This is a genomic window from Flavobacterium sp. RSSA_27 (assembly GCF_051547125.1).
GTDB lineage: Bacteria > Bacteroidota > Bacteroidia > Flavobacteriales > Flavobacteriaceae > Flavobacterium.
In genome coordinates, this window is sequence record NZ_JBPTTN010000006.1 from 57,672 (window position 1) to 115,342 (window position 57,671).

The 57,671-nt window shown below is 35.3% G+C and carries 47 protein-coding genes (2 of these 47 cut by a window edge); 16 read left to right on the forward strand and 31 right to left on the reverse strand.

From position 1 onward, the window contains the following. From ACSVH5_RS09560 to ACSVH5_RS09570, 3 genes are all read right to left on the reverse strand, one after another. Nucleotides 1-452, reverse strand: the 5' portion of a protein-coding gene (locus tag ACSVH5_RS09560) for an OmpA family protein (RefSeq protein WP_438061212.1). 1,033 nt of this gene lie to the left of the window's left edge; only the first 452 of its 1,485 coding nucleotides appear in the window; it begins with the start codon at nucleotides 450-452; the stop codon falls past the left edge of the window. A gap of 108 nt (nucleotides 453-560) precedes the next feature. Next, nucleotides 561-1,751 (reverse strand): glycine C-acetyltransferase, encoded by a 1,191-nt coding sequence (kbl, locus tag ACSVH5_RS09565; RefSeq protein ID WP_438061213.1) that lies wholly within the window; start codon nucleotides 1,749-1,751, stop codon nucleotides 561-563. Between the two features lie 31 nt (nucleotides 1,752-1,782). Continuing rightward, nucleotides 1,783-4,938 carry a UvrD-helicase domain-containing protein gene (locus ACSVH5_RS09570; protein WP_438061214.1) on the reverse strand — a complete coding sequence of 1,052 codons (3,156 nt, stop codon included), beginning with the start codon at nucleotides 4,936-4,938 and terminating at the stop codon, nucleotides 1,783-1,785. Between the two features lie 268 nt (nucleotides 4,939-5,206). Between ACSVH5_RS09570 and rbfA the strand changes: the two genes are divergently transcribed. Together rbfA and ACSVH5_RS09580 are read left to right on the forward strand one after the other, a co-directional pair. Then, nucleotides 5,207-5,599, forward strand: a complete 393-nt coding sequence (gene rbfA / locus ACSVH5_RS09575) for a 30S ribosome-binding factor RbfA (protein ID WP_438061215.1) — start codon at nucleotides 5,207-5,209, stop codon at nucleotides 5,597-5,599. A gap of 1 nt (nucleotide 5,600) precedes the next feature. Then, nucleotides 5,601-6,800, forward strand: a complete 1,200-nt coding sequence (locus tag ACSVH5_RS09580) for an ABC transporter permease (protein ID WP_438061216.1) — start codon at nucleotides 5,601-5,603, stop codon at nucleotides 6,798-6,800. Between the two features lie 61 nt (nucleotides 6,801-6,861). Here ACSVH5_RS09580 and dusB read toward each other — a convergent pair whose 3' ends face one another. Together dusB and ACSVH5_RS09590 are read right to left on the reverse strand one after the other, a co-directional pair. Continuing rightward, the gene (dusB, locus tag ACSVH5_RS09585; RefSeq protein ID WP_438061217.1) at nucleotides 6,862-7,854 is read right to left on the reverse strand and encodes a tRNA dihydrouridine synthase DusB; all 993 of its coding nucleotides are present in this window, start codon (nucleotides 7,852-7,854) and stop codon (nucleotides 6,862-6,864) included. A 140-nt stretch (nucleotides 7,855-7,994) separates the two neighbouring features. Beyond that, nucleotides 7,995-8,384 carry a DUF4345 domain-containing protein gene (locus ACSVH5_RS09590; RefSeq protein ID WP_438061218.1) on the reverse strand — a complete coding sequence of 130 codons (390 nt, stop codon included), beginning with the start codon at nucleotides 8,382-8,384 and terminating at the stop codon, nucleotides 7,995-7,997. Nucleotides 8,385-8,615: 231 nt separating this feature from the next. Here ACSVH5_RS09590 and lepA point away from each other — a divergent pair, with 231 nt between their 5' ends. Further along, nucleotides 8,616-10,412 carry a translation elongation factor 4 gene (gene lepA, locus ACSVH5_RS09595; RefSeq protein ID WP_438061219.1) on the forward strand — a complete coding sequence of 599 codons (1,797 nt, stop codon included), beginning with the start codon at nucleotides 8,616-8,618 and terminating at the stop codon, nucleotides 10,410-10,412. Nucleotides 10,413-10,511: 99 nt separating this feature from the next. Here lepA and ACSVH5_RS09600 read toward each other — a convergent pair whose 3' ends face one another. Beyond that, entirely contained in the window at nucleotides 10,512-11,444 is a 933-nt protein-coding gene (locus ACSVH5_RS09600; RefSeq protein WP_438061220.1) for a 1-phosphofructokinase family hexose kinase, read from the reverse strand. 105 nt (nucleotides 11,445-11,549) lie between these two features. Between ACSVH5_RS09600 and thiL the strand changes: the two genes are divergently transcribed. After that, nucleotides 11,550-12,596 carry a thiamine-phosphate kinase gene (gene thiL, locus ACSVH5_RS09605; RefSeq protein ID WP_438061221.1) on the forward strand — a complete coding sequence of 349 codons (1,047 nt, stop codon included), beginning with the start codon at nucleotides 11,550-11,552 and terminating at the stop codon, nucleotides 12,594-12,596. 277 nt (nucleotides 12,597-12,873) lie between these two features. Here thiL and ACSVH5_RS09610 read toward each other — a convergent pair whose 3' ends face one another. The 4 genes from ACSVH5_RS09610 to purN form a co-directional block, all read right to left on the reverse strand. Further along, nucleotides 12,874-14,772: an amidophosphoribosyltransferase gene (locus ACSVH5_RS09610; RefSeq protein ID WP_438061222.1), complete on the reverse strand. Its 1,899-nt coding sequence runs from the start codon at nucleotides 14,770-14,772 to the stop codon at nucleotides 12,874-12,876. 65 nt (nucleotides 14,773-14,837) lie between these two features. Then, nucleotides 14,838-15,761 (reverse strand): PfkB family carbohydrate kinase, encoded by a 924-nt coding sequence (locus tag ACSVH5_RS09615; RefSeq protein WP_438061223.1) that lies wholly within the window; start codon nucleotides 15,759-15,761, stop codon nucleotides 14,838-14,840. Between the two features lie 105 nt (nucleotides 15,762-15,866). Beyond that, on the reverse strand, nucleotides 15,867-16,346 hold the full coding sequence (gene rnhA / locus ACSVH5_RS09620; RefSeq protein ID WP_438061224.1) for a ribonuclease HI: 480 nt from the start codon (nucleotides 16,344-16,346) through the stop codon (nucleotides 15,867-15,869). 54 nt (nucleotides 16,347-16,400) lie between these two features. Beyond that, complete coding sequence (gene purN / locus ACSVH5_RS09625; RefSeq protein WP_438061225.1) at nucleotides 16,401-16,964, reverse strand: phosphoribosylglycinamide formyltransferase; 564 nt, start codon at nucleotides 16,962-16,964, stop codon at nucleotides 16,401-16,403. 177 nt (nucleotides 16,965-17,141) lie between these two features. Between purN and ACSVH5_RS09630 the strand changes: the two genes are divergently transcribed. From ACSVH5_RS09630 to ACSVH5_RS09655, 6 genes are all read left to right on the forward strand, one after another. Next, nucleotides 17,142-17,378, forward strand: a complete 237-nt coding sequence (locus tag ACSVH5_RS09630) for an acyl carrier protein (protein WP_007137004.1) — start codon at nucleotides 17,142-17,144, stop codon at nucleotides 17,376-17,378. Between the two features lie 189 nt (nucleotides 17,379-17,567). Then, nucleotides 17,568-18,821, forward strand: coding sequence for a beta-ketoacyl-ACP synthase II (gene fabF, locus ACSVH5_RS09635; RefSeq protein ID WP_438061226.1), 1,254 nt, complete (start codon nucleotides 17,568-17,570; stop codon nucleotides 18,819-18,821). 6 nt (nucleotides 18,822-18,827) lie between these two features. Then, nucleotides 18,828-19,568 (forward strand): ribonuclease III, encoded by a 741-nt coding sequence (gene rnc / locus ACSVH5_RS09640; protein WP_438061227.1) that lies wholly within the window; start codon nucleotides 18,828-18,830, stop codon nucleotides 19,566-19,568. Between the two features lie 114 nt (nucleotides 19,569-19,682). Continuing rightward, the gene (locus ACSVH5_RS09645) at nucleotides 19,683-20,171 is read left to right on the forward strand and encodes an IPExxxVDY family protein (protein ID WP_438061228.1); all 489 of its coding nucleotides are present in this window, start codon (nucleotides 19,683-19,685) and stop codon (nucleotides 20,169-20,171) included. 5 nt (nucleotides 20,172-20,176) lie between these two features. Beyond that, nucleotides 20,177-21,607 carry a pyruvate kinase gene (gene pyk, locus ACSVH5_RS09650; RefSeq protein WP_438061229.1) on the forward strand — a complete coding sequence of 477 codons (1,431 nt, stop codon included), beginning with the start codon at nucleotides 20,177-20,179 and terminating at the stop codon, nucleotides 21,605-21,607. A gap of 132 nt (nucleotides 21,608-21,739) precedes the next feature. Continuing rightward, nucleotides 21,740-22,510, forward strand: a complete 771-nt coding sequence (locus tag ACSVH5_RS09655) for a Bax inhibitor-1/YccA family protein (RefSeq protein ID WP_438061230.1) — start codon at nucleotides 21,740-21,742, stop codon at nucleotides 22,508-22,510. Between the two features lie 37 nt (nucleotides 22,511-22,547). Here the strand turns inward: ACSVH5_RS09655 and ACSVH5_RS09660 are convergent, their stop codons facing one another. The 13 genes from ACSVH5_RS09660 to uvrC form a co-directional block, all read right to left on the reverse strand. Then, a complete protein-coding gene (locus tag ACSVH5_RS09660; protein WP_438061231.1) occupies nucleotides 22,548-23,063 on the reverse strand; it encodes a PAS domain-containing protein in 516 nt (171 codons plus the stop codon). A 92-nt stretch (nucleotides 23,064-23,155) separates the two neighbouring features. After that, on the reverse strand, nucleotides 23,156-24,238 hold the full coding sequence (gene dinB, locus ACSVH5_RS09665) for a DNA polymerase IV (RefSeq protein WP_438061232.1): 1,083 nt from the start codon (nucleotides 24,236-24,238) through the stop codon (nucleotides 23,156-23,158). 110 nt (nucleotides 24,239-24,348) lie between these two features. After that, entirely contained in the window at nucleotides 24,349-24,834 is a 486-nt protein-coding gene (locus ACSVH5_RS09670) for a septal ring lytic transglycosylase RlpA family protein (RefSeq protein ID WP_438061233.1), read from the reverse strand. 62 nt (nucleotides 24,835-24,896) lie between these two features. Beyond that, nucleotides 24,897-25,319 (reverse strand): hypothetical protein, encoded by a 423-nt coding sequence (locus ACSVH5_RS09675; protein ID WP_438061234.1) that lies wholly within the window; start codon nucleotides 25,317-25,319, stop codon nucleotides 24,897-24,899. Between the two features lie 100 nt (nucleotides 25,320-25,419). Then, the gene (locus ACSVH5_RS09680) at nucleotides 25,420-28,722 is read right to left on the reverse strand and encodes a carboxypeptidase regulatory-like domain-containing protein (RefSeq protein ID WP_438061235.1); all 3,303 of its coding nucleotides are present in this window, start codon (nucleotides 28,720-28,722) and stop codon (nucleotides 25,420-25,422) included. 299 nt (nucleotides 28,723-29,021) lie between these two features. Then, entirely contained in the window at nucleotides 29,022-30,671 is a 1,650-nt protein-coding gene (pgi, locus tag ACSVH5_RS09685) for a glucose-6-phosphate isomerase (protein WP_438061236.1), read from the reverse strand. Nucleotides 30,672-30,793: 122 nt separating this feature from the next. Then, complete coding sequence (locus ACSVH5_RS09690) at nucleotides 30,794-32,050, reverse strand: peptidoglycan DD-metalloendopeptidase family protein (protein ID WP_438061237.1); 1,257 nt, start codon at nucleotides 32,048-32,050, stop codon at nucleotides 30,794-30,796. 73 nt (nucleotides 32,051-32,123) lie between these two features. Beyond that, nucleotides 32,124-33,059 (reverse strand): tryptophan 2,3-dioxygenase family protein, encoded by a 936-nt coding sequence (locus ACSVH5_RS09695; RefSeq protein ID WP_438061238.1) that lies wholly within the window; start codon nucleotides 33,057-33,059, stop codon nucleotides 32,124-32,126. A gap of 4 nt (nucleotides 33,060-33,063) precedes the next feature. Then, on the reverse strand, nucleotides 33,064-33,837 hold the full coding sequence (locus ACSVH5_RS09700) for a DUF3108 domain-containing protein (protein WP_438061239.1): 774 nt from the start codon (nucleotides 33,835-33,837) through the stop codon (nucleotides 33,064-33,066). Between the two features lie 295 nt (nucleotides 33,838-34,132). Then, nucleotides 34,133-35,293 carry a 4-hydroxyphenylpyruvate dioxygenase gene (gene hppD, locus ACSVH5_RS09705; protein ID WP_438061240.1) on the reverse strand — a complete coding sequence of 387 codons (1,161 nt, stop codon included), beginning with the start codon at nucleotides 35,291-35,293 and terminating at the stop codon, nucleotides 34,133-34,135. Nucleotides 35,294-35,412: 119 nt separating this feature from the next. Then, on the reverse strand, nucleotides 35,413-36,576 hold the full coding sequence (locus ACSVH5_RS09710; protein WP_438061241.1) for a homogentisate 1,2-dioxygenase: 1,164 nt from the start codon (nucleotides 36,574-36,576) through the stop codon (nucleotides 35,413-35,415). Nucleotides 36,577-36,732: 156 nt separating this feature from the next. Beyond that, nucleotides 36,733-38,934 carry a patatin-like phospholipase family protein gene (locus tag ACSVH5_RS09715; RefSeq protein WP_438061242.1) on the reverse strand — a complete coding sequence of 734 codons (2,202 nt, stop codon included), beginning with the start codon at nucleotides 38,932-38,934 and terminating at the stop codon, nucleotides 36,733-36,735. A 21-nt stretch (nucleotides 38,935-38,955) separates the two neighbouring features. After that, complete coding sequence (gene uvrC / locus ACSVH5_RS09720; RefSeq protein WP_438061243.1) at nucleotides 38,956-40,746, reverse strand: excinuclease ABC subunit UvrC; 1,791 nt, start codon at nucleotides 40,744-40,746, stop codon at nucleotides 38,956-38,958. 176 nt (nucleotides 40,747-40,922) lie between these two features. Here uvrC and ACSVH5_RS09725 point away from each other — a divergent pair, with 176 nt between their 5' ends. The 4 genes from ACSVH5_RS09725 to ACSVH5_RS09740 all read left to right on the forward strand — a co-directional run bounded on the left by ACSVH5_RS09725 (nucleotide 40,923) and on the right by ACSVH5_RS09740 (nucleotide 45,835). After that, nucleotides 40,923-41,948: a succinylglutamate desuccinylase/aspartoacylase family protein gene (locus ACSVH5_RS09725; protein WP_438061244.1), complete on the forward strand. Its 1,026-nt coding sequence runs from the start codon at nucleotides 40,923-40,925 to the stop codon at nucleotides 41,946-41,948. A 73-nt stretch (nucleotides 41,949-42,021) separates the two neighbouring features. Then, entirely contained in the window at nucleotides 42,022-43,278 is a 1,257-nt protein-coding gene (locus tag ACSVH5_RS09730) for a pyridoxal phosphate-dependent decarboxylase family protein (protein WP_438061245.1), read from the forward strand. Beyond that, nucleotides 43,253-43,825, forward strand: a complete 573-nt coding sequence (locus tag ACSVH5_RS09735) for a 5-formyltetrahydrofolate cyclo-ligase (protein ID WP_438061246.1) — start codon at nucleotides 43,253-43,255, stop codon at nucleotides 43,823-43,825. Before ACSVH5_RS09730 ends, ACSVH5_RS09735 begins: the two co-directional genes overlap by 26 nt. Nucleotides 43,826-43,861: 36 nt before the next feature. Continuing rightward, the gene (locus tag ACSVH5_RS09740) at nucleotides 43,862-45,835 is read left to right on the forward strand and encodes a transglycosylase domain-containing protein (protein ID WP_438061247.1); all 1,974 of its coding nucleotides are present in this window, start codon (nucleotides 43,862-43,864) and stop codon (nucleotides 45,833-45,835) included. 210 nt (nucleotides 45,836-46,045) lie between these two features. On the opposite strand, the gene ACSVH5_RS09745 is transcribed toward ACSVH5_RS09740, so the two are convergent. From ACSVH5_RS09745 to ACSVH5_RS09755, 3 genes are all read right to left on the reverse strand, one after another. Then, complete coding sequence (locus ACSVH5_RS09745) at nucleotides 46,046-47,083, reverse strand: NADP(H)-dependent aldo-keto reductase (protein WP_438061248.1); 1,038 nt, start codon at nucleotides 47,081-47,083, stop codon at nucleotides 46,046-46,048. A 423-nt stretch (nucleotides 47,084-47,506) separates the two neighbouring features. After that, nucleotides 47,507-48,445 carry an OmpA family protein gene (locus ACSVH5_RS09750; protein WP_438061249.1) on the reverse strand — a complete coding sequence of 313 codons (939 nt, stop codon included), beginning with the start codon at nucleotides 48,443-48,445 and terminating at the stop codon, nucleotides 47,507-47,509. 140 nt (nucleotides 48,446-48,585) lie between these two features. After that, nucleotides 48,586-49,347, reverse strand: coding sequence for an exodeoxyribonuclease III (locus ACSVH5_RS09755; RefSeq protein WP_438061250.1), 762 nt, complete (start codon nucleotides 49,345-49,347; stop codon nucleotides 48,586-48,588). A gap of 196 nt (nucleotides 49,348-49,543) precedes the next feature. On the opposite strand from ACSVH5_RS09755, the gene ACSVH5_RS09760 reads away from it, so the two are divergent. Further along, entirely contained in the window at nucleotides 49,544-51,346 is a 1,803-nt protein-coding gene (locus ACSVH5_RS09760; RefSeq protein WP_438061251.1) for a GNAT family N-acyltransferase, read from the forward strand. Nucleotides 51,347-51,398: 52 nt separating this feature from the next. Here ACSVH5_RS09760 and ACSVH5_RS09765 read toward each other — a convergent pair whose 3' ends face one another. From ACSVH5_RS09765 to ACSVH5_RS09780, 4 genes are all read right to left on the reverse strand, one after another. Beyond that, complete coding sequence (locus ACSVH5_RS09765; protein ID WP_438061252.1) at nucleotides 51,399-52,097, reverse strand: response regulator; 699 nt, start codon at nucleotides 52,095-52,097, stop codon at nucleotides 51,399-51,401. Beyond that, on the reverse strand, nucleotides 52,094-54,151 hold the full coding sequence (locus ACSVH5_RS09770; RefSeq protein ID WP_438061253.1) for a tetratricopeptide repeat-containing sensor histidine kinase: 2,058 nt from the start codon (nucleotides 54,149-54,151) through the stop codon (nucleotides 52,094-52,096). Before ACSVH5_RS09770 ends, ACSVH5_RS09765 begins: the two co-directional genes overlap by 4 nt. Nucleotides 54,152-54,246: 95 nt before the next feature. Then, a complete protein-coding gene (locus ACSVH5_RS09775) occupies nucleotides 54,247-54,486 on the reverse strand; it encodes a 3-oxoacyl-ACP reductase (RefSeq protein WP_438061254.1) in 240 nt (79 codons plus the stop codon). Between the two features lie 175 nt (nucleotides 54,487-54,661). Beyond that, on the reverse strand, nucleotides 54,662-55,474 hold the full coding sequence (locus ACSVH5_RS09780; RefSeq protein WP_438061255.1) for a LytR/AlgR family response regulator transcription factor: 813 nt from the start codon (nucleotides 55,472-55,474) through the stop codon (nucleotides 54,662-54,664). Nucleotides 55,475-55,817: 343 nt separating this feature from the next. Between ACSVH5_RS09780 and ACSVH5_RS09785 the strand changes: the two genes are divergently transcribed. Beyond that, nucleotides 55,818-56,333, forward strand: a complete 516-nt coding sequence (locus ACSVH5_RS09785; RefSeq protein WP_438061256.1) for a DUF3575 domain-containing protein — start codon at nucleotides 55,818-55,820, stop codon at nucleotides 56,331-56,333. Between the two features lie 54 nt (nucleotides 56,334-56,387). On the opposite strand, the gene ACSVH5_RS09790 is transcribed toward ACSVH5_RS09785, so the two are convergent. Further along, nucleotides 56,388-57,671, reverse strand: the 3' portion of a protein-coding gene (locus tag ACSVH5_RS09790; protein WP_438061257.1) for a glycine--tRNA ligase. The gene runs 258 nt beyond the window's last position; the window shows 1,284 of its 1,542 coding nt (coding positions 259-1,542); its start codon lies beyond the right edge, outside the window; it ends in the stop codon at nucleotides 56,388-56,390.

Genomic DNA, 57,671 nt, shown 5'->3' on the forward strand with positions numbered 1-57,671 from the left:
CCACCTGCTTGTAAGCTTGGGTCAAACCATTTTGTTCCAATTAAATCCATGAAGCTGTATTTCACAGTACCATCGATTCCGTAAAACATTAAATCTCCAGGGTTGATAACACTCATACCTCTACCATCAGCATTTTTAGCAGCAGGATTAAAGTTAACGTATTTGTCAATTTTGTTCACAGATCCAGCCAATCCGAAAGAGAAACCACCACCGATGTGTCTATCTACTTTGATGTACGATACAGAAGGAAGAATATTCCAATTGTCTTTAATAGCGAATGGTTGTGAAAAGTGAGCCTCAAACCAGTTAATGCCGTCTCTTGCAGCACTTGATCTTGAGTCAACTGCATTTGCTCCAATGGTAATTGCCCATGGATTGTTACTATCTTGTGCATGCGAAGATAAACCCGCAGCCATCAATACAGCAACTAAAAGTTTGTTAAGATGTTTCATAATGATTCTATTAAAATTTAGTTAATTATAAACAAAAATAGCAACTTAATTTTTATCAGCAAAATTAAAAGTTAAAAAAAACCTACAAAAAAAAGCAAAATCTTAGTTTTAAACCACATGAAGTGATTTTCCAACCATTTCAAAAGCTTTCAAAGCCTTATCTAAATGCTCTTTAGTATGACTTGCCGACAACTGTACTCTGATTCTAGCCTTCTCTTTTGGCACTACTGGAAAAAAGAATCCAATAACATAAATGCCATTTTTTAACAACTCATTGGCCATTGTTTGTGCTAGCTTCGCATCGTATAACATTACAGGCACAATAGCAGAATCACCATCAATAATATCAAATCCTGCTTTAATCATTCCTTGCTTGAAATAATTGGTATTCCATTCTAATTGATCTCTTAGTGAAGTATCTTTCTCTAACAATTCGAATACCTTAATTGATGCCCCAACAATAGCTGGAGCCAATGAATTAGAAAACAAATAAGGTCTTGAACGTTGACGTAAAATTTCAATAATTTCTTTTTTAGCTGTAGTATATCCGCCCATAGCTCCACCTAAGGCTTTCCCGAGTGTACCTGTAATTATATCTACACGTCCCATTACTCCTTTGGCTTCTAATGTTCCTTTTCCTGTGGCGCCAATAAAACCTGCCGCGTGACATTCGTCTACCATTACCATTGCGTCGTATTTATCGGCTAAATCACAAATTTTATCTAAAGGCGCTACCAATCCATCCATAGAGAAAACACCATCAGTAACAATCAATTTAAAACGGGTACCTGCTTCAGTAGCCTTGATTAGTTGCTGTTCCAAATCCTCCATATTACTGTTTTCATAACGATAACGAGCCGCTTTACACAAACGCACGCCATCAATAATAGAAGCGTGGTTCAGACTATCCGAAATAATACAGTCTTGCTCTCCTAATAAAGGTTCAAAAACACCTCCATTAGCATCAAAAGCGGCGGCATACAATATCGTGTCTTCCGTACCATAAAAATCCGCAATCTTTTTTTCTAAGGTTTTGTGAATATCCTGTGTCCCGCATATAAAACGAACGGATGACATTCCGAAGCCGTGAGAATCCAAGGTGTCTTTTGCTGCCTGAATTACTTCTGGATGCGAAGAAAGTCCTAAATAATTATTGGCACAAAAATTAAGGACCGTTTCTCCATTCACTGTAATTTCTGCCCCTTGCGCTGAAGTAATAATTCTTTCTTTTTTAAAAAGACCATTTGCTTCGATGGTTTGCAATTCGTTTTGCAAGTATTCTTGTATCTTACCGTACATAGTATGTGTTTTTATATTCTAAATTTAGTTTTTATGACAAATTTACTATATCGATTGCTAATCCGATATACACCAATACCTTTTTAACTACTTTATATCCCATTTTCTCAATAGCTTCTTGATAATTCTCCAATTGTTGCTGATATTTAACATTATGAACTCCTGTTTTATAATCCAACAACAGCATTTCATTGGCGCCTTTCAAAACCATACGATCGGGTTTCATTGTTTTTCCTTCGTTTTGAATAATGGTTTGTTCGTTAAAAACCTGATTTCCTTCTTCAAAATAAACCATCAACTCTGGATGTGACACAATAGCTTTAATCGTTTGAGTCACCATTTCTGTTTGTTCAAAATGAATCCATCCATTAGCCAAAGCAATTTCGATGGCCTTTTCAATATCCGTTTTATACTTTACTAATGATAAAATTTCGTGCACCACGTTTCCGTAAGCAATGGCCTCTTGCTGCTGAGTTCCCCACATTAGGGCTTCTTTTTGAGCAATCTTGATGTTTTTAGGATCTAAAAACGATTCCATCACTGGAATTGGCTTGTTTGAATCGATATGTTTTACCGATTTTGAAAGCTTAGTAGCTACACCAAAATCATAGGTTAATTTTTCGCTATCAAATTGATTTTTACTCTCTAAATATTGGATAAAAAAAGTACACATATTGTTCTTTGGCAACTCACCTTTACTAGACAAGTTCATATTCGAAATAATATACAATTGTTCCTCTGCCCTAGTTAATGCTACATACAAAACGTTGATATTATCCAACAATTCTTCTTGCTTTTTTTGATGGTACACTTCGGATGCTTCTGCTCCGAAACCCTCAACCGCACTACTATTGTCAATCAATACTTTCTCTAATCCGAGCTCTTCCTTTTCGGCATCGAGCCATAATTTATCTTTGGGTTTGCGTGAATAATCTTCCTCGGCAAAAGGCATAATTACCACGGGAAACTCCAGCCCTTTGGATTTATGAATGGTCATGATTCGGACTGCATTGCTGCCTTCTGGCGATGGAATACTGAATTTGGAACCATTTTTCTCCCAAAACAGTAAAAAATCTGCAATTCCAGCTTGATTCCGAATGTCCCGCTCAAGCACAATATCTAAAAAATATTGCACATACGAATTGCTATTTTCTGCCGTCAAAAACTTAGCAATACTAATCTCAACCGCTTCGTACAAGGCTTTTTTTCGGATGTCTTGAAAGGAATATTGCACCCCAAATTGCTGTAGCCAAAGTTCAAATTTCCTTTCGTTGGCCAAAGCCATACCTTCAGAAATGCAATCGGCAACAGGAAGTTGATCTTGTTTGTTTTTGGCAATGAAATACAAAAAATTCACCTTGGCTTCTAAGTCATTGCTATTGTTCAAATAGCGTAACAAATGAATCAAAAAACGAACTTCGGTGGCATTTTGAATCATCAAAGTTTCTGAGGACAACAAAGGAATGTTTTGCTCTGTTAAATAATTGGCTACTGCAATTCCTTGTTCGCGTTTTCGGGTAAGAATAACGATGTCTTTGTATTCAAATCCTTGAGCGATTACTTTTTGAATCGTTTGCAAGGTTGCCAAAACATACAAATCCGTTTTGTCAAGTGTTTCCTCATCTTCCTCATTAGTGGCTGACTGAGGAATAAAAGAAATATTTACATACCCCCCCTTTTTGTCATTTGCTTTTTGATGGCTGTGATTTTCGTATAAATCTTTGTAATCTTCATTGGTAAATTCAGCCGATAACATCTTGAAAAAAGCATTATTAAAGTCAATTACTTCAGAGTAACTCCGGTAATTTTTGTCCAGATGAATCAGTTTTTTATCTGGATTGCTAAACGGATTATGGTCTTTGCTCAAGGCGATAAATTGCTCTGCTTTTCCGCCTCTCCAACGATAAATGGATTGTTTCGGATCGCCTACAATCATCAACGTTCCTTTTACGCCATAATCATCTTGACCCGCCAAGGCATTATCAATTAACGGAATGAGATTTTGCCATTGCATTTCGGAAGTATCTTGAAACTCATCGATAAAAAAATGGCGGTACCGCTCTCCTAAGCGCTCATAAATAAAAGGTGCAGGTTGATTTTGAATCTCTCGATGAATAATCGCATTGAACTCGGCAATTGAAAGCACATTTTGCTCTTCTTGAATTTTGGCCAATTCGTTGCTGACTGTATTCAATAAAGACAAAGGCGTAATGTTTTTTAGAAAGGCTTTATAAAAATTAATTTTTTCAAAAATCTTATAAATTGCAGCAAGTTGACTCAAAAAATCAGGAATTAAAGTTTCAATAATCGCTCTATCTTTGGCCGCTTTGTTGATCGCGATATCTTCAAATTCATAAAACCTTTTGTTCTTTGGATTGAATTTCTTTTCTACTATGCTATTCACGTGATTAGGGAAAGTAGCTCTTGAAAAAGATTTCACATCAATACCATTAGAATTTATTTGCTCCAAAATCGATTCCGCCATCACAATAGTTTCTGCCTCTAATTTTTTGTTAACCGCTAGTAACTTCTCTTTTATTTTTACAAACTCACCAATCGTAGTGTCTTGAAATTGAGCAATTTCATTACGATTATTCTCATTCAGCACTAGTCGACCCGTTTCTAAAATTTCCCTTGAAATATCCCAAGACTTATCATCATCGGTTTTTTCCATAGTAAAATCGATGAGTAGTTGCGTTAGCGTTGCATCTTCGCCAGCTTGTGCAATAATGGCATCTACGGTTTCGACTAATAAATTTTCGGTATCCAAGGTCACTTCGAAAGTCATCGGGAGATTCAAATCGAGAGCAAAAGCACGAATGACTTTATGTGTAAATTTATCGATGGTGGAAATATCAAAAGCCGCATAATTATGAATAATATGCTTGATGATTTGTTGCGCTTTGGTTTTGATTTGAATCAAAGACAACTGAGTATCAATAGCCAAATCTTGCATTAAATCAAGCGCTTTCGAATTGGGTTCGTCTTTGGCAAATTCGGATAGGCTACCTACAATCCTGCTCTTCATTTCTTGCACCGCTTTGTTGGTAAAAGTGATGGCTAGAATATGACGATAGGCATCGTTTTTGGGGGCGACCAAAATAATTTTGAGGTATTCTTTGACCAATGCATAGGTCTTCCCCGAGCCAGCAGATGCGTCATATATTGAAAAGGAAGTGCTTTGCATAGTGTGTTTGTTATATAACCCTTTTAGAATATAAAACTCTGAAAGGGTTATCATATCCAATTAAACTTACTTATTGAAAAACAATTTTTCTCGATTATCCTAAACCCTAGCCCTGATGGAAGCGGCATCCTTTGCTGCCGGGGTTCGGCAGCAAAGATATAGCGTACAGCAGGAAATAGCTCCTGATTACCCATCGGAATATTCTAGAATCAGGATTGTTACGTTGAAAATTTGTTCGAATATAGCTTAAAAGTAGTATTTTTGCAGCATGGAAACAAATAGACAGAAAAAAATAGGCGGTGTCATCCAAAAAGATTTGGTGGACATTTTGCAAGGTGAAGTGAGAAAAAATGGCGTTACTAACTTAGTAATTTCAGTATCCAAAGTAGTGGTAACCTCAGATTTATCGGTAGCTACGGTGCATTTAAGTATTTTTCCTCAAGAAAAAGCACAAGAAACCTTGGCAGCGATAAAAACGAATACCAACTTGATTAAACACGATTTAGCACAACGTGTTCGTTTGCAATTGCGTAGAGTTCCTAATTTGGTTTTCTTTATTGATGACTCGTTGGATTATATCGAGAAAATCGACAATGCCTTGAAAAATCAGGAAAATCCTATTGAAAACAGAGATTTATTAGAAAAACGCAGACAGTTTTAAATTGAATTTTCCGCTTTACATCGCCCACCGATACCTTAGAAGTAATAGCAAAAACAGCGCTATTAACATCATCAATCGTATTGCTAGTTTGGGCATCATTGTGGGTGCTATGGCACTTTTTGTGGTGCTGTCGGTATTTAGCGGTTTGAAAGAATTTAGTCTTTCGTTTACCAACGAAATTGACCCCGATTTAAAAGCAACGCCTACCCTTGGCAAATCGTTTTTTGTTACTCCCCAACAAAATCAAGATATCAAAAAAATAGCTGGAATCGCTTCGTTCTCCAAGATTATTGAAGAAAGAGTGCTTTTTACTTTTGCAGACAAGCAAGAAGTGACTTATTTGAAAGGAGTGGACACGCAATTCACCAAAGTAAACGCCATTGAAAAAAAATTGTACAACGGGCAATGGCTGCAACCCAACACCTATCAAGTTGTTGTAGGATACGGAATGGCGCAAAAATTCTCGATGGGATTGTTTGACTACAATACGGCGCTAGAAGTTATGGTGCCAAGGCCGGGTAAAGGAACGATTACCATTCCATCAGAAGCCTTTAATCAGAGTGATTTGATTCCGACTGGGATTTATTCGATTAGTGAAGATTTGGATTCAAAATATGTTTTTGCCGATTTGGGATTGGCACAAGAATTACTAGAATACCAACCCAATCAAATTTCTGGAATTGAATTTAAACTCCGCCCAAATGCCGATGAAGCGGCTATAATTGATCAACTACAAACGATTTTCAAAAATAAAATCACGCTAAAAAATAGAGCGCAACTGAACGAGTCGCTTTATAAAATGTTGAATACCGAAAACATCGCGGTGTATTTAATTTTCACCTTGGTTATTGTTGTGGCACTTTTTAACTTGATTGGCGCTTTGATTATGATGATTTTAGACAAAAAAGGCAATCTGAAAACCTTGTTCAATCTCGGAACAGAAATCAAGAGTCTTCGCAATATTTTCTTGCTACAAGGAACTTTATTGAGCGTTTATGGAGGAATTATTGGATTGCTTTTGGGCATCGTAATTGTGTTATTGCAACAACAATTCGAGTGGATTATGATTACCCCAACACTGGCTTATCCAGTCGTTTTTAGTTTTGAAAACATCGCAATCGTAATGGCAACCATTATCACGCTTGGCTTTTTGGCTTCGTTAATCGCTAGTAGTAGAGTTACTAAGAAGTTGTTGGATTAAAAAAGCCACGAATTCACGAATTATTAGTGAATTAGTGGCAAATCTGAAGCCCATTTAATTTTTACACCACTTCATACCCAGCATAAGCGTCGATAATCTCATCTAGTACCGCAAATAATTCTTCTGGTTTATCGAGCGTAACCAATTGTTGTTTGTAGGTTTTGAAGGAATGAATGCCTTTGAAATAATTGGTATAATGTGGCCTTGTTTCTACAATTCCGTGACGTTCGCCTTTCCAATCCATAGCCCAAGTCAAGTGGTTGCGAACCGCTTCTACTCTATCAGCCACCGTGGGTTTGGCCAAATGTTCTCCTGTCTTAAAGAAATGCTTGATTTCGTTAAAAATCCAAGGATAACCAATAGCGGCACGACCAATCATAATCCCGTCGACTCCGTATTTGTTTTTGTATTCTAAAGCTTTTTCAGGAGAATCGATATCGCCATTTCCAAAAATCGGCATCGTAATTCTTGGATTATTTTTAATACGAGCAATGTGAGACCAATCCGAGTGGCCTTTGTACATTTGAGCACGTGTCCTAGCGTGAATACTCAATGCAGCAACGCCAATATCTTGCAAACGTTCGGCCACCTCATCGATGTTGATAGAGTTATCATCCCAACCCAAACGCGTTTTTACGGTTACAGGCAAATGCGTACTATCAATCACCGCTTTGGTCAAACGAATCATCAAATCGACGTCTTTTAGAACTCCTGCACCGGCACCTTTACAAACGACTTTCTTTACAGGACAACCAAAATTAATATCAATTAAATCTGGATTTACGGTAGAAACAATTTTTGAGGACAACGCCATCGCTTCTTCGTCGCCGCCAAAGATTTGTATCCCAACAGGGCGTTCGTAATCAAAAATATCCAACTTCATTCGGCTCTTGATGGCATCGCGAATCAATCCTTCAGAAGAAATAAACTCGGAATACATTAAGTCGGCACCGTGCATTTTGCACAATCTACGAAAAGGCGGATCACTCACATCTTCCATAGGTGCAAGAAGTAAAGGAAAATCTGGAAGTTCTATGTTGCCAATTTTGGGCATTGCTTAAATTTTTTGCAAAGATAGTTAAGAATTTTTAGTAATAAAATTTAATCTCAAGAGTGTCTCATTTTTAGCATTTTATAATTATTTTTATGAAAACTTCGATATCAAATTACTAACATTAGACATTAAAGAAATGTTTAATTGGGCACATTAAATTTTCTATAGTTATAAATGGCAAAACAACCCAATACCAATTCACCGAAGGTTCCTAAAACAAAAATACCAGATGGCAATCCATCAAAAAGAATAGAAATAATTCTTCCCGCTGCCAAGCCCAACATAAAAATCATATTAGAAATCGTGGCGACTTTCCAAAATCGCTGCTGAAAAATTCCTAAAATCCAAAAAAACGAAAATCCCAAATACAAACCCATTATGGCTTTGAAAATTGAAAATTCGTCGGGTGATTGTAGGCTTACCTCAAAAAGAAAATTAGGTTTAACACCATATATCAGACCAACAGGTGCTACTATAGCTGCTGAAATAATAAGATGCAGATTTTTCAAAAAAGGGGATGTTGCACTCATTTCTCAAATATACAAAAACAACAGCAATACCTTTCTACTGCTTCTAATCGATAAAAAACTTCTGTATCAAAATACCATCCACATCATTCAATTCATAAACTCTTAGCGTAAGAGGATTAAAAATAAATAGTTATCGGTACTAACTTTAAAAACATACAATTAAATCTAAACTTTGCGCTATATTTGCAGCTTGAAAGCGATATTTTTCGCCATTAATGACAGAGACACCGCATGAAACACATTAGAAATTTTTGCATCATTGCACACATTGACCACGGAAAAAGTACCCTTGCTGACCGATTATTAGGCGCTACGCAAACGGTTACCGCTCGAGAAGAAAAAGCCCAATTGTTAGACAATATGGACTTGGAGCGCGAACGTGGTATTACCATTAAGAGTCACGCCATACAAATGGAGTACAAATACAAAGGTGAGGATTACATCTTAAACTTGATTGACACTCCGGGTCACGTGGATTTCTCCTATGAAGTTTCGCGTTCAATCGCCGCTTGCGAAGGCGCACTTTTGATTGTTGATGCGGCACAAAGTATACAAGCACAAACGATTTCTAACTTATACTTGGCTTTAGAAAACGACTTAGAAATCATTCCAGTTTTAAACAAAGTCGATTTACCAAGCGCTAATCCTGAGGAGGTAAGTGATGATATCATTGATTTGTTGGGCTGTGAATTAGAAGATATTATTCACGCGTCAGGAAAAACAGGTTTTGGTGTCGAAAATATTTTGGCTGCCATTATCGAAAAAATTCCTGCTCCAAAAGGCAACAAAGAAGAACCGTTACAAGCCTTAATTTTTGATTCACATTACAACCCTTTCCGCGGAATTGAAGTTATTTTCCGTGTGGTAAATGGAGAAATCAAAAAAGGGCAAAAAATAAAATTTATGGCTACTGGCAATGAATATTTTGCCGATGAAGTAGGTACTTTAAAACTGAATCAAGTTCCAAAAAACGTAATTTCTACAGGAGATGTAGGATATTTAATTTCTGGAATTAAAGAAGCCAAAGAAGTAAAAGTTGGGGATACCATCACAGATGCCAAAACACCTACCACCAATATGATTACAGGTTTTGAGGACGTAAAACCGATGGTTTTTGCTGGAATCTACCCTGTAGATACAGAAGATTTTGAAGAACTAAGAGCTTCGATGGAAAAACTACAGCTAAACGATGCTTCGTTGGTATTTACGGCTGAAAGTTCGGCAGCTTTAGGATTTGGTTTCCGTTGCGGTTTCTTAGGAATGCTACATATGGAAATTATTCAGGAACGATTGGAGCGTGAGTTCAATATGACCGTAATTACCACAGTTCCGAACGTTTCGTATTTGGCATACACCAAAAAAGAGCCTGAAACAGCTATTATCGTTAACAATCCATCCGATTTGCCAGAACCCTCAAAATTGGATCGTGTAGAAGAACCTTTCATCAAAGCTACTATAATTACCAAAGCTGATTTTGTGGGTAACGTAATGAGTTTATGTATTGAAAAACGTGGTATTATCACAAACCAAACGTATTTGACCACTGAGCGTGTGGAATTAAACTTTGATATGCCATTGGCTGAAATAGTATTCGACTTTTACGACCGATTGAAAACAGTTTCTAAAGGTTATGCATCGTTTGACTACTCTCCTATTGGAATGCGTACTTCAAAATTGGTTAAATTGGATGTATTATTGAACGCTAATCAGGTGGATGCGCTTTCTGCGTTGATTCACGAAAGCAACGCTTATACAATTGGTAAAAAAATGACCGAAAAATTGCGTGAGTTGATTCCGAGACAGCAATTTGATATTCCGATTCAGGCGGCAATTGGAGCCAAAATCATTGCTCGTGAAACCATAAAAGCCTTACGTAAAGACGTTACCGCCAAATGTTACGGAGGAGATATTTCTCGTAAACGTAAACTATTGGAAAAACAGAAAAAAGGTAAAAAACGTATGCGCCAAGTAGGAAATGTAGAGATTCCGCAAGAAGCATTTATGGCGGTTTTGAAATTGAACGACTAGTTTTTTTAGAGAAAAGAATATAGAAAATAGAATAAAGAGAAAACCTGACAATGTAAAAGTTGTCAGGTTTTTTTGTTCCCCCTTTGGGGGCTAGGGGGCTTATTTATCCTTTAACCAATCAAACAATCGCTGTGCATCGGAGCCTTTGAATAATTGGGTACCTTCGTTCATCGTGGCGGCTGAACCGCAAGCCACTCCCCATCGAATAACTTCTTTTAAAGGTTTATTTTGAGAAAGTGCCCAAACCATTCCTCCTACCATACTATCACCAGCACCTACCGTACTCTTTTTGGCTACATTGGGAGCAGGAACAAACTCATAATGGTCTTTGGTCACCAAAACAGCACCTTGTGGACCAAGAGATACAACTACTATTTCTGCACCTCCTTTAGCTATAATTTTCTTGGCTGCTTCGTTTACTTCTTCCATTTCTAGTCGCTCTTCTCCAATTAATTTGGCTAGTTCACCAACGTTTGGCTTGATTAAATAAGCGCCAACTTCAAGGACTTTTTCTAAAGCTTCTCCTGAAGTATCAATAATTAATTTTGAGTTGTTCTCTTTAGCAACATGGGCAACTTTTTGATAAAAATCGGAATTTAAACCTTCATTCAAACTACCGCTAGCAACCAAAAAATTAGGTTTGAACTCCCCAATTTTAGCTAAAAATCGCTCACTTTCTTCTTCTGTTAATGAACCTCCTGTAAATCCAAATCTGTATTGCGAGTTGGTATTGGTATCTACCGCTACAAAGCTTTCTCTTGTCCAACTCTTCACAGCAACAGCCTCACTGGCAATATTTTCTTGAGCTACTAATTCTACTAACAATTGTCCCATTGCCCCACCCGAAGTAAACAAAGCCATAGAATTGCCTCCTAAACGTGCAATAGCTTTAGAGACGTTAATTCCGCCTCCACCTGCATCGTATCTTGGCACTTCGCAACGGATTTTTTGTTCGGCAACTAATCCTTTAAAACTAGTACTTTTATCTACTGCTGGGTTGACCGTTAGGGTCACTATATCGAATGCTTTCATTTTTTAAATTTTTATTTACATAAAGATGCATATTTTCAGTGAAAATCGAAGCATTCTTAGCAATTAATTCTTCGTACCTTTGCCTTTTTTAAACCATAAATAAACATGATTGAAGATAAAAACCCTCAACGTACTAGTATTGCTCAATTAGGTGAATTTGGGTTAATCGACCATTTGACAAAAAACTTTGAAATTAACCAAGAGTCAACATTAAAAGGAATTGGAGACGATGCAGCTGTTTTAGATTTTGGCACAAGAAAGACAGTAGTTTCAACCGATTTGTTAATTGAAGGAGTACATTTTGATTTGGCTTATATGCCTTTGAAGCACTTGGGATACAAAGCAGTTGTAGTTAATCTATCTGATATTTGTGCTATGAATGCCAAACCTACACACATAACTGTTTCGGTAGCCGTTTCTAATCGATTCCCGTTAGAAGCTTTAGAAGAATTGTATGAAGGAATTGCTCGAGCAGCCAAAGAATACAAAATTGATGTCGTAGGTGGCGACACTACTTCTTCTCAAAAAGGAATGATTATTAGCATTACCGCTTTGGGTGAAGCAGATGAAAATGAGATTGTTTATCGAAACGGAGCCAAAGCAACCGATTTATTAGTAGTAACTGGGGACATTGGTGCTGCTTACATGGGACTTCAAGTTTTAGAAAGAGAAAAACAAGTCTTTCAAGTAAATCCAAATTCACAACCTGATTTAGATGCCTATACTTATTTGATTGAGCGACAACTAAAACCGGAAGCAAGAACCGATATCCGTACCTTATTACATGCTTTAAAGATAAAACCAACTGCTATGATTGATGTATCTGATGGTATTTCTTCCGAAATTATGCATTTATGCAAACAATCCAATGTAGGATGTAATCTGTATGAAGACAAATTACCATTAGACCCTCAATTTATTTCAGTATGCGAGGAATTCAATATTGACAGTACAACCATTGCTATAAATGGTGGCGAAGACTATGAATTATTGTTTACAATCGCTATTACTGATTTCGACAAAATTAAAGGAAATCCCAACTTTACTATCATTGGCCATATGACTGAACCCAATGAAGGAACACATTTGATTACTCGAGCCAATACTAAAATCCCGTTAAAAGCCAGAGGCTGGAATGCGTTAAACGAGTAGAAATATAATACTTATAAAAAAAAGAGTTGTTTTCTGTATTGAAAACAACTCTTTTTTTTCTTGCTTATAATAATACTATTAACTAGCTAATAATCAAGATGAATTCAACATTAAAATAAAAAAGGTGGAATTTCTTCCACCCTTTTTGCCCCAAATCTACCATAAACTTAACCTACTAATATTATGGTGATGTAAACTTACAGCAAAGGGATTTTGCTTACAATAATTTCCGATGAAATGCAATAAAATCCGATTAAATACATCTTTTAAGATTTCTTTAATATGCTCTGGCGTCTTTTCCTTCATAAAAATTCATGAAGGCTCGATTGACAACACGGTTACCGCCTGGGGTAGGATAATCACCTGTAAAGTACCAATCCCCTAAGTTTTTAGGGCAAGCTATATGCAAATTTTCAACGGTTTGAAAAATAATTTTTACTTCAGCGTTGATTTCAGCTGAGCTTAGCATTTCAGCTATTTTATCTGAGATTTCTTGAGGACTAAAAGGATCATAAATTGCAGTGACATAATTTACCACTTCAACATCTTTAAAGTTTTCTTGTGCTTTACACTTTGCATATACTTGATCAACTATATGGTAAAGATTTCTTTCTTTGAGCAATTCTAAAGCTGCTTTAAAAGCAATTAAACCTTCTAACTTTGCCATATCAATTCCGTAACAATCTGGATAACGAATTTGAGGAGCTGAAGACACCACGACGATGCGTTTCGGATTCAATCGATCCATCATTTTGATGATACTTTTCTTTAGTGTAGTCCCACGAACAATGCTATCATCAATAATTACCAAGTTATCTGTTGGTTGTACTACACCATAGGTAACATCATAGACATGTGCTACTAAATCATCCCTACTACTGTCTTCTGTAATAAAAGTTCTTAGTTTCGCGTCTTTAATGGCTACTTTCTCTGTTCGGATTTTTACCGACAATAATTCTTGTAAACTTTCGGTGGTTAAGGTATCTCTATTGGCTAAAATATAATTGTTTTTTCGCTGATTCAAAAAATCTTGAGCTGCTTCGACCATTCCAATAAAAGAAGTCTCAGCGGTATTCGGTATATATGAGAAAACCGTATTATCAGTATCAAATTTTATGGTTTCTAAAACAGCTGGCAATACGAGTTTACCCAGCATTTTACGCTCCTGATAAATTTCGGCATCACTTCCTCTTGAAAAATAAATGCGCTCAAAAGAACACGCTTTTTTGGTAATCGCTGGAAGAATTTCTTGCATAGAAACAGTCCCGTTCTTTTTGATAATTAAAGCGGCACCTGGATCAATTTCATGTACTTTTTCAAAAGGCACATTGAACACTGTTTGAATCACTGGGCGTTCTGATGCCACCACCACAATTTCATCATCTTGATAAAAATAAGCAGGGCGAATTCCAGCTGGATCTCTAAAAACAAAGGCATCTCCGTGACCTAATAGTCCTGCCATAGCATAACCTCCATCTAAATTTTTAGCAGCTCTGTTTAGAATTTTTGCTACATCCAATCTCTCTGCTATTACTACAGAAGCTTCACGCTTATTTAATCCTTCGTTTTTACAATCCTGATACAAATCTGTAACGGCATCATCTAAGAAATGCCCTATTTTTTCCATTACTGTAACCGTATCAGCCATCTCTTTTGGATGTTGACCTAACTCAACCAAGTTCTCGAATAACTCCTTAACATTGGTCATATTAAAGTTTCCTGCTAGAATCAAATTACGATGCATCCAGTTATTCTGACGTAAAAATGGATGTACACTCTCTATACTATTTTTTCCAAAAGTTCCATAACGAACATGCCCCAAAAACAATTCTCCTAAATAAGGAATATTGGCTTTTTGTAAGGATACATTGTCTGCATACTCAGGATGGATTTTTATTTCATCATTAATTCTTGCATTTATTTGAGCAAATACATCTTGGATGGGTTGTGCATGATTCGAACGCACTCGGCTGATGTATCTTTGTCCTGGCTCTACATCTAATTTTATACTTGCAAATCCAGCACCGTCTTGTCCTCGATTGTGCTGTTTTTCCATAAGTAAATACATTTTTTGGATGCCATAAAAAGCCGATCCATATTTTTCCTTATAGTATTCAAGTGGCTTAAGAAGTCGTACTAAAGCTATTCCACATTCGTGTTGTAAAGCGTCACTCATAGTATTTATTGTTGTGTTGTATTAAATTGTGTATTAAAAAAGCCCAGTTTCCTGAGCTTAAGTCATTATAGTTCGATATCAAATTGTGTCAAAGCCTTAAACTGTTTCAATCGCTGATTCACTTCATTTTCTTCTAAACCTACCATTCTTTCGGTTCCAAATTTCTCCACACAAAAAGAGGCTAAATTTGAGCCGTAAATGATACCGTTTTTCATGTTTTCAAATGAAATATTTTCGCTTTGAGCAATGTATCCTGAAAAACCTCCGGCAAAAGTATCTCCAGCTCCTGTTGGGTCGTAAACTTCTTCTAATGGCAATGCTGGTGCAAAAAACACTTCATTATTATGGAATAAAAGCGCTCCGTGTTCTCCTTTTTTAATCACCACATATTTAGGTCCAAGAGTATGAATTTTGGCAGCTGCTTTCACTAATGAATATTCTCCAGACAGTTGTCTAGCTTCTTCATCATTTATTGTAATTACATCTACCCGCTTAATTACATCCAGTAATTCAGGTAGCGCACAATCCATCCAAAAATTCATAGTGTCTAAAACTACTAATTTAGGTGTAGTTTGCATTTGATCCAAAACACTACTTTGAACCAATGGATGAAGATTCCCTAACATTACTACTTCAGCATCTTTGAAATTTTGAGGCACTTTTGGTTGAAAATCTGCCAAAACATTAAGTTCTGTAACCAATGTATCTCTTGAATTCAAATCATTGTGATACAAGCCACTCCAAAAGAACGTTTTTCCTCCCTTAACGATTTCAATTCCAGAAATATCAATATTTCTAGAAGTCAATAAATCTAAATGTTCTTGTGGAAAATCATCCCCTACTACCGATACAATTGCTGATTGTAAGTTGAAAAAAGAAGCTGACAAACCAATATATGTTGCCGCACCACCTAAAATTTTATCGGTTTTCCCAAAAGGAGTTTCAATTGCGTCGAAAGCTACTGTTCCAACAATCAATAATTTATTCATTTGCTGTGTTTCGAATTAAGGCGCAAAGATAGTTTATAAAGTGTAAAGTTGCAACGATTGAAAGCGGCAAAGCTCCAAAAGCATTAAGTCCTGATTATCTAATGTTTACATTAATTTTTGCTCTTCTTTTTCATAAAAAGAATCTACTGAAAGTTGGTTTTGAAGTGATGCCAAAACTGCTAGTTCATCACATCGCTCATTTTGGGGATGATTATTATGACCTTTAATCCATTTAAAATCTACTTGATGTTTACGATAAACCAGCAAAAAACGTTGCCACAAATCTGCATTTTTTCTATCAACAAATCGTTTTTTCTCCCAACCAAAAACCCATTTTTTTACTACAGAATCTACCACATACTTAGAATCTGAAATTACCAAAACTGTGGTATTATCATTCTTCAACTTTTCAAGGCCTACAATAACTGCCAACAATTCCATTCTATTGTTTGTTGTTAATCGAAATCCTTCATAGAATTCCTTCTTATAGGGCTTACCTACCCATTCCATAACCACGCCATAGCCACCAGGACCAGGATTCCCCTTGGCTGCGCCATCGGTATAAATATGAACTTGATGTGACATGATTAAACTATTGATTTTACTTAGTAAAACTTAAAATGATAACAAAGAAAAAACTTAGTGATTTAATAAACGATCTATAACTAGTGGGAAATGTTTTTGCTCTAATTCATGAATTTTTACAGCTACATCTTCTGGTGTATCCTCTGGTGCTAGAGGAACAGCAGCTTGAAAAAGAATAGCACCTTCATCGTAATTTTCATTTACGTAATGAATTGTAATTCCTGTTTCGCTTTCCTTATTGGCCACAACTGCTTGGTGTATATGCATTCCATACATTCCCTTGCCTCCAAACTTAGGCAACAAAGCAGGATGGATATTGATGATTTTATTAGGAAACGCAGCCACCCAAGTTTCGGGTATTTTCAATAAAAAACCCGCAAGAACCAATAAATCAGGTTGAAAATTATTTATTTTTTGTAATAATTTACTGTCGTTTAGTTCGCTTTTAGAAAAAATTAACGTTTGCACTTGATACTTTTTTGCTCGTTCTATAACTTTTGCATTTGCATTATTAGTTATGACACTCACTACTTTGGTTTTTGAAGAATTTATAAAATATTTTATAATACTTTCGGCATTTGTACCCGATCCTGAAGCAAAAATCACAATTTTATTCATGTTCAAACCCATTTTTTATTTTACAAAAAAAGGCATAAAAAACGAAAAAAAATAGCTTTGAGGGCTCTTTGTTGAAATAAATTTTAGCGTTTCTGCAATACATTTATTAACTAAATGGTAGTTTTAAAATAAAGTTTTTTATTTTTGCCAACAAATTAAATTCTAAAATTAAAGATTATGTCAGACATTGCATCAAGAGTAAAAGCGATTATCGTAGACAAATTAGGTGTTGACGAAAACGAAGTTGTAACAGAAGCAAGCTTCACAAATGATTTAGGAGCTGACTCATTAGACACTGTTGAGCTTATTATGGAATTCGAAAAAGAATTCGACATTCAAATTCCAGATGATCAAGCAGAGAACATTGCTACTGTTGGTCAAGCTATCTCTTACATCGAGGAAGCAAAAAAATAATAAATCATCACCCGTTTGCATTGCTTGTAAACGGGTGTTATTATTTTTAAAATCAATTTAACACATAGGAGAGGACATTTTCCTCCTTAAAAACACATATATTGTAATACCCATGTCTCTTTTGTACTATACATACATTAAAAGAATGCGTGGGTTTTATTTGTTTAAAGCTAACAAAACACATACGTTATGGAATTAAGACGAGTTGTAGTTACAGGATTAGGTGCACTAACTCCAATTGGAAATAACATCCAAGAATACTGGCATGGTCTTTTGAACGGAGTGAGCGGCGCTGCTCCCATTACCTATTACGATACCGAAAAACACAAAACAAAGTTTGCATGTGAAGTCAAGAACTTCAATATTGAAGACTATATGGATCGTAAAGAATCTCGTAGACTAGATAAATTTGCTCAATACGCTATTGCCGCAAGTGATGAAGCGATTAAAGATGCTGGATTAACAGACGACACTATTGACAAACAAAGAGTTGGTGTTATTTGGGGCGCTGGAATTGGTGGATTAGAAACTTTTCAAGATGAAGTAATGTACTATGCAAAAGGTGATGGAACGCCAAAATTCAATCCTTTTTTTATTCCAAAAATGATTGCTGATATAGCTCCAGCACATATCTCAATGCGTAATGGCTACATGGGACCCAATTACACTACCGTTTCGGCTTGTGCTTCTTCTGCCAATGCATTGATTGACGCATTTAACTACATCCGATTAGGCATGTGCGACGTGATTATTTCTGGGGGCTCTGAAGCAGCTGTAACCATTGCAGGAATGGGAGGATTTAGTTCAATGCACGCTTTATCTACAAGAAATGAAAGTCCAGAGACTGCTTCTAGACCTTTTGACGCAACCAGAGATGGATTTGTTCTTGGTGAGGGAGCTGGTGCACTCGTACTGGAAGACTATGAGCACGCCAAAGCCAGAGGCGCAAAGATTTATTGCGAAATTGGTGGTGGTGGTATGTCATCAGATGCCTATCACTTAACCGCTCCTCACCCAGAAGGCATTGGGGTTATTGCTGTAATGAAAAACACGCTTCGTGATGCAGGAATGAATCCAGAAGATGTTGATCACATCAATACTCACGGAACCTCTACTCCTCTTGGAGATGTGGCAGAATTAAAAGCGATTAGTGCTGTATTTGGTGATCATGCAAAAACCATAAACATCAATTCGACAAAATCTATGACAGGCCACCTTTTGGGAGCCGCTGGAGCAATTGAAGCCATAGCTTCTATTTTAGCAATGCAGCATGGAATCATTCCACCAACCATTAATCATAGTGTTGTTGATGATAAAATTGACCCATCACTAAATCTTACTTTAAACACCCCACAAAAAAGAGAAGTAAATGTTGCTATGAGCAATACTTTTGGTTTTGGAGGACACAATGCATGTGTATTGTTTAAAAAATTAGTTGACTAATTTAGTATGAGTATTTTTAAAAAAATATTTTCAAAATCCCGTTCTCTTGAAGACGGGATTTTTTTTAATGCACTTCAAAAAATCTTAGGTTTTTCTCCAACTGAGTTAGAACCTTATCGTAAAGCATTTACACATCGATCCTCTAATAAGTTGGATAAAGAGGGCAACCCAATGAATTACGAACGATTAGAATTTTTAGGCGACGCTATGTTAAGCTCTGTAATTGCTGGATATTTATTCAATAAAGCACCTTACGGAGACGAAGGATATTTAACCAAAATGCGTTCAAAAATAGTAAGTAGAGAACATTTAAACGAGCTTGGAAAAGACTTGAATTTGATTCAATTCATAGAAAGCAAAGTGCCTGTGCAACACTTTGGAGACAATATTCATGGCAACATATTCGAGTCCTTAATTGGTGCAATATATTTGGACAAAGGCTATTTATTTTGTGAAAAATTTATCAATTCTAGAGTAATTATCCCTTATGTTGATATCAGTAGGTTAGAAGGAAAAGTCATCAGTTACAAAAGTTTGGTAATCGAATGGTGTCAAAAAGAAAAGAGAGTATTTCATTTTGACATCTTTGAAGATAATGCCATAGACGGTCAACGCTTATTCGGGGTGCGATTAAGCATTGATGACAAAGTAATCGCCAAAGCAAGAGCTACTTCCAAAAAGAAAGCTGAAGAAAAAGCAGCACAACGGGCCTATTTTGCTTTTCAAGAAAAAATAAATAAGAAATAATCTTGTTTTTCTTAAAACTATATCGTTTTCGCTAATGATTTAACAAAATCATATCATAATTTCGTATATAATCTTCCATAGAAGTAGTACCTTTGTTACTTATTTATTTTTGACATGGCAGTTCATAAAGTAAGTTTAGACGAGTTTGAAGAAATAGAATACTCAATTATAGCCATTCATACTCCTTTAGAGGATTATCGGCTGGCCTATACCTTAAATTTAATTTTAGAGCTAAATCTTAGTAGAAGTGCCAAAGACATTTTAATAGACATTAAAGAAGGAAAGTCTTTTTTCTCAAAATACACTTTTTACGATTGTAAAAAAGATATAACTTGGCATTTAATTCAAAACAAAAATGAAGTTACTCAGAGAAATAACAAAAAAAAAGCAACTCTTTTTTTTGATCAAAATTTAGAAATACCTGCTCAAACTTATCTACTACCTGAGTTAAAAAAAGCAGATTTTTTTTTAAAAATTGAGGCATGCCATAACAATTTTAATGTAACAAAAACAGTAGCAAAAATGAACACTATAGCAACGATTAATATGGTTTATAGTGTAAAAACAGAAACAATAAAATCAAAAAACAATTTAATTTTTTAATACATATGCTTACGAACAAAAAAACGAAAATTGTAGCCACACTAGGACCTGCATGTAGCACAAGAGAAACCATTAAGGATATGATTGAGGCAGGAGTGAATGTGTTTAGAGTAAACTTTTCACATGCAGATTATGAAGATGTAAAAAACAAAATCAATATCATTCGTGGATTAAATGAAGAATTTGGATATACCACTGCTATCTTAGGCGACTTACAAGGACCTAAACTGCGTGTAGGTGTAATGGAAGATGGTGCTTTTGTAAATGAAGGCGACTTGATTACATTTACCACCGCAGAAGACATCATTGGGACTTCTAAAAAAGTTTTCATGAAATATCAAAACTTTCCAAACGATGTAAATCCAGGAGAAAGAATTCTTTTAGATGATGGGAAACTTATCTTCGAGATTGTATCAACAGACAAAAAAACCGAAGTACTTGCTAAAGTCATACAGGGAGGAGAATTAAAATCCAAAAAAGGGGTTAATTTGCCGAACACAAAAATTTCATTACCAGCTATGACTGAAAAAGATATAGCAGATGCAAAATTTGCTATTGAACAGCATTTAGACTGGATTGCACTATCTTTTGTTAAAACACCTAGAGATTTACAAGACTTGCAAGAGTTAATCGCTGAACATTCTGAATTTAAGATTCCAATTGTAGCCAAAATAGAAATGCCGGAAGCATTAGAAAATATGGATAAAATTGTGGCTTTTTGTGATGCCATAATGGTAGCCCGTGGCGATTTAGGTGTGGAACTTCCTGCTCACGAAGTGCCATTGGTTCAAAAAGAATTAATAAGAAGAGCCAAAACTGCACGAATCCCTGTAATAGTTGCCACCCAAATGATGGAAACAATGATTACTAGTTTAACACCCACTCGTGCCGAAGTAAATGACGTTGCGAATTCTGTAATGGATGGTGCAGATGCAGTAATGCTTTCTGGCGAAACAGCTACTGGTAACTATCCAGTTCAAGTTATTCAGAAAATGACACAAATATTAGAAGCCGTTGAAGACTCTCCTCTTATTCATGTTCCTCAAAACACACCACAAGTAAAAACCAATCGTTTTATTACAAAAACTATTTGTCACCATGCCGCTATGATGGCCAATTCCATCAACGCCAAAGCGATTTGTACCTTAACTAATAGTGGATATACTGCTTTCCAAATTTCAGCATGGAGACCTAATGCTCACATCTTAGTATTTACTTCCAACAAACGTATCCTGACACAACTTAACCTATTATGGGGAGTTAAATCCTTTATGTATACTAAAGATGTTAGTACTGATGATACCGTTACGGATGTAAACGAAATTGTAAAAGAAAAAGGTTTTGTAAAAAAAGGTGATTTCTTAATCAATTTAGCTGCAATGCCAATCAAAGACAAAGGAATGGTGAATACTTTGAGAGTTTCAGAAATAGCATAATTGCTACTGTATTGAATATATAACGCTCCTTTTTTTGGAGCGTTTTTATTTATATTTTATTTCAAAATAATCAGGACTATTTATATCTTTAACCATCATTAATTTTCATTCCATAACTATAAAACAACATTTATGGCCTTTAATAATTCTAATAATCCGTTTTTAAACAACAAAACCTTTAAAAACCAAGACAACTCAAACGAGGTACATCAAGCAACAATCATTGACTATGGTTCCGAAATGTCTTTGACTGGAACCATAAACAAGAGTCTCATACTGTTTTTGCTACTTACAGCTGCCGCCACCATAACTTGGTGGATGGCATTTAATGATATGAATCCAATTGTACCCGCTTTTGGTGGGGCAATCGTTGGATTAATTTTGGTACTACTCTCAGCTTTCAAACCACATTTATCTCCCTATTTAGCTCCAGGATATGCCGTTTTTGAAGGACTTTTTATTGGAGGTGTTTCTGCTATTTTTGAAGCTAAATACCCTGGAATTGTACTTCAAGCCGTAGGAGCCACATTCGTCACTTTTTTAGTTTGTTTAGGATTGTACAGGTATAAAATTGTGAAAGTAACCGAACAATTCAAATCAGTTGTTATAGCAGCAACTTTAGCAATTGCAACCTATTACTTAATTTCTTGGCTATTTTCAATGTTTACAAGTTTTACACCTGTACATCATGATAATTCACTTATGAGTATTGGAATTAGTGCTTTTGTAATTATCATTGCGGCTTTGAATTTGTTTTTAGACTTTGATAGAATAGAACAAGGCGTTCGTCAAAGAATGCCAAAATACATGGAATGGTACGGAGCCATGGGGTTGTTAATCACACTCGTATGGCTTTATATCGAATTCCTAAGACTGCTTTCAAAACTTTCAAGTAAAGATTAGTATAAAAAAACGCCTTTCATTCGAGAGGCGTTTTTCTTTAAATAGTTTTTTCAAATGCTATAAAATGCGTCACATCACCTTCCTTGTTAAAGATGGGATAGCTTTTGATCAAGCAATCATATGTTTTACCATTTTTTTTATAGTTGATTACTTTTGATTCAAAAGGCAATTTTTGATCGATTTTTTCTCGAATTTGACTTGAAATTACTTTATTTGTTTTTGCGCCATGAAACATTTTAGGGCTATTCCCAAGGACTTCATGTTCTGTATATCCATTCATTTTTGCTAAATTATTGGAAGCAAAAACAATTTGTAAATTAGAATCTGTTACAATAACAACTTCATCCAAAAGAGCATCTCTAAGAAGTTTAGGGTTCATTTGTAGGTTATTTTTGGGCAAGATTTCATTCAAACGATTAAAATCTTGGAATGATTTTTTGACACTTCCTAAAAATTCTTCGTGAAAACTCAAGGATAATACCGAGGTAGTTTTAAGAGCTAAAGTATTAAAATACTTGGCTTTAGCATTTTCATATTCAATGATATTCAACATCTTCAAGTAATTTAATTTATCAAATGTAACTGATTTTCAGAAGTTAATGACACAATTTTTATGATTTAACTGTTGTTGAACTCCAAATACCTCTAAAAATCGAATTGAAGTTGTACCGCAACCGTTTTCTTCTGTTCCGTATTTAAATTACTCAAAGCAATACCCAATAACCGTACTGAGTCTTTTAATCGCTCTTGAAAAAGTAATTCTTGGATTACATCAAAAATCAAACTCTTATCAGAAACAAAATAAGGCAAGGTTTTACTTCTTGTTTGTTGAGAAAAATCACTATACTTTATTTTTAAAGTGATTGTTTTTCCAGAAATGGAATGTTTTTGCAATCTCTTTTCTATTTGACCAGAAATAGACTCTAATTGTTCGAGCATAAAAATTTCAGAAGATAAATTCACATCAAAAGTATGTTCTGCGGCAACCGATTTGGTTGTTTTTTTGGCCTGAACAGGACTATTGTGAATACCTCTGACAACTTGAAAATAATATATTCCACTTTTACCAAAATGCTGCTCTAAAAACGCTATCGATTTGTTTTTTAAATCCAATCCGGTGAAAATCCCCAATTGAAACATTTTTTCTGTAGTTACCTTACCCACTCCATAAAATTTTTGAATAGGCAAATTTTCTAAAAAAGAAATGATTTCCTCTCCGCTTACTGTTTTTTGACCGTTTGGCTTGTTATAATCACTGGCGACTTTTGCAATAAATTTATTTACTGATATTCCAGCAGAGGCAGTCAGTCCAACTTCTACAAAAATACGTTCTCGAATTTCTTTGGCTAATAATGTGGCGCTAGGATTCCCTTTTTTATTATGAGTAACATCTAAATAAGCTTCATCCAAGGAAAGTGGTTCAACAATATCTGTATATTCATAAAATATTTTTTGAATTTGTTTTGAAATTTCTTTATAACGATCAAAACGAGGACGAACAAAAATCAAATCAGGGCAATATTTTTTAGCCAATACCCCACTCAAAGCACTTCGAACACCAAATTTTCTTGCTTCATAACTAGCCGCAGAAACTACACCTCTATTCTCGTTTCCTCCTACAGCAATAGGTTTACCTTTCAATGCAGGATTATCCATTTGCTCCACAGAAGCATAAAATGCATCCATATCGATGTGTATAATTTTACGTTGTGGAAGATTTGTGTCCATATTTCAAATGTATTGAATATCGATAAAAATAAAAAAGCCTAGAATTTAAATTTCTAGGCCAAATTATACATTCTATAACAATTCGCTGAAACACTAAGGTAATAGTTACTTTATTTTTTTACAATAGTCTCAATGGTAACTCGCATAGATCCAGCTCTTTTTGAACTTGCTATAGCCATAAATGCTTTTTTGGACAGGTCGATTTCTCTAGATTTTACAAAAGGCCCTCGATCATTTACTTCAACAATAACTGATTTTCCATTGGCCTCATTGGTTACTCTAATTTTTGTTCCAAAGGGTAGTTTTTTGTGAGCGGCGGTTAATTTATTCATGTCAAATTTTTGACCACTTGCCGTTCTTCTTCCATGAAATTTTTCAGCATAATAGGATGCATGACCATTGGTCTTATAGAGAAGGTATTTTACATTTGGATCAAAAAGAGTGTCTTTTATTACCTCAGAAGACAGGAAATCTGTTTTTTCTTTTTTTATAGTATCCTTAGAATTTGTTAGTTTTTCCTTCATTAATAAAGGCCTTTGACTATAGACAATTCCAATGATCACAAATAAAAAAAGTAAGGCTACTAATTTTTTCATATTCGTTTTTTAAATTAATACTTTTTTAAAACAGCCTGAAAATCAATTCAGAGGTTTTAAAATTATAGCCATAGAGACCAAGGCAATCTGCTCAAAATTAAAAGTAAACCTAAACCATAGAAAATGGCAAATGTTTTAAATTTAGCCAAAGAATCTGTAGTTTTTTTATGTTTTGACCAACCTATAGTAATCAAAACAATTGCAATTATATTGATTAATGGATGCTCTAGTGAAGTTAATCGTAATGCTTTGTCAGACATTTGTCCAAATGAAGCTAAGCCTAATGGAGAAACAAAATAAGTTAATAAACCTATAACCAATTGAAGATGTGTAAAGATTAAAGCAAACAAGGCTATTTTTCGATCTTTTGAGGTAAATTCTTTTTTGGAAGATAAACCAAGTAGTGCATTAACTACCGCTACTACTAAAATTAACAAAACTAAATAAGCCCAACCAGAGTGAAATTTTTGTATAAATTCGTACATATACTATCTTTTTTAGAATTTCAAATATATGAAAAAATGGGGTAAAAAAAAAACGGCATTACACCAAAAGTGAATGCCGTTTATGAAAACTTAATTATGTTTATTTACCAAAAATATATCTCAAAGTAAATTGAGCTTGCCAAACATCAAAAACGCTTGCATTTTTTTGATACGTATCTTTAATCAAAAATCTATTTTGAGCAGCATCTGTTTGAGTAGCTAATTGGTAAAATGGAACTCCAGCAGTAGTTGTTCTATAATTTAAAACATTAGGATTTGTAGCTCTCATTGAAACACCCCAATCTTTATTGATTAAGTTAGTGAAATTCAAAATATCTGCTCTAAATTGGAAATTATTATTTTTTCCAGCAATTTTAATGAAGAAATCTTGTGTTACAGACAAGTCAACTCTATGTAACATTGGTAAGACACTAGCATTACGTTCTGCATACATACCTCTTCTTGTTCTCAAATACTTATCTTGCTTAATATAATTCTCAAAAGCTTGTTGCTGTTGTGCTTCAGTATATACCGTAGTCACACCATTACTTACTACCGTTAAAGGTTGAAATCTAATTAAATTAGCGTTAGTTGGAACATATAACAGATCATTAAAATTTACACGATCTCCATTCATATCCCCTCCATAAGAGTATGTAAATGTACCTGCTTGCTCACCTATATATCCTAAATTGAATGATGTAGAACCTCCAAATTTATCTCCATAAGTAATTTTATAACCTAATATACCAACGATTCGATTTGGAGTATTAGTGTTTGCAGCAGAAAGTGCTAAATCATTATTACCATTTACAGATCTTGCTCCTGTCCATGAACCTGCAGCAATAGAACCCGCAGACATTAAATCATAAGCCCCTGAGTGTGTGTAAGCAATAGACCCCCATAATCCATTTTGATAAGGATACTCTAACTTAAAGGTAGTAGAGTAAAAATATCCTTCATCTGTATTCTCTAATACAACTGCACTTGAAACATTGTCATTAATCCTAACTCCTGCGTCAGTATTAGCATATCTTGGACGATTATCTGGCCCTGTAAAAGTGCCTACTGGTTTATCTAAGTTGGCATTGTAATAATTAACGGCATTGATGTTTTTACTAAAAATTCCTTCCACAGTTCCTATAAAACCAAAAGGTAATTTTTGATCTATTGCGATATTAGATTTCCAAGTTTGTGGAAACTTGAAATTTCTTTTGGTCAAAGCCAATTCGATTGTTGAAGGAAGTGTAGCAACTGCTGGGGTAAAATATTGTTGAGGGTTTGGAGTAAATCCATAACCGCCTGCAGCCAAAGCAGGTCCACTGGCATCTATGAATCCTGTTAACACTCCATTATTTCCAATTGCATTTGACAAAAATACTGCTGGTGGTCTACCTGTAAAAATACCTGTACCCCCACGAACTTGAGTCGTAGCGTCATTATTCAAATCTAGGTTGAAACCAAATCTTGGTTCAATTAAAATTTGCGTTTTAGGCATATCTCCTGTATTGAATTTTTCACCATTTGCAAAAGTCAATGTATTTACCAATGGATTCTCGAGAGCGGTGTTTTCAAAAGAAATAGCTGTAGCCCTAACACCAAATGTCAATCGTAAGTTTTCATATGGTTTAATTTCATCTTGTGCATATACATCATATTTATTGTATTTCAACACTTGTAAAGGATCTTCTCCACCTGGTAGTGCAGAATAACGATATTGGAATCGGTTTGGCAACAAAGTTGAAGGTGCATTCCCATTGGCTGCTGATTGTGTTGCTGCAGCTTTGAAATCAGCAATAGAATTAAAAATATAAACTCCATTAGAACCTGGAAAGAAAGAGTTATTTGAAACAAAACGCTCAAAATTAACCCCAAAAACTACGGTATGTTTCCCTAAATTACCAGTAATATTATTTGTAAGGTGAGCGGTAGAATAATCTAATAAGTTGCCATTTGTGAAGGGATCAAGTCCTAAAGAAATCAAAGTAGGTGCTGTAGCCGATCCATCTCTAATATCAATAGTTGGAAACAATCCTCCACCTTGCAAACCTCTATCTTCATTCTGTAGGTCATAACCCACCAATAAATTATTGCTCCATTTATTAGACAATTTACTATTTAATTCTAAAACAATAGAACGGGTATTGTCATTTTGCAAATAACCACTGTTTTGGTAAGACATTGCATTTACTTGATTTGTTCTATTTCCTAAACCTAAGGAGTTTGAATTCGACATCAATATATCAGATGAGGAATCGTTTTGAACATATCGAGCTGTAAGTTTATGATTGTCATTAATATTCCAGTCTAAACGAGCAAGAAATTTAGTAGATTGACTTAGAGCATCAAAGTTTTCCCAAGGCCCTGTCTGGTAGTTGAATGTACTTGCCATGAAATTAGACAAATCTTCCATTTGAGCATAAGTCGGTTTAGAAATTTGTGCGCTTCCATTTGGAGAACCTGTTGCTGTCCATGTAGTAGCTGGAGAAGTTCTGTCTACAGTTTCAAAGTTGGCAAAAAAGAACAATTTATCTTTAATAATTGGCGCACCTAATCTAGCTCCCCAAATTTTTTCGTCAAATTTTCCAGGAACAATCTTTACATCACCTGCGTCACGTCCTAAGAATGTTTTATTCTCATTTCTAAAAGCTGTATATACAGATCCTTCAACTTCGTTTGTACCACTGCGAGTTACAGCATTAATTCCTGAACCAGTAAATCCAGACTGACGAACATCGTAAGGGGCAATATTAATTTGTAATTGATCAATAGCGTCTAAGGAAATAGCTGTAGAACCAGTTCTTCCTCCTGCTTGAGCATCATTACCTAATCCAAAACCGTTGTTAAAAACAGATCCGTCAATAGTAAAGTTGTTGTAACGAGAGTCCTGCCCTCCAAAAGAGCCATTACTTCCAGCATTTGGGTTGTATTTCGTAACTGAATTTATTGAACGAGACCCTAATACAGGTACCGCATTTAATTGACGGTTCGAAAATTGTTGCGAAGCACCCGTTTTCCCTTTTGAGAAAACACCATTTGAAGTGGTTTTAGTAATCACTACTTCTTTTAATGCATTTACTTCTTCAGAAAGCACAACATTTACCGTTACTGCATTTCCTAAAGGAGCATTAATCTCTGTGATTTCAGAGGTTTTAAAACCTAAATAAGATACTTTTACAGTATATGGACCACCTGGTCTCACCGAATTGATAGAGTAGCCACCTGCTCCATCCGTTTCACCAAAATATTTGGTCCCTGTTGGAGTATGTATTGCTTGAACAGTAACTCCTGGCAACCTTTCCCCTAAATCACTCTTTACGAAACCAGTTATTGATGAACTAGTAACTTGAGAATATCCAACTAAGGATAGGAAAAAAATAAAAATAAATGTAAGTTTTTTCATTTTTTGTTTACTTTATTAAGTTTTGGCAAAATTCCAACTTTTAAGACAATTTTATGTTAATATTATGTTAATTAGACACGATTGCACCCTCACTTACACATATTTAAGATTTTATCGTGTGCAATGTTAAAAAAATAAACAATTACTATGAATGCATACTTATTTTAGGATAATGTTCTTTCTTCAACATTTATACTATCATTTGTGATAAATAATAAATTGTTAGTTTATCCTAAAATATCAAAAAAAAACCTCGAATAGAGAAGTATTCGAGGTTTTTTTTAAGACTTACTACAAATTTATTTTTTCTTATTTTTAAGAAAATATTGCAATAAGAAGGAAGTCGAACTATCATGATTTTTAACAGATTCCGTTTCAATTTCTTCTAAAATAGAATTCGCTAATTGTTTACCTAATTCAACACCCCATTGATCAAAACTAAAAATATTCCATAGTACTCCTTGAACAAAAATTTTGTGCTCATACATTGCAATCAATGAGCCAAGAGATTTAGGAGTAAGTTTTTGAATTAAAATGGTATTGGTTGGTTTATTTCCAGTAAATACTTTAAAAGGCAATAGATACGCAGCTTTTTCTGGAGCAAGTCCTTGCTTGTCAAATTCTGCTTGTACCTGAGCTGCAGTTTTGCCATGCAACAAGGCCTCAGTTTGGGCAAAGAAATTTGACATCAATTTATCATGATGATTCCAATCACCGTACAATGGCTCTACAAAACCAATAAAATCGGTTGGAATCAATTTTGTGCCTTGGTGTATTAACTGAAAAAAGGCATGTTGTGCATTGGTACCAGGCTCTCCCCAAATTATGGTACCCGTTTGGTAATTAACCGTTTTACCATCACGACCTATACTTTTACCGTTACTTTCCATCGTTCCTTGTTGTAAATAAGGCGCTAATTTTTGTAAATATTGTGTATATGGAATCAAGGCTTCGCTTTCTGCACCAAAGAAATTATTATACCAAACACTCAACAAACCTAAAACAACTGGAATGTTATTTTCAAAACTAGTGGTTTTAAAATGTTCGTCCATTTCATTTGCTCCACTTAACATGGCTTCATAATTGTTGTAACCAACAGCTAGACTAATCGACAAGCCCACAGCACTCCATAATGAAAATCGTCCTCCAACCCAATCCCACATAGGAAAAACATTTTCTGGATTGATACCAAATTCGGTAACTTTTTGCATATTGGTAGAAACCGCCACAAAATGTTTAGCAACATCTTCTTGTGTAGCCGATTGTAAAAACCACTTTCTAATGGTTTCAGAATTCGTCAAAGTTTCTTGTGTAGTAAAGGTTTTAGAAGCTATTACAAATAATGTTGTCTCTGGATTTAATTTTTTAATGATCTCATTCGCATGATCTCCATCCACATTAGATACGAAATGAACATTCAAATGGTTTTTATAAAATTGTAAGGCTTCAACTGCCATCACAGGTCCTAAATCCGAACCTCCAATGCCAATATTTACAACATCTGTAAATGCTTTACCTGTGTATCCTTTACGGATTCCTGAAACCACCTCGTTCGTAAACGTTTTTATTTTGGCTTTTACTTCATAAACTTCAGGGATAATATTTACTCCTTCAACATTTATAACCGCATCTGCTTTGGCTCTAAGTGCTGTATGCAAAACGGCACGATTTTCGGTTTGATTGATTAACGCTCCCTCAAAATAATCCGAAATAGCCGATTGTAAACCACATTCATTAGCCAATTCAACTAATAGCTGAATTGTCTCTTTATCTATGTTGTTTTTGGAATAATCTACTAAAAAGTCGTTCCAATTAATATTGAATTGTTCTGCTCTATTGCCGTCTTTTAGAAACAACTCTTGCATCGTAACTGATTGCAAAGCAGCAAAATGTTTTTGTAATTTTTCCCAAGCTTTAGTTTGCGTTGGATTGATTGTATGTAAAGCCATATACTTAAATTTAATGCATTTTTAATAGCTACAAAATTAAGCAATTAACTTTAAATTGTTGGTTATCCTAAGTTTAAACAAACAAGAATCTACGAAAACGTTATAATATAAAATGAAGGTGTTTATAGATTGGCAATACTGTCCAATTCATACTTTAAAGGTTTCATTTGCTTGAAAAAACGATCTTTGGTAGCTCCTGTCAAAGGTTCTCCATTAGGTAACTTCAAACGCAAGGGGTCGACTTGCACCCCATTTTTCCAAAAGCGGTAGCACACGTGTGGTCCTGTTGCTAGTCCTGTACTTCCCACAAGTCCAATAGGCTGACCTTGAGTTACGCGTTGTCCTCTTCTTACTAGAATTCTTGACATGTGCAAATATTGTGTGGAATAGGTCCCGTTATGTTTCACTTTTACAAAATTACCATTCCCAGCGGTATAACCGGTTTGTTCAACGACTCCCGAAGCAGTAGTTGTAATAGGCGTTCCGTGTGGTGCTGCATAATCCGTACCTTTGTGGGCTTTCCAAGTCAATTGAACAGGATGGAAACGACTAGCAGAAAAACGTGAAGACAAACGGCTGAACTTAATGGGTGTTTTCAAAAAGAAATTTTTCAGTCCTTTTCCTTCCTCATCATAATATTCGATTCTGTTGGATGAAGGATTGGCAACAAACGGAAAAGCATAGATAATTTTCCCTTTGTATTCAAAGAAAGAAGCTTCCAAACTATCTACTCCATCATAAATAGAGTCGTTTATGAAGCGTTCTGTAAAAGTAATCGCAAAACGATCGCCTCTTTTTAATTTAAAAAAGTCAATGGACCAAGCATAAATTTTTGCAATTCTGCTTGCCAATCCGGCTTCAACTTTGGCACTTTCGAGCGTTTCAGAAAGCGATCCTTTTAAAACACCACCAATGGTTCGTCTTTTAATTGTAATAGGTTTCGTTTTTTTGTAGGCTTTAGTTATGGTATCTCTAAAGTCCACCACATAATAATGGAGTGCATCCGGTTGATACACGAAATACAACAGTTCATTTTTCTTATTTTTCGAGCGCAAAAGAGTATAGGGCTTGTTGTTTCTAATCGATCGTACATCAAAAGAATCTTTAATTTGTTCTACCAAATCAAATATTTTCTTGTCTCCAATATTTTGTTGTTGAATGATACTTCCAAAGGTATCTCCTTTTTGTAGTGTATCATGAATAACATTATAATCTGCAAAAGTAAATCCGAAATCATTCTTTTTGGAAACGGGTTTTAATTTCACCTCATCCCACACTTGTTCTTTATTCGTACACGAAAAAAAAACGAAACAACATAATAAAAGGATTCCAAAACGTTTCAATAGAATAGGTTTTAATTGAATTAATTGTAATTCCATAAAATATAGTGATTTCAACACTACTTTTGCTTTTTTGTATCAATCATTTTTGCAACTAAATGCTTATTTCCACTTATACATTTACTCCCCAATTGGCCAACTCTTCTTCACTCCATAATTCAGGAAAAAAGATACGTCTTTGGTATTTTGGATGCATGTATTTTTTCCAATCGCTTCCGCCGGTAGCCTCTCCATCTCCTAAACCACTTGACTCAATATATTTTTTAGCTGTATTTAAATGTTGCATTACCCAAGTAACATTTACCGTATAATCATACTCTCTCATAGCCTTGATTAAAGCAGGATCTTGCTGAGCCTCACTAGGCAATTGTTTGAATTTTTGCCAAAGATTAATCGTGTTGTACTCTTTCATTTGAGCAATAAAAGAAGTTTTATATTTTCGTTCGAACTCTTGTAACAAATATGATTTTTCACCCGTTTTATGATCTTTTCCAGCAGCTTGCCAATATAAATGTTCGAAAGCATGTTCAAAAGGTGTATTTCGGTCAATGGTAGCACGAAATCTTGCATCAATTAAATTAATTAAATCGGTTGATGCGAATTCAATCATTCGGTATTGAGCACTTTGAAAACCACTAGCAGGAGTTAAGGTATTTCTAAACTTCATATATTGTGCTACTTCCATTCCATCTCCCATGATATCAAATGAGGTAGTAAGCATCGTAAAATAACGACTTATACGCATTAATCTATCCGTGAAAAAATCGGTTTGTATGTTTTCACAGTATGAAATTTGCTGCATTTCCCAAAGAATCATTTTGAATAACAATTCATTGACTTGGTGATACATAATAAACACCAATTCATCGGGTAAAGTGGTACGTTGCGTTTGCAGATTCAACAATGCATCTGTTTGAATGTAGTCCCAATAAGTTATGGGTTTAGACCAAAGTAAACCCTCCAAATGAGTATCGGTTTTTTGATGAATAGCTTTGAACTTTTGATCGATATCTTCTAACAAGGAAGCGGTGTTTTCTGTAATAATCATGCTTTTAATTTGCTTTTATCTTAAATGGGGATTTTAACCCTTTGTAGGCGTCTAGATCAGCTTTTATAGAGCCAACCGCCAAATCAGCCTTAATTCGCAGGGGAATTTTGTTTTGATCATTGGAAATCCAAACCGTCAAACTTTCTTTCTCTTTGAAAACACGACCAGATTGGACAAAAGGCCTAAAAATCATTGCTGAAATCACGCCAAATTTAGTTGTAATATCTTCACGACCTAAGAATTTTAACTTAAACTTAGTGGTTTCGTTATCAAAAAACATGTCTATAGCTACCGATTCCCCAACTTTTAGCTTATCGATATTGGGATAATTTCTAAGATAGTAAAAGGTAGAAACGATATCTTGAGTTCCTTTGGGAAAAGAGAACGATTTCTCTTTATTGTGCTTGTAATCTTTTACTAAGACTTGATTCGTGGTTTGATTAAAAAAGCCTTCTTGGTTTTTAGTATACCCTCCTTCATCTATTTTTCGAACAAATTGATAGGGAAATCCCGTTGTTTTATCAAAATAACTTTCGTATAAATCATCTACTTTAAAAAAGAAACGCGACATTCCTACAGTATATCCTTTACCAATTACATGGTAAACCGATTTTTGGTTGATCACAGCATCTTTGACTTCTAAAGTTGCAAAACCAGCATTTACAAACCCGTAATGTATTCTGAATTTAAACCATTCCCCCGAATCGAATGCCGAAGGATGCTGAGAATTGAAGCTTACTATAACAACCAGCAATAAGAGGAGCAGTAGTTTTCTCATTTAGGTACATTTTGAGCTCTTAAGGCATTTCAAAGTTAAAAAACATCAAATGTATTAAAACAAAAAAACCCAGTCAAATTAATGACTGAGTTTTTATGCTATTAACTAACCAAAAAACTATAAATTATGAAATTTATAATACCCATGAAAGGAAACCACCCCTTTCATTTGCGAGTACAAAGATAAAACACAAATTCATTTTTTAGGTACAAAAAAATTGAGTTTAACACAACATTTGCAAAAAATTAGCTTTTGGTTTGGTTATTTTTTTTGATTTCGTAAAAAAATCTTAATTTTATAACGTACCTCGCAATTGTTGCTCTCTTTCAATAGATTCGAATAAAGCTTTAAAATTACCTGCACCAAATCCTTTGGCTCCCATTCGTTGAATAATCTCAAAAAACAAGGTAGGACGATCTTCCACTGGCTTGGTAAAGATTTGCAATAAATATCCATCTTCATCGGCATCCACCATAATGGCTAACTTTTCGATTACGGCCAAATCCTCTTTCATCATACTCATGTGCTCGCCCAAACGTTCTGGAATGGCTTGGTAATAGGCATGAGGTGGCGCTGACAAAAACTCTACACCACGAGCTCTCAGCTCCGTTACTGTAGTAATAATATCATCGGTAGCAATGGCAATGTGCTGCACACCTGCTCCTTCATAAAAATCTAAATATTCTTCAATTTGAGAACGCTTGTTTCCTTTGGCGGGTTCGTTGATTGGGAATTTAATTCGTCCGTTACCATTACTCATTACTTTACTCATCAAAGCAGAATACTCGGTATGGATTTGTTTGTCATCAAAGGAAAGGAAATTCACAAATCCCATCACATCTTCGTACCATTTTACCCAAACATTCATTTGGTTCCAACCCACATTTCCTACCATGTGGTCGATGTATTTTAACCCTACAGATGTTGGATTGTAGTCCGATTTCCACTCTACAAAACCTGGAAGAAAAGCACCAGTATAGTTTTTACGCTCTACAAACATATGCACAGTTTCTCCGTAAGTATAAATTCCAGCGCGAACTACTTCTCCAAATTCGTCTTTTTCTACGGTAGGTTCCATATATACTTTTGCACCACGTTTAGTAGTTTCTTCAAAAGATTTACGAGCATCTTCTACCCATAGTGCGACAACTTTTACGCCATCGCCGTGTTTTTTTACGTGTTCCCCAATTAGGGATTCACTGTTAAGAGCAGTAGTCAACACCAAACGGATTTTGTCTTGTTTTAACACATAAGAAACTTTGTCTCTTGAGCCTGTTTCTAAACCGCAATACGCGTGCGATTGAAATCCGAAAGCGGTTTTATAAAAATGAGCCGCTTGTTTGGCGTTACCCACATAAAATTCTACGTAGTCGGTTCCCATTAATGGAAGGAAATCTTGTGCTCCTTCAAATATTTTTTCTAGTCCGTATTCTACTGATTGTACTTCTTTTGCCATAATTAAGCCCCCTAACCCCGCCACGGCGGGGAATTCCTATTAGGGGTAAATAGGATTTATAGTTAAATTGATTTAAAAATTTTAATTTGGAATAATTAATACCATCCTCCCTTTGGGGACTAAGGTGCTTCTACCCAAGATTTGTAGTACTGTCCGTCATCAAGCCCCATCGCTTCTTCGGTAACCATTAAAGGACGAAACGTATCGACCATTACGGCTAATTCTTGTGTGATAGTTTGACCAATGCTTCGTTCCATAGCTCCTGGTGCTGGCCCATGAGGAATTCCTTTTGGATGCAAAGTGATGTGACCTTGTTCGATATTATTACGGCTCATAAAATCACCATCTACATAATACAATACCTCATCACTATCGATGTTGCTGTGATTATAAGGTGCAGGAATAGCTTTTGGATGGTAATCATACAAACGAGGCACGAAAGAACACACTACAAAAGTAGCCGTCTCGAAGGTTTGGTGTACTGGTGGTGGTTGGTGCACGCGACCAGTTATGGGCTCGAAGTTGTGGATGCTAAAGCCATAAGGAAAGTTATAGCCATCCCAACCAATAACATCAAAAGGATGCGTAGCATAGACCACTTCGTGCATCATCCCTTCTTTTTTGATTTTGATTAAGAAATCTCCTTTTTCGTCGTGCGTTTCTAACGCTGTTGGCAATTTGAAATCGCGTTCACAAAAAGGAGCGTGTTCTAAATGCTGTCCTGATTCGTTTTTGTATCGTTTTGGTGTATAAAAAGGCGCGAAAGATTCTACATAAAACAAGCGATTTTCTGTAGTATCAAAATCGATTTGATAAATCATTCCACGAGGAATGATGAGATAATCTCCATATTCAAAAGGAATATTACCCATCATCGTTCTTAGCGTTCCGCTTCCTTTGTGGATGAAAATCATTTCATCGGCATCGGCATTTTTATAAAAATAGGAACGTAAAGATGCAGTTGGGGCGGCTAAACCAATGGTACAATCTTTATTGACCAACATAGGTTTACGGCTTTCTAAGAAATCATTTTCAGGTTGTAATTCAAACCCTTTCAGCAATAATGATTTGATGTTTTTGCCGATAGCAATTTTGGGTTCTACCGAATACGAATTTAGTATTTCTTTGACTTGGGTGGGTCGGTGTACATGATACAATAGTGACGAATGACCATGAAAACCCTCTGTACCGAATAATTGTTCGTAATAAAAACCACCATTTGGTTTTTCAAAGGTAACATGACGTTTTTGAGGGAAATCCCCTAATTTATGATATATTGGCATTTTAAAAAAAATTTAGATTGTAACTAATTGAATTCCTTAAAAAAAACGAAACTCATTCTGGATTTCTTTTAATAAGAAATTGCAGATAATCCAATAAACCTTGCCATTTTGTTTTCATGAAAGCAAATATCGTATTTTTTTTTATATAATTTGCGATTAAAACATATATCCTATACTAAACCAAACAAATCCTTTTGGGAGTTCTGGAGACCAAGAATACTTTACTTCTACGGGTCCTATAATGGAATCTAAGCCATATCCAATGGCATAACCAGAATACTTTGGAAACGACACCCAATCGAGGGTGCTAAAAATCCTACTGCCCATATTAGCAAAATTGGCCATAAAATTTAGATGACTTCTTTTGTAGAATTCGAAATCAAGTATTCCGGTGGTTTTGATATAGCTATCACCTCCTATACTTAAAAAATCATAGCCTAAAAACGGTTTAAAATTATTGATTGGATTGAAGCCATATCCTCCAAGTAAAAAATTTAAAAAGGGAACACTCTCTTCTCCAATGGCCGTTCCTGCATCGGTTTCAAATTTAAAAACTAAATTTGGGATAAGTTTCACTGCCACTGAAAAATCAGCCTTCAAGATTGTGAAAGGTTGAAATGTATTGGAATAATTTGAGGAATTAAAATAAGTATGAATGTCACCCGAAAAAGACCATCCTTTAGTTGGGAAATATTTACTATCCAACGCATCAAATTTTAGATAGGCAAAAACACTAAAATAATTACTATCGTCTATGCTTTTGAAATTTTTAGCTAGTGTTAATGGTTGTATTGTCAAATGCTTGTGTTCAATTCCTGCGCCTATTAAGTATTTTTGAACAAAAACAGATTGAAAATAGGCTTGATTGCTCCAATCTTGAAAATCCACATTTAGTAATAACAAATCATCTTGGGGATCCCCATTTTGAATACTACTGCTTATATTTCTGTCAAATTGTTGTAAAATTGATTTGAAACCGAAGCTAATATTGTAACCATTATCTACATAATAATTTAAATTGTAACGAAAATTATCACCAATAATCATATCCAGTGACGTGTTGTCATTTTTAAGGAACAGCTTTTTTTTGGTGATATTGGCCAACACGGCACTTTTGTACAAACCATCATAATGCAATCCAAATTTTAGTTGGGTTTTGGTCTCGCTCTCTTTTAGATTCAAAATCAATGTCTCACCATTTCCATTGGGCTCCAAAGAATAATTGATTCCATAAAAATTTTCAGTACCGTTGATGATGTTGATCCCACTTTGCAACTTATCATAGGTTAGCACTGTTCCTGGTTTGAATCGGAGTTTTCCTTTTACATAAGTACTGTTGAAATTTTTTAATTCATTTACTTGAATGTCCTTGATGAAAATGCTATCGGTGATGATCTTCATTTTTGGTTTTTGGTAAGGTTGGTTATTGCCTGTTAGGGCTTTCAATTGTTCATAAACCGCAAACGAAGCTTCTTCCCCTTTTACAATAATATCTTTTCCCTTGTCAAAAGAAATCACCGAAAAGTCTTTGATTTCTGGCTGAATATATACTGTCGTTTTACGGACATTGTCTTTCATCTTTTCGATCATATTAAAATTGGTAATTTGTACCAATATTTTTGTAGCATCTTTTAGTGCAGTGCGATCTTTTAACCCATCCTGAACATCAACTCCAATAATAACATCTGCTCCCATATCAAGGACTTCTTGAATGGGATAATTATTAACAACCCCTCCGTCTATTAGTACTTTTCCATCTATTTCAACTGGTGAAAACAAAGAAGGAAAGGCTGCACTAGCCAAAATACATTGGGCTAAATTACCCTTATTCAGTAGCACTTGTTCTCCTTTTTCAATATCTGTGGCAATGCATAAAAATGGGATTGGCAATTGATTAAAATCCTTAATGTTTTTTACATTTCGGGTCAAGCGGGTCAATAAATTAAAATTATACATTCCTTTCGAAAGGGCTTGAGGTATGCCTATTTTGAAATTATTAAAAGGAAGGGTAACGGCATACAATTCGTCATTTCGTTTTTCATAAAAATTCTTAGACCCTCTTGGTATATAATCATTGATTAATTTATCAAAGTCAACGGCATGAAAAATAGAGTCAATTTGTGCCGCATTATAACCACAGGCATACAAACCACCAATGACTGCACCCATACTTGTTCCTCCGATATAATCAATTTTGATGCCTGCCTCCTCAATAACTTTTAATGCTCCAATGTGTGCAAAACCTTTGGCTCCGCCACCACTTAAAACAAGCCCAATCTTAGGTTTCTTTTCTTGAGGTTGCGACCAAAGCACAGCACTACACAAAAACAAAAAAGACATCAAAGTAAATCTACTCATATACAATAATTTAGGGCAGTACTATTTCTTGTAAAAATCGGAAATTTTTTTGGCTTTTGACACTCCAACCACCTCAGAAATTTCTTTTTCTGTAGCCAATTGTATTCTTTTAACACTTTTAAAATGTGCAATAAGTGTAATCATCGTTTTTTCGCCTATACCTGGAATGCTTTCAATCGAAGAATTTAAAGCGGCTTTGCTTCGTTTATCACGATGATGTGTGATTCCGAATCGGTGGGCTTCGTTTCGCAATTGCTGAATCACCTTTAGTGTTTCCGATTTTTTATCCAAGTATAAAGGAATGGAATCTCCCGGAAAAAAGAGCTCTTCCAATCGTTTAGCAATGCCAATGATGGTGATTTTTCCTCTCAATCCTAGCTCATCAATACTTTTTAAAGCTGCAGATAATTGTCCTTTTCCTCCATCAATAATTATCAATTGTGGTAAAGGTTCGTTTTCTTCCAATAATCGTTTGTATCGTCGGTACACCACCTCAGTCATCGAAGCAAAATCATCGGGTCCTTCGACGGTTTTGATAGTAAAATGACGGTAATCTTTCTTGCTGGGTTTCCCGTCTTTAAAAACCACACAAGCCGACACAGGATTCGTTCCTTGAATATTTGAATTATCAAAACATTCGATATGTCTTGGTTCTACAGGCAATCGCAAGTCTTTTTGCATTTGCGCCATAATGCGATTGGTGTGACGGTCTGGGTCGACAATCTGCAATTGTTTGAGTTGTTCTATGCGGTAAAACTTAGCGTTTCGAATAGACAAATCTAATATTTGTTTTTTGTCACCCAATTGAGGTACTGTAATTTTAATATTTTCACCTAAATCTATGGCGAAAGGAACAATCACTTCTCTGGACAATAAATGAAAGCGTTCTCTCAATTCTACAATGGCTAATTCTAACAATTCTTCATCCGTTTCTTCTAACTTCTTCTTGATTTCCATCGTATGCGAACGAATAATCGAACCGTGAGAAATTTGCAAGAAATTGACAAAAGCCGCACTTTCATCCGAAACAATCGAAAACACATCAACATTCGTAATTTTCGGATTGACAATCGTAGAACGGGATTGGTAATTTTCTAGAACCTCAATTTTTTCTTTTATTTTCTGTGCTTCTTCAAATCGCATTTCGCTGGCCAAATCGACCATCATTCGTTTAAAGTCTTTTAAACTTTCTTTGAAATTCCCTTTTAGGATTTCACGTATGGCATCCACTTGTTTTTGATACTGTTCCAAGCTTTCGTGACCTTCGCAAGGGCCTTTGCAATTGCCAATATGGTATTCTAAACACACTTTAAATTTTCCACTATTGATATTGTTTTGGCTCAAATCAAAATTACAAGTGCGGAGTGGATACAACTCTTTGATTAATTCTAAAATCGTATTTACGGTCTTGAAACTCGTGTAAGGACCAAAATATTCGGAACCATCTTTAATCATTCTTCGAGTAGAAAAAATACGTGAAAAAGGTTCTTTTTTGATGCACAACCAAGGGTAACTTTTGTCATCGCGAAGCAAGACATTATAACGAGGCTGAAGAGTTTTGATTAAGTTATTTTCTAACAACAACGCATCGGATTCTGTGGGAACTACAATGTGTTTGATGGTCACAATTTTTTTGACCAATACATTGGTTTTAGCCGTATCGTGAATTTTATTAAAATAAGAGGATACCCTTTTTTTTAAGTTTTTGGCTTTGCCTACATATAAAATTTTACCTTCCTTATCATAATATTGATACACTCCTGGATTATCAGGAAGGGTTTGTATTTGAAGGGCTATCGAGGGTTGCGTCATTGTAGTTTTAGAAAATTCGCCATCGCTTGTTATTCTGAACAAATTTAGTGATTCTATTTTTCTAAAACTTCTGTGCTGGCTTTTTCTTTCCTAAGTTAAAAATGATGCAAAGCGATTCATAAAATAAAGCCTTTTAATGCTTAATAATTTTTATATTTAGCCATTTAAAGTTGGCTATGAGAAGTTTACAACCAATAACGATTTTTGGTGAAAGCATTTTACCAGGAGAAAACAAAACCATCAACGTAGAGATGGCGAGACTGCACACAACTACTAAGCTTGACATTCCAATTATTGTTCGTCGTTCTAAAATTGATGGTCCCGTGGTGCTCTTTTCGGCGGGTATTCACGGAGATGAAATCAACGGCATCGAAATCGTGCGACAACTCATTAGCAAAAAAATAAACAAACCCAAACGCGGCACCATTATTTGCATTCCTATCATTAATATGTATGGATTTGTGAATCGTTCCCGAGAATTCCCTGATGGTCGTGATTTGAATCGCTCTTTTCCCGGAAGCAAAAAAGGTTCATTGGCGAGTAGATTTGCCTTTCATATTCTAAACGAAGTTATGCCCGAAGTGCATTATGCCATTGATTTTCACGCAGGAGGTGCGAGTAGATTCAATGCTCCACAAATTCGCTTAGCCGAAAATGATCCCGAATTAAAACTATTGGCCGATACTTTCAATGCGCCGTTTACTTTGTATTCTAAAAATATTGGAGGCTCATTCCGAAACTCGAGTACCAAAATGAATATAAAAATGCTGCTTTTCGAGGGTGGTAAATCATTGGACATTAATAAGGAAGTGGCCAATGAAGGCATTAATGGCGTAAAACGAGTGCTAGCCTACCTAGATATGTTAGACCCCAAACACACTATCGAAATTCCAGAAAACAAAACCATTTACATCGAAAAATCGAATTGGGTTAGAGCCAAGTGTTCCGGAATGCTTCACGACTACAATACTATAGGCACGTTTGTAAAAAAAGGAACTGTTCTCGCGACCATAACCGACCCCTTTGGGAAATTTGAACGCAAAATCAAAGCGCCCAATGATGGTTATGTCATCAACAGCAATCAATCACCCATTGTTTATGAAGGAGATGCCATTTTTCATCTATCGACTTCTTTGGTAACCGAAAAAAAGAAAGCCATCTTGAAACCAGAAACCCAAATCACTTCATTTATTGAATTGTAACCCTGCATTAAAACCTAACATTTATCATATTTTAATCTGTCACAGCATTTTACCTTTGTAAAAAAATAAAGAAATGCTACACTGGAAAAAATTAGATCAAAAAGAACGCAAAGAACGCATTCAAAGAGCATTAGAAGAAAATGTAAATTTTTCTAAAGACATCTCTTTGGGTTATCCAGCATCAAAACTAGACGGAAAAGTTTTTTATGACGATGCGCCTTTTTTGAAAGAAGCTCCCACTCTGCAAACCTATGTAGCCAATCCCAATCATATTGGTTGCCATACCTTGGGCACCTCAGAAAAAGCATTCAAAGGAACCCAACAAATAGAGCGTGAAGTGCTAGATGTAATTGCGGTCGATATTTTCAAAGCCGTACCCAATTCCTACGATGGCTATATTTCTCCAGGTGGAACTGAGGCGAATATTCAGGCCATTTGGATGTATCGCAATTATTTTATGAACCAAAAAGGAGCACAATTGCACGAAATTGCCATCGTTGCTTCTGAAGATACGCACTACTCCATTGCCAAAGGCTCCAATGTTTTAATGCTCGACTGGATCAAAGTTCCTGTTTCTTTTCATCAAAGAGAAATCGACGCAAATGCTTTGGAACAATTGCTAATCGATGCCAAGAATAAAGGCAAAAAATACTTTATCACCGTTTCGAATATGGGAACCACGATGTTCGGTTCTGTAGATGATCCCGAAGTGTACTGTGCGCTTTACGAAAAACATCATTTAGAATACAAACTCCATATTGATGGGGCTTACGGTGGATTTGTCTATCCATTCAGCAATCCTCTATCGACCCTCAATTTTAGTAATCCAAAAATTAGTTCGATCACCATCGATGCGCACAAAATGCTACAATCGCCTTATGGTACAGGGATTTTTATTTGCCGAAAAGGATTGATAGAAAATGTCTTGACTAAAGAAGCCGAGTATGTAGAAGGAATGGATTTAACGCTTTGCGGAAGTCGCTCAGGTTCTAATGCCGTAGCGGTTTGGATGATTTTATTTGCATACGGTCCGCACGGTTGGTTCGAAAAAGTAAGCGTATTGCAAATGCGTACGCAATTTTTATGCAATGAATTGGACCAACTTAACATTCCGTATTTCCGTGAACCTTTTATGAACATCGTAACGCTCGAAGCGAAAAACATTGATCATGCTTTAGCTGAAAGATTTGATTTGGTACCCCAACAACACAATTCTGATAACCAATGGTACAAAATAGTGCTTATGGACCATGTAGAAGTCGAACATTTGACTACTTTTATAGCCCAATTAAAAGCAACTATGCATGTTGAAAAAGGAATTACGGCTTAAATACAAAGCACTCAGAAAAGCACTTAGTGAAAATGACATAGAATCGATGAGCTTGGAAATTGCTAACCAAGCTTTATTGCTCCCAATTTGGGACAAAACCTATTTTCATATTTTTTTACCTATTGCACCCCAAAAGGAAATCAATACCGAATATCTTTTACACATTTTAGCTGGAAAAGACAAAGAAATCATTCTGTCAAAAAGCGATTTCGAGACCCGAAAAATGACACATTTTTTATTGACAGAAAACACCAAAATCGTTAAAAACGAGTATCAAATTCCAGAGCCTGTTTCTGGTATTGCAGTTCCTTCCAAACAAATAGAAGTGGTGTTTGTACCTTTGTTGGCCTATGACAAATTGGGCAACCGAGTAGGCTATGGCAAAGGGTTTTATGACCAATTTCTCTCCGAATGTTCTCCCGAAACTTTAAAAATTGGACTATCCTTCTTTGAACCCGAAGAACAAATAAATGATGTTTTTGAGAATGATATTCAATTGGATTATTGTGTCAACCCGCACACCATTTTTAAATTTATCTTAACATAAAATAAGATACTTTTGCACCCGAGTGAAAACCGTTATATGAGAACCAACAAACAACAACTGCTTTTGGCAGCCAAAATACTTCTAGCTGTACTACTACTCGTGGTGGGCGGTTTTATCTTTTTTAGAGACACGCTTTTAAACCAAGCGTTAGATAAAGTTTCGACCAAAATGAAGCAGCAGTACAACAGTAACTTTACCGTAAAAAAAGCCTCTTTTGATGGTATGAAAGGTATTGATTTATATGATGTAGTCTTAGCACCAAAAAACGCTGATACCCTTTTGAATATCAAAAAACTGAAAACCAGCATTAGTTTTTGGAACCTCTTTATTGGAGACATTCAACTTGAAAATTTAGAACTAAAAGAAGGATACATTCAATTGGTGAAAAAAGGAAAGATCAAAAATTTTGATGCTTTTCTAAAAAAAGATGAAGAGCTCAATCTAGAAAACTCCGATAGTAAAACCGATTATGCTGCAACAGCTTACCGAATGATTTCGAGACTGCTCAACTTGGTTCCAACGGATATGAGTATCGAAAAATTAGCCTTCAAGATTGACGATAATGGCAAAAAAGCAATCATCGATATCGAAAAACTTACCTTAGACAATCAAGAACTCAACTCCTTAATAACTGTTCAAACCAATACTTTCAAGCAACATCTGAGTATGAAAGGCTTGGCCGACCCAAGAAACAGAAAAGCCGATATTCGCATTTTCAATAAAGATACTGGCGCTATTCGTTTGCCGTATGTAGACGAGCGCTACAACCTCAAATCGAGTTTTGATTCGATTCGTTTGAATGTTGACAACATCGAAAAAACGATGGGCGAATTCCATTTAGTTGGTTTTGCTACCATAACCAATTTACACGTCAATCATCCCAAAATTGCCAATAAAGATGTAGTAATCAAAAAAGCGCGTTTTGACTACCGTTTCCTTCTGGGTTCTGATTTTATTTCTATTGACAAAAGCTCAACATTGCAACTCAACAAAATAAAACTGAATCCGTATATGGCTTACGAAACCGAATCGGATACCATCTATAAACTGCAAGTAAGCATCCCAAAAATGAAGGCGCAAGACTTCATCGTTTCACTTCCCGATGGTTTATTTACCAACTTTCAAGGAATGGAAGCCCAAGGAAATTTTGAATACAATTTGGACTTCAAATACAATAAAAACAAGCCTTATCAATTGGTTTTTGATAGCAAACTCAAAAAAGAAAACCTCCAAATTACGAAATACGGCAAAGCCAATTTAACGAAACTCAATGGCGAATTTGTGTACCGAGCGATTATCAAAAACGTATTGCAGCGCCCAATTCAAGTAGGAACAGAAAATCCAGATTACACTCCTTTGGACCAAATTTCTCCCTATTTACAAAAATGTGTACTCACTACAGAGGACCCTTCCTTTTTCCATCATAGAGGTTTTATCAATGAAGCTTTCAAACAATCGATTATCAAAAACATTCGAACCAAAAAATTCGCTCGTGGTGCGAGTACCATCAGTATGCAATTGGTCAAAAATGTATTCTTAACTCGCGAAAAAACCTTGTCTAGAAAATTAGAAGAAATTTTATTGGTGTACATCCTCGAAAACAACCGAGTGGTAAGCAAAGAGCGCATGCTCGAAGTCTATTTCAATATTATCGAATGGGGACCAGATGTATATGGAATTGGCGAAGCAAGCCGTTTTTATTTCCAAAAAACACCCGCCGAATTAGACTTGAACGAGTGTCTGTACTTGGCTAGAATCATCCCAAGCCCTCGCAAATTTATGTACCAATTCAATGACGAAGGTAACCTGAAAGACTATGCCGTAAAACAGCAATTGTACCTGACTAATTTAATGAACAGACGAGGCCTACTTGCGCCAGAAGATTCCATTTACAAATCGAAACCTTTCTTCATTACCGGTCAAGCCAAATCCTTCATCAAACTGCGAGTTCCGGATAGTACTAAAATCGAAACCGATTCGCTTACGATTGATGATCTTTTCAAATTTTAAATAATTTAGGAGCAGAAAAAATAGGATTATTAAGGAACAATGGTCCTGCTGTACACTATATCTCTTGTGGCGAACCCCGCCACAAGAGGATGCCGTTTCCATCAGGGCTAAAGAGTAAAAAATTTGCTTTCTTGGAAACATTTTAAACCAAAAAAAAACTGTAATCATAACAACGATTACAGCTTTTTTATTGAATTTCTAGTTCTTTTCTTAAGGCGCTGGGTCTGGAATTTTTGCTTGAACGCCATCTATCGCTTGCAGTAATTCTTCGCTTAAAGTCACATTAATCGTATCGATGTTTTCTTTCAGTTGTTCCATTGTTGTGGCGCCAATAATCGTGCTGGTTACAAAAGGTTGTTGCTCGATAAAAGCCAAGGCCAATTGCGTTAGCGTCAATCCGTTTTGCTGCGCAATTTCGTTGTACAAACGTGTAGCCGCAGCCGATTGTTCGCTATTGTATCTTGAAAATTGAGGAAACAAATTGATTCTTGCGTTAGGATGTGCTTCGCCCGTTAAAAACTTACCCGATAACACCCCAAATGCCATTGGCGAATAGGCCAAAAGCCCAACGTTTTCTCTGATTCCAATCTCTGCCGAACCATTTTCGTATAAACGATTCAACAACGAATAAGGATTTTGAACCGTTTTGATTCTTGGCAAATTATGGTATTTACTTTCTTCCAAAAAGCGCATAATTCCCCACGGCGTTTCATTCGACAATCCGATTTGTTTTATTTTTCCTTCTTGGATAAAACCGTTCAATGTTTCTAAAACTGCGTGAATGTTGTCTTCCCAAGCATCGTCTTGCACTTTAAAACCGCGTTGTCCAAAAAAATTGGTTTTACGTTCTGGCCAATGCAACTGGTACAAATCGATATAATCCGTTTGTAAACGCTCTAAACTTTTGTCTAATGCATATTGAATACTCGCTGGAGAAAAATCATTCTTTTCGCGCATATAGGTAAAGTTAGGGTTGGGTCCCGCAATTTTTGATGCCAAAACAACCTTGTCTCTATTGCCCGTTTTTTGGAACCAAGTTCCTAAAATACGTTCGGTGCTGCCATAGGTTTCTTGACGCGCTGGCACTGAGTACATCTCGGCCGTATCGAAAAAGTTAACGCCTTGTTCTAAAGCATAATCCATTTGAGCGTGTCCTTCGGCTTCTGTATTTTGTTGGCCAAAAGTCATCGTGCCTAAACAAATTTTACTGACTTGAATATCAGTATTGGGTAAAGTGGTATATTTCATTGATGCTGAAAATTTATAAAATCTAAAAAGCCAAAGGTAAAAATTAGTTTTCCGATAAAAGTTGGACATTCGTTAATTTTAATTCAAAAACATTTAAGCTTGAATTAAGTTGATTCCATTCAATTTAAAAAATATATTATATTTACTTCAATAAAATAATTGAATGGGAAAAATAAGTTCTATTGAAATTGCAATAGCAATTTTAGCATATGGTTTATTATTGTTATTTACTGCATCACAAATCGTAAAGAAAGAGAGAAAATATGGGCTTCCTTTTTGGCTCTTTATAATAATCTCATTCCCTATTTTAGGCATTATGAGTTACTATATTAAACGAATTTTGAACAAAAGATATATCTAAACAAAAGGCTCTCCAATACAACGGAGAGCCTTTTGCACTTTTTCTATAAGACAAGCTTTATTCTAAAACTCGTTTAACATTTTTGAGATTTCGTCCAAACGTGGCGTCAGAATGATTTCGATTCTACGGTTTTTGGCTTTTCCTTCGGCAGTGGCGTTGCTTAGTAAGGGAGCATATTCGCTACGACCAGCTGCTGTTAGGTTTTGCTTATTTACTTTTTTGTTTTCGCACAAAATAGCTACTATAGCTGTGGCTCTTTTGGTAGACAAATCCCAGTTATCCGCGATGGGTCCTGAACCTTTGAAACTGTCATCATCTGTATGCCCTTCGATTAAAACAGCAATATTTGGATTGTCACCCAATACTTTGGCTACTTCTACCACTGCTTTTTTCCCTTCGGAACCTACAGCCCAACTACCAGAATTGAACAATAATTTGTTCTCCATAGAAACGTAAACTTTTCCGTTTTTTTGCTCAACGGTCAAGCCTTTTCCTTCAAAACCATTCAAGGCTTTGGAGAGTGTATCTTTTAGTTTTTTCATAGCGGCTTCTTTGGCTGCAATCAAATCCTCAAGTTCTTGCAAACGTTGAGCACTTTTGCTCAAACGCTCTTTTTCGATAGCCAAGGCTTTACTTTTGGCATCGAGTTCAGCAAGAAGTTCATTATTTTTTTTCAAGTTGGTTTGCAAAGCTTCGCCACTGTTTTTCTCCAGTGCTGCATAAGCATCTTGAAGTACTTTGTACTTATTTTGTGCAGCGGCATAGTCTGCTTTTAACTTTTCTAAATCGGATTTGGTTTTATTTAATTCAGCGGTCAATCCTTCTTTTTCGGATTCTAATTGTGTTTTTGCTTTTTGCAATTCGCCATTTTCGTTGGTTAAATCGGCGTGTTCTTTTTGAAGATTGGCTAATTTATTTTCTAGTTCGTTGTAGATTTTTTTGGACACGCAAGAACTGGCTAAAAGCAGTACTGTTAGTCCAAGGAAGGTTTTTTTGATCATGGGGTTGAATTTAAACTATTTTACTTTTGTGTACGATGTTTGTTTTCTGCACTTTGCCCTAGCCCTGATGGGAACGGCATCCTTGCTGGGCGGGGTTCGCCCAGCAAGATATAGTGGACAGCAGGATTAGCTCCTAAAAATTATTCGATTTCTACCAAAATGGGGCAATGATCGGAGTGCATAGCATCTGGAAGAATAACGGCTCTTTTGAGTTTATGTTGTAGAGAGTCGCTCACCAAATTGTAATCGATGCGCCAGCCTTTGTTATTGCCGCGGGCTCCAGCTCTGTAACTCCACCACGAATACTGATGGGGCTCTTGATTGAAATGACGGAAACTGTCGATGAATCCTGAATTAATAAATTTATCTAACCACGCGCGCTCTTCGGGAAGAAAACCTGAAACGTTTTTGTTGCGAATAGGGTCGTGAATATCGATTGGTTTATGACAAATGTTGTAATCGCCACAAATAATGAGGTTAGGAATGTCTTTTTTTAGTTGGTTGATGTAATCTTGAAAATCATCCATGTACTTGAATTTGTGGTCCAATCTGTCGAGGTTGGTTCCTGAAGGCAAGTACAAGCTCATCACAGAGCAATCATCGAAATCTACTCTGAGGTTGCGTCCTTCGTAGTCCATATGCTCGATTCCGGTTCCGTAAGTTATGGCATTGGGTTTTATTTTAGATAAAATAGCCACGCCAGAATAGCCTTTTTTGGTAGCTGAGAAATAGTATTGATAAGGATAGCCTGCTTTTTCGATATCGGCAACGGGTATTTGATCCTCGGTGGCTTTTATTTCTTGTAGACAAATGACATCGGGATTGGCTTGCTGCAACCATTCTAAAAACCCTTTGGTGATGGCTGCTCGAATTCCGTTGACGTTGTATGAGATAATTTTCATGCCGTAATGTGTTAAATTTGTTTGAAAAAAAACGAAAAAATAGCTGGTTTTGACGAATTCTTGCTTTTACTTTTAAATAAAAAACGAAGATTTTGCGGAATTCAAAAGTAGTAAAAAAGTAGAAGTTTGTTTGACAAAACCCAAATAAATTAGCCTTTTTTTCTATCTTTGCGTCTTGCTTTAAAACAATAAAGAAATGGGTTTAGTTACCGCAAAAGAAGTTGCAAAAGCAATAAATACGGATAAGTACGGTTTTTTAGGTACTTTCTCGGGTTGGTTGCTGATGAAAGTTTTAAAAATCTCTACGTTAAACAAAATCTATGATAGGAATAAACATTTGAGTGATGTTGTATTCTTAAATGCTATATTGGACGAGTTTCAAATAAAATTTGAAATTCCTAAAGAAGACTTTAAGCGATTACCAAAAGACGGCGCTTATATTACGGTTTCTAATCACCCTCTTGGAGGTATTGACGGCATATTACTCTTGAAATTAATGCTCGAAAAAGAACCTAATTTTAAAATTATTGCCAATTTTTTATTGCACCGCATTGACCCCATGAAGCCTTATATCATGCCGGTCAATCCATTCGAAAATCACAAAGATGCCAAATCGAGTGTTGTAGGAATAAAAGAAACCCTACGCCATTTAAAAGACGGAAAACCTTTAGGAATGTTCCCTGCTGGTGAAGTTTCAACTTACAAAGACGGCAAATTAATGGTAGACAAACCTTGGGAAGAAGGAGCTTTAAAAGTGATTCGTAAAGCACAAGTTCCTGTAGTTCCTATATATTTTCATGCCAAAAATAGCAAGTTGTTTTATTTGCTTTCCAAAATAAGCGATACCTTACGTACGGCTAAACTACCTTCGGAATTACTAACCCAAAAAAATCGAGTAATCAAAGTTCGAATTGGAAAACCAATATCGGTAGCGGAACAAAACGAGTATGAATCTATTGAGGAATACTCAGAATTTTTAAGAAAAAAAACCTATATGTTGGCCAATCCATTCGGAAAAGACAACACCTTTTTGAATACCAATCCGCTGAAAGGAAACAAAAGCCCAAAAAAGATTGTCACTCCAGCCAATAAAGAGAAAATGATTCGAGAGGTTGAAAACCTTCGAAAAATGGATGCCAGATTATTGCAGAGTAAGAATTACGAAGTGTTCTTTGCAAAAGCCAAAGATATTCCAAATGTTCTTCACGAGATTGGTCGTTTAAGAGAAATTACCTTTAGAGAGGTAGGTGAAGGCACGAATGAATCCATTGATTTGGACAAATACGATCATTACTACCGTCATTTGTTTTTATGGGATGACGAAACCAATAAAATTGCTGGAGCTTACCGTATGGGATTGGGTTGTGAGATTTACCCAAAATACGGGATGAATGGTTTCTATTTGAATGGATTGTTTCGTTTTGAGCCAGAATTACATGACATGCTTCACAAGTCAATCGAAATGGGAAGGGCTTTTATTATTAAAGAATACCAACAAAAACCCATGCCTTTATTCTTATTATGGAGAGGTATTATTCATACTACTTTACATTATCCCGAGCATAAATTTTTACTGGGCGGAGTAAGTATAAGCAATCAATTTTCGGACTTTTCAAAATCATTGATGATTGAATTCATGAAATCGCATTATTATGATCCCTACATCGCCCAATATGTACATCCTAAAAAAGAATTCAAAGTAAAACTTAAAGATGCTGATAAGGATTTTGTCTTTAATGAAACCGATGCAGATTTGAATAAGTTTGACAAAATCATTGATGAATTAGAGCCTGGTGTTTTACGTCTTCCGGTATTGATTAAAAAATACATCAAACAAAATGCCCGACTTGTGGCGTTCAATGTTGATCCGCTTTTCAACAACGCTATAGATGGTTTGATTTATATTCGTATTGAAGACATTCCAGAAAGCACTATGAAACCCGTTATGGAAGAATATCAAGCTGAGCTGGAGCGCAAGATGCATGACAAAGAAGATTAACAACATAAAAAGACACTTTGAAGTGTCATTTATCATTTTGAAACAATTGTCTTTACAGCAATAAACCTTTTGATTTTGCGACTTTTACCAACTCTACATCAGAGGCGTCTTTAATATCCAATAGGACTTTCATGTCTTCCATTCTTCGTTGGATAGCACTTGAAGATATGGGCACATATTGCGGAATATCGGCTACTTTTGTCCCTTTTGACAATTGAAATAAAATCTTTTTATCAAACTGATCGATTTCTATGGTGACGTGTTGCATCTGACTTAACATTTCTAAAACCGATTGGCTATAATATTTTTCATTTTTGATTATTTTATCAAAAGCAAAAAGGAGTTCGTCAAAAGTTAAATCATTTTTAATGACTAATCCATTGGGGTTAATGGTTTTGATGATGGTTTTTATTTTCAATATTTCGGTGTACATGGTCAGTAAAATAATTTTACAATTGGGCATGTACTCCAATAATAATTTCGCCAAATCTTCCCCAGAAAAAATACCTTTTTCTTCATAGACTGGCATACTTATATCTAAAAATGCGATAGCAAAGGGCTCCGTTTCTGGGTTGGTAATTACTTCATAACCTTCCTTACAATCTTTGGCTTGTGTAATTACAAACTCATATTCAGCAGGAAGATACCGAGTGATGGCATTTTTATATCCTTGAATAATAAAGGGGTGATCATCTACAATTAAAATATTTTTGGCAATCACTGCTTTGGCATTTTGCGGCATGGTATTCATGAATTTGTTTTGCTATTGATAGATTCTAAGGGAACAAGAATGGTAAGAGTGGTGCCCTCACCTTTTTTTGTATTGATATCCAAAGTACCGTTACATTCCTTGGTTCTAAACTCAATATTTTGAAGACCTATTCCTTTTTTAACCCTTTTCAAATTAAATCCCACACCGTCGTCGGCAATGACTAATTGAAGTTGGTCAGGATTACTAATTTTTTTAAATTCGATACTAATTAAAGAGGGCTTGGCATATTTATTACAATTTTGAAGCCCTTCTTGTACCATTCGATACAAGTTGATTTTAATTTCATTCGATATATTGCCCCAATCAATTTCCTTATCCAAGGTAAATTTAACTTTGGTCTTAAAAGCTTTCTTTTGGTTCTCAATAAGGTTCGTTAGGATTACAACGAAGTTATTAATTAATTCGGTATTTTCTCTATTTAAATCATGTGAAATTTCACGAATATCTTGTTCAATTTGTTTCAATTCTGCCAAGTATTCTAAACGACTTTTTATAGCTTGTTCATCTTGTCCCCGATTCATGCTGTCAAGATTCATCCGAACCCCAAACATTTTGCCCAAAACGCCATCATGGAGTTCTCTAGCTACTCTCTTTTTTTCCTTTGTACGGTTTTCCTCAATGGTCTTTTGTTGAGAGATCAGTAAATCATAAATCTGTGCATTAGCCACTTGCTGCTGCTCTTTGAACAACAATACTCGGTGTTTATTGCGTTGAGAAATATACAAAAATATAAAGGCTCCTAGCAAAGTCAAAAAACTAAATACATAAAACAAATTTCGATTTTGAACTACCAAGTCTGTGTTTTCACTTTTGATTACATCGGTTTCATACTCAATGCGAGAGAATTTTTCTCCCATTTTACGTTCGGCTTTTTGAAGACTGTCATTGATATGAATGTACTCTTTAGAATAAAGAGAAGCCTTCCGAGGCTCGACCACTCCCATTTGTTTTAATGCCACCAAAACGTTTCTAAAATTTTTGTCATTACGAGCCGCTTGCAGTGCTTCTCTTGCATAGTGTAATGCTTTTAAACTGTCTTTGTGATAGGTATAATATTCTGAAAGGTGGATTTTATTGGCAACAATTCCGGAAGTTAACTTCAAACTATCCCGTAATTTTAAAGATTTTAAAAACAATTCTGGAAGTTCATTTTCTTCATTGAGTTTGAATCTTGAGTAGGCTAAATTATCCAAAAGCATGGCATACAATGCCGGTTTATCATATTTTAGATTGTTTTGTTTTAATCCCTCTTGATAGTATTCTTGTGCCTTTTGATAATTTTTTAAATTTTGGTAAACATAGCCAATGTTATTTAATGACGTTGCTTTGGACTGATAAACGGCAGGGATTTTATCATCAGTAGCATTTTCTAAAGCTTTAGTATGATATTCAATGGACTTGTCATATTCTTCAAGTTCATTATAAATGATACCTAATAAATTATTTGAATCATAAACTATGTCATTTGAATTATTCCCTTTTACAGCTCTTAAAGCCTTTATTACAGCTCTTTCACTACCTAAATAATCATCTTCATTAAATTGCAATAATGCTTTATTTAATATTACTCTTGCCAAACTATTTTTGTCATTAATCTTTGAATATAGTTTTTCAGCTTTGGAGTAAAAAACATAGGCACTGTCAGAAACACCATTTGAACTAAAATAATCCCCTATATATGTATATGATTTTGCAATAAAAACTGAATCATTTTTTTCTAAGGACTTAATCAAAACTTCATCTGAAACTCTTTTAAAATTCTGCCAATCCCTAATGTTAAAATATCTGTTTGCAACCTTAAACAAATAGGTCCTAGATAATGAATCGTTTTTTAATGTGCTAACAATATCAAATGCTCGTTTATTGAAAACTTTTTTTTGCTGAATAGATAAATTATCATCATTTGCTTTTTCAAAATAAAAAGCAAGACTATCATTCAATAATGCTATATTATTAATATTAATATTTTCTTTTTTTGAACATCTAGTTAAAAAAAGAAAAGCTATTATAAAAAGTAAAAGTTTGGTTCTCAATATATTTTATGACTTTTATCAAAAATAGCAAAAGTTACTCCAAAAAAAAAGGGGTTACCAAATTTTGGCACCCCTTTATAAAATATATTTATAATTTAATCAACTTTTTTATTACCTCCTGCTGATTGTGAACCACTTATATCTACTTTTTTATTACCTCCTGCTGATTGTGAACCGCTAATATCCACTTTTTTATTGCCTCCTGCTGATTGAGAACCACTTATATCTAATAAATTAATTCCTTTTTCAACAGTAGTTTTTTGCTCTGGTGTAGTAAATGAAGTTAATCCCATTACTAATGTAAATAATCCGATTGTTACGATTGCTTTTTTCATAATTTGTGGCTTTATGTTTTTGAATAGATTTTAGTTGAATTTCCGGCCTTGGTCGGAATTGTTTTGTAAATCTAGTCAGAATAACATTTTTTTTCCTACACAAAAACCCTCTTTTTGGTAGAATGCTGCCGTTTGTGAGTCAATAAGTATCAAAATAGGGTAAATACACTGATTATCAGATTTCTATATAATTTTCTAACGAAAACCCTGAAATAATTAAATCAATATTGTTTTTATAGGATTTAGAAAAAGGCAATTTAGTAGCACTATTTTTTATATAACATAACGCATTACCCGTTTGGATTCGGGAAATATAATTGCGGTTTACAATGTAACTATTATGAATTCTGATAAAAGGAAAAGCCAAAACAGCTTCAAAATGTTTTAATGTTTTGAATGCAGTGATGGTTTCCCCTGAATTCAAATAAATATCGGTGGAGTTATTATCCGCTTGAAAATAACAAATGTCTTCGGCATTGATATAGCGATAGTCACCATAGGATTTAATACAAATGATTAATGGCTTAGGTGCTTGCTCCTGTGTTTGGCTAACAACTGGTGCTAGAATTTGATCTTGTTCGGAATTGGTTTCTTGTATTGGTGCATCAATACGAAACTGTTTTCTTAATTTATAAACCGATTTTACTATTTGAATGGCCTGTATAGGTTTTAAATGATACTCAAAAACACCATAATCTATGGCATCAAAAGCCAATGTTTTGCTGGAAGTAGTAATAATAATTTCGGGTAAAACACTTAAAAAACGGTGCAACTCACTTATAAAAGATAGTGATAAGCTACTTTTTTTATCAGAAGGTGCAATTTCTAAAAAAATGAGACGAGGCTTCTTTTCTATTACTAAATTCAATCCCTCTTCAGGTGAATGAGCCATTCCTAGAAATTCTAAGTCGGGAACTCCATCAGCTGTAGCTTTGGTTTGCAAAGCACTTTCGTGTGAATCGTCAATAATAATATAGGTAAAACTCATTCAACAACGCTTATATTCAGTTTAGAAGTCGGTTGTCTAAATTCTAAATCTTTTCTTGTAGTTTTTTTACTAGCCTGCAAAAGTAGTATTTTGAGCAAAAAACACCATTTAGACCTTTAAAATTACTGTAATGCCTTGTCTTAATTTCAATTTGTTAAAACAAACCCTTGAAATGTTGATAGAAACAGATGAAATGCAAAAAAATCCGATGAAATGCATCTTTGGGTGATGATGATTATGGTACTTGTAAAAGAATGATACTAAAAATATGAAAAAACAAAAGTATACTATTGAATTTACCTTTTTTTCTTACATTTGAAAAACTAAAAAACATCTTACATTTATGAAAAAAATACTACTAGTGTTGGCATTAGGCTTCTCAATGTCTGGAGTTGCTCAAGAAACCGAACCCGTTTCATATAAGAAAAATGAAATGAAAGGAAACGCTTTGTTTTTGGTTTTAGGTGCTGTTGAAATTAATTATGAACGATTACTTAACGAAGATAGTGGTTTGGGCGCAACCTTATTTTTTATTGGAGAAGAAGAATCCGATTTAAATTTTATTTTTACTCCTTATTATCGTGCTTATTTCGGAAAAAAACCAGCTGCAGGATTTTTCATTGAAGGATTTACTGCCATAAACTCAGGGGTTAGCACTACATACTATGACAACAATGGAAACATAACAAATAAAGATCGTTATACGGATTTGGCATTAGGTTTTGGATTGGGATCTAAATGGGTTCATAAAAAAGGATTTTTATTTGAAATTAACGCTGGTATTGGTAGAAATTTATTCAGCAATGATAGTTTTGAAGTTATTCCTCGCGGAGGTATAACATTGGGTTACCGATTTTAAACACAAAAAAGGCTTCTCAAATCGAGAAGCCTTTTTACTATATTAAATGTTTGATTACATCTTCATCAACCAGTTTTTCATCGCAACTTCATTTTCGATGATGGCTTTTAAATCTGCGATAGCCACACGGTCTTGTTTCATCGTATCTCTATGACGAATGGTTACCGTTTGGTCTTCTGCTGTTTGATGGTCTACAGTAATACAGAAAGGTGTTCCTAAGGCATCTTGTCTTCTATAACGTCTTCCTACTGCATCTTTCTCATCGTAAGACACATTAAAATCCCAACGTAAATCTTCAATAATTTGCTTAGCAATTTCTGGTAAACCGTCTTTTTTCACTAAAGGTAAAATAGCCGCTTTAGTTGGTGCTAAAACCGCTGGTAATTTTAGTACTGTTCTTGTTGAACCGTCTTCTAAAGTTTCTTCTTTCAAAGAAGTCGCAAAAACTGCCAAGAACATTCTGTCCAAACCAACCGAGGTTTCCACTACATAAGGCACATAATTTTGATTCAATTCGGCATCAAAATATTGTAATTTTCTACCAGAATATTCTTCGTGCGCTTTCAAATCGAAATCGGTTCTGGAGTGAATTCCTTCTAATTCTTTGAAACCAAAAGGGAATTCAAATTCGATATCTGCAGCGGCATTGGCATAATGCGCTAATTTTTCATGATCGTGAAAACGGTATTTTTCTTGGCCTAAACCAAGTGATAAATGCCATTTTAAACGGGTTTCTTTCCAGTGTTCGTACCATTGCATTTCTTCGCCTGGACGCACAAAAAATTGCATTTCCATTTGTTCAAATTCACGCATACGGAAGATGAATTGTCTTGCTACGATTTCGTTTCTGAACGCTTTTCCTGTTTGTGCAATTCCAAAAGGAACTTTCATTCGCCCAGATTTTTGAACATTCAAGAAGTTCACAAAAATTCCTTGAGCAGTTTCAGGACGCAAGTACAAGTCCATAGCCGTATCAGCAGAAGCCCCTAATTTGGTACCAAACATCAAGTTGAATTGACGCACTTCGGTCCAATTGCGTGAACCTGATTCTGGACAAGCAATTTCTAATTCTTCGATTAAGGCTTTTACATCCTCTAAGTCACCATTACCCAAAGAGCGTCCCATTCTTTCGAGAATTTCTCTTTCTTTGGCTAAATATTCTACTACTCTTGGATTGGTCGTAATGAATTCTTGCTCATTAAAAGCGTCTCCAAAACGAACTTTTGCTTTTTCGATTTCTTTTTTTGCTTTGATGTTGAGTTTTTCAGCATAATCTTCAATCAAAACATCGGCACGGTATCTTCTTTTAGAGTCTTTGTTGTCAATCAATGGGTCATT

What these genes read in the sequence shown, in the direction of transcription:
- kbl (WP_438061213.1), bottom strand. Translation starts at nt 1,751, where the DNA reads ATGTACGGTAAGATACAAGAATACTTGCAAAACGAATTGCAAACCATC.
- ACSVH5_RS09570 (WP_438061214.1), bottom strand. Translation starts at nt 4,938, where the DNA reads ATGCAAAGCACTTCCTTTTCAATATATGACGCATCTGCTGGCTCGGGG.
- rbfA (WP_438061215.1), top strand. Translation starts at nt 5,207, where the DNA reads ATGGAAACAAATAGACAGAAAAAAATAGGCGGTGTCATCCAAAAAGAT.
- dusB (WP_438061217.1), bottom strand. Translation starts at nt 7,854, where the DNA reads ATGCCCAAAATTGGCAACATAGAACTTCCAGATTTTCCTTTACTTCTT.
- ACSVH5_RS09590 (WP_438061218.1), bottom strand. Translation starts at nt 8,384, where the DNA reads ATGAGTGCAACATCCCCTTTTTTGAAAAATCTGCATCTTATTATTTCA.
- lepA (WP_438061219.1), top strand. Translation starts at nt 8,616, where the DNA reads ATGAAACACATTAGAAATTTTTGCATCATTGCACACATTGACCACGGA.
- ACSVH5_RS09600 (WP_438061220.1), bottom strand. Translation starts at nt 11,444, where the DNA reads ATGAAAGCATTCGATATAGTGACCCTAACGGTCAACCCAGCAGTAGAT.
- thiL (WP_438061221.1), top strand. Translation starts at nt 11,550, where the DNA reads ATGATTGAAGATAAAAACCCTCAACGTACTAGTATTGCTCAATTAGGT.
- ACSVH5_RS09610 (WP_438061222.1), bottom strand. Translation starts at nt 14,772, where the DNA reads ATGAGTGACGCTTTACAACACGAATGTGGAATAGCTTTAGTACGACTT.
- ACSVH5_RS09615 (WP_438061223.1), bottom strand. Translation starts at nt 15,761, where the DNA reads ATGAATAAATTATTGATTGTTGGAACAGTAGCTTTCGACGCAATTGAA.
- rnhA (WP_438061224.1), bottom strand. Translation starts at nt 16,346, where the DNA reads ATGTCACATCAAGTTCATATTTATACCGATGGCGCAGCCAAGGGGAAT.
- purN (WP_438061225.1), bottom strand. Translation starts at nt 16,964, where the DNA reads ATGAATAAAATTGTGATTTTTGCTTCAGGATCGGGTACAAATGCCGAA.
- ACSVH5_RS09630 (WP_007137004.1), top strand. Translation starts at nt 17,142, where the DNA reads ATGTCAGACATTGCATCAAGAGTAAAAGCGATTATCGTAGACAAATTA.
- fabF (WP_438061226.1), top strand. Translation starts at nt 17,568, where the DNA reads ATGGAATTAAGACGAGTTGTAGTTACAGGATTAGGTGCACTAACTCCA.
- rnc (WP_438061227.1), top strand. Translation starts at nt 18,828, where the DNA reads ATGAGTATTTTTAAAAAAATATTTTCAAAATCCCGTTCTCTTGAAGAC.
- ACSVH5_RS09645 (WP_438061228.1), top strand. Translation starts at nt 19,683, where the DNA reads ATGGCAGTTCATAAAGTAAGTTTAGACGAGTTTGAAGAAATAGAATAC.
- pyk (WP_438061229.1), top strand. Translation starts at nt 20,177, where the DNA reads ATGCTTACGAACAAAAAAACGAAAATTGTAGCCACACTAGGACCTGCA.
- ACSVH5_RS09655 (WP_438061230.1), top strand. Translation starts at nt 21,740, where the DNA reads ATGGCCTTTAATAATTCTAATAATCCGTTTTTAAACAACAAAACCTTT.
- ACSVH5_RS09660 (WP_438061231.1), bottom strand. Translation starts at nt 23,063, where the DNA reads ATGTTGAATATCATTGAATATGAAAATGCTAAAGCCAAGTATTTTAAT.
- dinB (WP_438061232.1), bottom strand. Translation starts at nt 24,238, where the DNA reads ATGGACACAAATCTTCCACAACGTAAAATTATACACATCGATATGGAT.
- ACSVH5_RS09670 (WP_438061233.1), bottom strand. Translation starts at nt 24,834, where the DNA reads ATGAAAAAATTAGTAGCCTTACTTTTTTTATTTGTGATCATTGGAATT.
- ACSVH5_RS09675 (WP_438061234.1), bottom strand. Translation starts at nt 25,319, where the DNA reads ATGTACGAATTTATACAAAAATTTCACTCTGGTTGGGCTTATTTAGTT.
- ACSVH5_RS09680 (WP_438061235.1), bottom strand. Translation starts at nt 28,722, where the DNA reads ATGAAAAAACTTACATTTATTTTTATTTTTTTCCTATCCTTAGTTGGA.
- pgi (WP_438061236.1), bottom strand. Translation starts at nt 30,671, where the DNA reads ATGGCTTTACATACAATCAATCCAACGCAAACTAAAGCTTGGGAAAAA.
- ACSVH5_RS09690 (WP_438061237.1), bottom strand. Translation starts at nt 32,050, where the DNA reads ATGGAATTACAATTAATTCAATTAAAACCTATTCTATTGAAACGTTTT.
- ACSVH5_RS09695 (WP_438061238.1), bottom strand. Translation starts at nt 33,059, where the DNA reads ATGATTATTACAGAAAACACCGCTTCCTTGTTAGAAGATATCGATCAA.
- ACSVH5_RS09700 (WP_438061239.1), bottom strand. Translation starts at nt 33,837, where the DNA reads ATGAGAAAACTACTGCTCCTCTTATTGCTGGTTGTTATAGTAAGCTTC.
- hppD (WP_438061240.1), bottom strand. Translation starts at nt 35,293, where the DNA reads ATGGCAAAAGAAGTACAATCAGTAGAATACGGACTAGAAAAAATATTT.
- ACSVH5_RS09710 (WP_438061241.1), bottom strand. Translation starts at nt 36,576, where the DNA reads ATGCCAATATATCATAAATTAGGGGATTTCCCTCAAAAACGTCATGTT.
- ACSVH5_RS09715 (WP_438061242.1), bottom strand. Translation starts at nt 38,934, where the DNA reads ATGAGTAGATTTACTTTGATGTCTTTTTTGTTTTTGTGTAGTGCTGTG.
- uvrC (WP_438061243.1), bottom strand. Translation starts at nt 40,746, where the DNA reads ATGACGCAACCCTCGATAGCCCTTCAAATACAAACCCTTCCTGATAAT.
- ACSVH5_RS09725 (WP_438061244.1), top strand. Translation starts at nt 40,923, where the DNA reads ATGAGAAGTTTACAACCAATAACGATTTTTGGTGAAAGCATTTTACCA.
- ACSVH5_RS09730 (WP_438061245.1), top strand. Translation starts at nt 42,022, where the DNA reads ATGCTACACTGGAAAAAATTAGATCAAAAAGAACGCAAAGAACGCATT.
- ACSVH5_RS09735 (WP_438061246.1), top strand. Translation starts at nt 43,253, where the DNA reads ATGTTGAAAAAGGAATTACGGCTTAAATACAAAGCACTCAGAAAAGCA.
- ACSVH5_RS09740 (WP_438061247.1), top strand. Translation starts at nt 43,862, where the DNA reads ATGAGAACCAACAAACAACAACTGCTTTTGGCAGCCAAAATACTTCTA.
- ACSVH5_RS09745 (WP_438061248.1), bottom strand. Translation starts at nt 47,083, where the DNA reads ATGAAATATACCACTTTACCCAATACTGATATTCAAGTCAGTAAAATT.
- ACSVH5_RS09750 (WP_438061249.1), bottom strand. Translation starts at nt 48,445, where the DNA reads ATGATCAAAAAAACCTTCCTTGGACTAACAGTACTGCTTTTAGCCAGT.
- ACSVH5_RS09755 (WP_438061250.1), bottom strand. Translation starts at nt 49,347, where the DNA reads ATGAAAATTATCTCATACAACGTCAACGGAATTCGAGCAGCCATCACC.
- ACSVH5_RS09760 (WP_438061251.1), top strand. Translation starts at nt 49,544, where the DNA reads ATGGGTTTAGTTACCGCAAAAGAAGTTGCAAAAGCAATAAATACGGAT.
- ACSVH5_RS09765 (WP_438061252.1), bottom strand. Translation starts at nt 52,097, where the DNA reads ATGAATACCATGCCGCAAAATGCCAAAGCAGTGATTGCCAAAAATATT.
- ACSVH5_RS09775 (WP_438061254.1), bottom strand. Translation starts at nt 54,486, where the DNA reads ATGAAAAAAGCAATCGTAACAATCGGATTATTTACATTAGTAATGGGA.
- ACSVH5_RS09780 (WP_438061255.1), bottom strand. Translation starts at nt 55,474, where the DNA reads ATGAGTTTTACCTATATTATTATTGACGATTCACACGAAAGTGCTTTG.
- ACSVH5_RS09785 (WP_438061256.1), top strand. Translation starts at nt 55,818, where the DNA reads ATGAAAAAAATACTACTAGTGTTGGCATTAGGCTTCTCAATGTCTGGA.